Annotated in this window: 53 protein-coding genes and 1 tRNA gene (1 of these 54 running past the window's edge); 34 read left to right on the forward strand and 20 right to left on the reverse strand. The window is 68.3% G+C overall.

Features of this window, described 5'->3' with window-relative positions:
• Window positions 1-33 precede the first annotated feature (33 nt).
• The 4 genes from ACFV4N_RS08215 to ACFV4N_RS08230 form a co-directional block, all read right to left on the reverse strand.
• Window positions 34-2,466, reverse strand: coding sequence for a hypothetical protein (locus tag ACFV4N_RS08215; RefSeq protein WP_499671780.1), 2,433 nt, complete (start codon window positions 2,464-2,466; stop codon window positions 34-36).
• A 232-nt stretch (window positions 2,467-2,698) separates the two neighbouring features.
• Complete coding sequence (locus tag ACFV4N_RS08220; RefSeq protein ID WP_499671781.1) at window positions 2,699-3,595, reverse strand: IS3 family transposase; 897 nt, start codon at window positions 3,593-3,595, stop codon at window positions 2,699-2,701.
• Window positions 3,592-3,894, reverse strand: a complete 303-nt coding sequence (locus tag ACFV4N_RS08225) for a transposase (RefSeq protein ID WP_499671782.1) — start codon at window positions 3,892-3,894, stop codon at window positions 3,592-3,594. The genes ACFV4N_RS08220 and ACFV4N_RS08225 overlap by 4 nt, the downstream gene beginning before the upstream one ends.
• Before the next feature lie 832 nt (window positions 3,895-4,726).
• The gene (locus ACFV4N_RS08230; RefSeq protein WP_499671783.1) at window positions 4,727-5,425 is read right to left on the reverse strand and encodes an NUDIX hydrolase; all 699 of its coding nucleotides are present in this window, start codon (window positions 5,423-5,425) and stop codon (window positions 4,727-4,729) included.
• Between the two features lie 177 nt (window positions 5,426-5,602).
• On the opposite strand from ACFV4N_RS08230, the gene ACFV4N_RS08235 reads away from it, so the two are divergent.
• Genes ACFV4N_RS08235 through ACFV4N_RS08260 form a run of 6 tightly spaced genes read left to right on the forward strand, consistent with a single transcriptional unit; the run spans window position 5,603 to window position 13,015 of the window.
• The gene (locus ACFV4N_RS08235; RefSeq protein ID WP_499671784.1) at window positions 5,603-7,600 is read left to right on the forward strand and encodes an Hsp70 family protein; all 1,998 of its coding nucleotides are present in this window, start codon (window positions 5,603-5,605) and stop codon (window positions 7,598-7,600) included.
• Window positions 7,597-8,898: a dynamin family protein gene (locus ACFV4N_RS08240; RefSeq protein ID WP_499671785.1), complete on the forward strand. Its 1,302-nt coding sequence runs from the start codon at window positions 7,597-7,599 to the stop codon at window positions 8,896-8,898. Before ACFV4N_RS08235 ends, ACFV4N_RS08240 begins: the two co-directional genes overlap by 4 nt.
• Window positions 8,898-9,404 carry a nucleotide exchange factor GrpE gene (grpE, locus tag ACFV4N_RS08245; RefSeq protein WP_499671786.1) on the forward strand — a complete coding sequence of 169 codons (507 nt, stop codon included), beginning with the start codon at window positions 8,898-8,900 and terminating at the stop codon, window positions 9,402-9,404. The genes ACFV4N_RS08240 and grpE overlap by 1 nt, the downstream gene beginning before the upstream one ends.
• A 7-nt stretch (window positions 9,405-9,411) precedes the next feature.
• Window positions 9,412-11,388, forward strand: coding sequence for a dynamin family protein (locus ACFV4N_RS08250; RefSeq protein ID WP_499671787.1), 1,977 nt, complete (start codon window positions 9,412-9,414; stop codon window positions 11,386-11,388).
• Window positions 11,385-11,948, forward strand: a complete 564-nt coding sequence (locus ACFV4N_RS08255) for a hypothetical protein (RefSeq protein ID WP_499671788.1) — start codon at window positions 11,385-11,387, stop codon at window positions 11,946-11,948. The genes ACFV4N_RS08250 and ACFV4N_RS08255 overlap by 4 nt, the downstream gene beginning before the upstream one ends.
• On the forward strand, window positions 11,945-13,015 hold the full coding sequence (locus ACFV4N_RS08260) for a 5'-methylthioadenosine/S-adenosylhomocysteine nucleosidase family protein (protein ID WP_499671789.1): 1,071 nt from the start codon (window positions 11,945-11,947) through the stop codon (window positions 13,013-13,015). Before ACFV4N_RS08255 ends, ACFV4N_RS08260 begins: the two co-directional genes overlap by 4 nt.
• Before the next feature lie 175 nt (window positions 13,016-13,190).
• Here ACFV4N_RS08260 and ACFV4N_RS08265 read toward each other — a convergent pair whose 3' ends face one another.
• Window positions 13,191-14,078 carry an IS5 family transposase gene (locus ACFV4N_RS08265; protein ID WP_499671790.1) on the reverse strand — a complete coding sequence of 296 codons (888 nt, stop codon included), beginning with the start codon at window positions 14,076-14,078 and terminating at the stop codon, window positions 13,191-13,193.
• A gap of 134 nt (window positions 14,079-14,212) precedes the next feature.
• Between ACFV4N_RS08265 and ACFV4N_RS08270 the strand changes: the two genes are divergently transcribed.
• The 6 genes from ACFV4N_RS08270 (at window position 14,213) to ACFV4N_RS08295 (ending at window position 19,892) form a co-directional block, all read left to right on the forward strand.
• Entirely contained in the window at window positions 14,213-14,521 is a 309-nt protein-coding gene (locus tag ACFV4N_RS08270) for a hypothetical protein (protein WP_499671791.1), read from the forward strand.
• A 785-nt stretch (window positions 14,522-15,306) separates the two neighbouring features.
• Window positions 15,307-15,729 (forward strand): integrase core domain-containing protein, encoded by a 423-nt coding sequence (locus ACFV4N_RS08275; protein WP_499671792.1) that lies wholly within the window; start codon window positions 15,307-15,309, stop codon window positions 15,727-15,729.
• A 531-nt stretch (window positions 15,730-16,260) separates the two neighbouring features.
• A complete protein-coding gene (locus ACFV4N_RS08280) occupies window positions 16,261-17,064 on the forward strand; it encodes a hypothetical protein (protein WP_499671793.1) in 804 nt (267 codons plus the stop codon).
• A complete protein-coding gene (locus ACFV4N_RS08285) occupies window positions 17,061-18,500 on the forward strand; it encodes a Fic family protein (protein WP_499671794.1) in 1,440 nt (479 codons plus the stop codon). The genes ACFV4N_RS08280 and ACFV4N_RS08285 overlap by 4 nt, the downstream gene beginning before the upstream one ends.
• 201 nt (window positions 18,501-18,701) lie before the next feature.
• The gene (locus ACFV4N_RS08290; protein WP_499671795.1) at window positions 18,702-19,193 is read left to right on the forward strand and encodes a transposase family protein; all 492 of its coding nucleotides are present in this window, start codon (window positions 18,702-18,704) and stop codon (window positions 19,191-19,193) included.
• Window positions 19,194-19,289: 96 nt separating this feature from the next.
• Entirely contained in the window at window positions 19,290-19,892 is a 603-nt protein-coding gene (locus ACFV4N_RS08295; protein WP_499671838.1) for an integrase core domain-containing protein, read from the forward strand.
• 134 nt (window positions 19,893-20,026) lie between these two features.
• On the opposite strand, the gene ACFV4N_RS08300 is transcribed toward ACFV4N_RS08295, so the two are convergent.
• Genes ACFV4N_RS08300 through ACFV4N_RS08310 form a run of 3 tightly spaced genes read right to left on the reverse strand, consistent with a single transcriptional unit; the run spans window position 20,027 to window position 21,466 of the window.
• The gene (locus tag ACFV4N_RS08300; protein WP_499671796.1) at window positions 20,027-20,359 is read right to left on the reverse strand and encodes a hypothetical protein; all 333 of its coding nucleotides are present in this window, start codon (window positions 20,357-20,359) and stop codon (window positions 20,027-20,029) included.
• Window positions 20,352-21,107 carry a hypothetical protein gene (locus ACFV4N_RS08305; protein ID WP_499671797.1) on the reverse strand — a complete coding sequence of 252 codons (756 nt, stop codon included), beginning with the start codon at window positions 21,105-21,107 and terminating at the stop codon, window positions 20,352-20,354. Before ACFV4N_RS08305 ends, ACFV4N_RS08300 begins: the two co-directional genes overlap by 8 nt.
• 47 nt (window positions 21,108-21,154) lie before the next feature.
• On the reverse strand, window positions 21,155-21,466 hold the full coding sequence (locus tag ACFV4N_RS08310; protein WP_499671798.1) for a hypothetical protein: 312 nt from the start codon (window positions 21,464-21,466) through the stop codon (window positions 21,155-21,157).
• A 261-nt stretch (window positions 21,467-21,727) separates the two neighbouring features.
• Here ACFV4N_RS08310 and ACFV4N_RS08315 point away from each other — a divergent pair, with 261 nt between their 5' ends.
• The 5 genes from ACFV4N_RS08315 to ACFV4N_RS08335 all read left to right on the forward strand — a co-directional run bounded on the left by ACFV4N_RS08315 (window position 21,728) and on the right by ACFV4N_RS08335 (window position 28,257).
• Complete coding sequence (locus ACFV4N_RS08315) at window positions 21,728-22,606, forward strand: MinD/ParA family ATP-binding protein (protein WP_499671799.1); 879 nt, start codon at window positions 21,728-21,730, stop codon at window positions 22,604-22,606.
• A gap of 114 nt (window positions 22,607-22,720) precedes the next feature.
• A complete protein-coding gene (locus ACFV4N_RS08320; RefSeq protein ID WP_499671800.1) occupies window positions 22,721-23,056 on the forward strand; it encodes a WXG100 family type VII secretion target in 336 nt (111 codons plus the stop codon).
• A 14-nt stretch (window positions 23,057-23,070) separates the two neighbouring features.
• A complete protein-coding gene (locus ACFV4N_RS08325; protein WP_499671801.1) occupies window positions 23,071-23,364 on the forward strand; it encodes a WXG100 family type VII secretion target in 294 nt (97 codons plus the stop codon).
• Between the two features lie 136 nt (window positions 23,365-23,500).
• Window positions 23,501-27,949, forward strand: coding sequence for a DUF6531 domain-containing protein (locus ACFV4N_RS08330; RefSeq protein WP_499671802.1), 4,449 nt, complete (start codon window positions 23,501-23,503; stop codon window positions 27,947-27,949).
• Complete coding sequence (locus tag ACFV4N_RS08335; RefSeq protein ID WP_499671803.1) at window positions 27,949-28,257, forward strand: MafI2 family immunity protein; 309 nt, start codon at window positions 27,949-27,951, stop codon at window positions 28,255-28,257. Before ACFV4N_RS08330 ends, ACFV4N_RS08335 begins: the two co-directional genes overlap by 1 nt.
• 754 nt (window positions 28,258-29,011) lie before the next feature.
• On the opposite strand, the gene ACFV4N_RS08340 is transcribed toward ACFV4N_RS08335, so the two are convergent.
• A complete protein-coding gene (locus ACFV4N_RS08340) occupies window positions 29,012-30,346 on the reverse strand; it encodes an EsaB/YukD family protein (protein ID WP_499671804.1) in 1,335 nt (444 codons plus the stop codon).
• Window positions 30,347-30,477: 131 nt separating this feature from the next.
• Between ACFV4N_RS08340 and eccCa the strand changes: the two genes are divergently transcribed.
• Window positions 30,478-34,509, forward strand: a complete 4,032-nt coding sequence (gene eccCa, locus ACFV4N_RS08345) for a type VII secretion protein EccCa (protein WP_499671805.1) — start codon at window positions 30,478-30,480, stop codon at window positions 34,507-34,509.
• Window positions 34,510-35,474: 965 nt separating this feature from the next.
• Here the strand turns inward: eccCa and ACFV4N_RS08350 are convergent.
• The 4 genes from ACFV4N_RS08350 to ACFV4N_RS08365 all read right to left on the reverse strand — a co-directional run bounded on the left by ACFV4N_RS08350 (window position 35,475) and on the right by ACFV4N_RS08365 (window position 38,700).
• Window positions 35,475-36,188: a hypothetical protein gene (locus tag ACFV4N_RS08350; protein ID WP_499671806.1), complete on the reverse strand. Its 714-nt coding sequence runs from the start codon at window positions 36,186-36,188 to the stop codon at window positions 35,475-35,477.
• Window positions 36,189-36,294: 106 nt separating this feature from the next.
• Complete coding sequence (locus tag ACFV4N_RS08355; protein ID WP_499671807.1) at window positions 36,295-36,648, reverse strand: hypothetical protein; 354 nt, start codon at window positions 36,646-36,648, stop codon at window positions 36,295-36,297.
• 11 nt (window positions 36,649-36,659) lie between these two features.
• Window positions 36,660-38,150, reverse strand: a complete 1,491-nt coding sequence (locus ACFV4N_RS08360; RefSeq protein ID WP_499671808.1) for a helix-turn-helix transcriptional regulator — start codon at window positions 38,148-38,150, stop codon at window positions 36,660-36,662.
• A 193-nt stretch (window positions 38,151-38,343) separates the two neighbouring features.
• On the reverse strand, window positions 38,344-38,700 hold the full coding sequence (locus ACFV4N_RS08365; RefSeq protein WP_499671809.1) for a hypothetical protein: 357 nt from the start codon (window positions 38,698-38,700) through the stop codon (window positions 38,344-38,346).
• Window positions 38,701-38,860: 160 nt separating this feature from the next.
• Here ACFV4N_RS08365 and ACFV4N_RS08370 point away from each other — a divergent pair, with 160 nt between their 5' ends.
• The 16 genes from ACFV4N_RS08370 (at window position 38,861) to ACFV4N_RS08445 (ending at window position 51,830) form a co-directional block, all read left to right on the forward strand.
• Window positions 38,861-39,082, forward strand: a complete 222-nt coding sequence (locus tag ACFV4N_RS08370; RefSeq protein ID WP_499671810.1) for a helix-turn-helix transcriptional regulator — start codon at window positions 38,861-38,863, stop codon at window positions 39,080-39,082.
• Window positions 39,082-39,408, forward strand: a complete 327-nt coding sequence (locus ACFV4N_RS08375; protein ID WP_499671811.1) for a WhiB family transcriptional regulator — start codon at window positions 39,082-39,084, stop codon at window positions 39,406-39,408. The genes ACFV4N_RS08370 and ACFV4N_RS08375 overlap by 1 nt, the downstream gene beginning before the upstream one ends.
• The gene (locus ACFV4N_RS08380; protein WP_499671812.1) at window positions 39,408-39,833 is read left to right on the forward strand and encodes a hypothetical protein; all 426 of its coding nucleotides are present in this window, start codon (window positions 39,408-39,410) and stop codon (window positions 39,831-39,833) included. Before ACFV4N_RS08375 ends, ACFV4N_RS08380 begins: the two co-directional genes overlap by 1 nt.
• Entirely contained in the window at window positions 39,833-40,282 is a 450-nt protein-coding gene (locus tag ACFV4N_RS08385) for an RRQRL motif-containing zinc-binding protein (RefSeq protein WP_499671813.1), read from the forward strand. Before ACFV4N_RS08380 ends, ACFV4N_RS08385 begins: the two co-directional genes overlap by 1 nt.
• Before the next feature lie 26 nt (window positions 40,283-40,308).
• Complete coding sequence (locus ACFV4N_RS08390) at window positions 40,309-40,773, forward strand: hypothetical protein (protein WP_499671814.1); 465 nt, start codon at window positions 40,309-40,311, stop codon at window positions 40,771-40,773.
• Window positions 40,770-40,964, forward strand: coding sequence for a hypothetical protein (locus ACFV4N_RS08395; protein ID WP_499671815.1), 195 nt, complete (start codon window positions 40,770-40,772; stop codon window positions 40,962-40,964). The genes ACFV4N_RS08390 and ACFV4N_RS08395 overlap by 4 nt, the downstream gene beginning before the upstream one ends.
• Entirely contained in the window at window positions 40,961-41,257 is a 297-nt protein-coding gene (locus ACFV4N_RS08400) for a hypothetical protein (protein ID WP_499671816.1), read from the forward strand. The genes ACFV4N_RS08395 and ACFV4N_RS08400 overlap by 4 nt, the downstream gene beginning before the upstream one ends.
• The gene (locus tag ACFV4N_RS08405; protein WP_499671817.1) at window positions 41,254-41,589 is read left to right on the forward strand and encodes a hypothetical protein; all 336 of its coding nucleotides are present in this window, start codon (window positions 41,254-41,256) and stop codon (window positions 41,587-41,589) included. The genes ACFV4N_RS08400 and ACFV4N_RS08405 overlap by 4 nt, the downstream gene beginning before the upstream one ends.
• Entirely contained in the window at window positions 41,586-42,512 is a 927-nt protein-coding gene (locus ACFV4N_RS08410; RefSeq protein ID WP_499671818.1) for a hypothetical protein, read from the forward strand. Before ACFV4N_RS08405 ends, ACFV4N_RS08410 begins: the two co-directional genes overlap by 4 nt.
• An 18-nt stretch (window positions 42,513-42,530) precedes the next feature.
• Window positions 42,531-42,899 (forward strand): hypothetical protein, encoded by a 369-nt coding sequence (locus ACFV4N_RS08415; RefSeq protein ID WP_499671819.1) that lies wholly within the window; start codon window positions 42,531-42,533, stop codon window positions 42,897-42,899.
• A gap of 997 nt (window positions 42,900-43,896) precedes the next feature.
• Window positions 43,897-44,769 carry a hypothetical protein gene (locus tag ACFV4N_RS08420; protein ID WP_499671820.1) on the forward strand — a complete coding sequence of 291 codons (873 nt, stop codon included), beginning with the start codon at window positions 43,897-43,899 and terminating at the stop codon, window positions 44,767-44,769.
• 55 nt (window positions 44,770-44,824) lie between these two features.
• Window positions 44,825-46,915 carry a hypothetical protein gene (locus ACFV4N_RS08425; RefSeq protein ID WP_499671821.1) on the forward strand — a complete coding sequence of 697 codons (2,091 nt, stop codon included), beginning with the start codon at window positions 44,825-44,827 and terminating at the stop codon, window positions 46,913-46,915.
• A 378-nt stretch (window positions 46,916-47,293) separates the two neighbouring features.
• Window positions 47,294-48,289 (forward strand): bifunctional DNA primase/polymerase, encoded by a 996-nt coding sequence (locus ACFV4N_RS08430; protein WP_499671822.1) that lies wholly within the window; start codon window positions 47,294-47,296, stop codon window positions 48,287-48,289.
• The gene (locus tag ACFV4N_RS08435) at window positions 48,286-49,122 is read left to right on the forward strand and encodes a deazapurine DNA modification protein DpdA family protein (protein WP_499671823.1); all 837 of its coding nucleotides are present in this window, start codon (window positions 48,286-48,288) and stop codon (window positions 49,120-49,122) included. Before ACFV4N_RS08430 ends, ACFV4N_RS08435 begins: the two co-directional genes overlap by 4 nt.
• The gene (locus tag ACFV4N_RS08440; protein WP_499671824.1) at window positions 49,119-50,471 is read left to right on the forward strand and encodes a DUF3987 domain-containing protein; all 1,353 of its coding nucleotides are present in this window, start codon (window positions 49,119-49,121) and stop codon (window positions 50,469-50,471) included. Before ACFV4N_RS08435 ends, ACFV4N_RS08440 begins: the two co-directional genes overlap by 4 nt.
• Before the next feature lie 147 nt (window positions 50,472-50,618).
• On the forward strand, window positions 50,619-51,830 hold the full coding sequence (locus ACFV4N_RS08445; RefSeq protein ID WP_499671825.1) for a tyrosine-type recombinase/integrase: 1,212 nt from the start codon (window positions 50,619-50,621) through the stop codon (window positions 51,828-51,830).
• 135 nt (window positions 51,831-51,965) lie between these two features.
• Here the strand turns inward: ACFV4N_RS08445 and ACFV4N_RS08450 are convergent.
• From ACFV4N_RS08450 to ACFV4N_RS08480, 7 genes are all read right to left on the reverse strand, one after another.
• A tRNA-Pro gene (locus ACFV4N_RS08450) sits at window positions 51,966-52,039 on the reverse strand.
• A 180-nt stretch (window positions 52,040-52,219) separates the two neighbouring features.
• Entirely contained in the window at window positions 52,220-53,335 is a 1,116-nt protein-coding gene (locus ACFV4N_RS08455) for a sensor histidine kinase (protein ID WP_499671826.1), read from the reverse strand.
• Window positions 53,329-53,985, reverse strand: coding sequence for a response regulator (locus ACFV4N_RS08460; RefSeq protein ID WP_499671827.1), 657 nt, complete (start codon window positions 53,983-53,985; stop codon window positions 53,329-53,331). The genes ACFV4N_RS08455 and ACFV4N_RS08460 overlap by 7 nt, the downstream gene beginning before the upstream one ends.
• Window positions 53,986-54,006: 21 nt before the next feature.
• Complete coding sequence (der, locus tag ACFV4N_RS08465) at window positions 54,007-55,413, reverse strand: ribosome biogenesis GTPase Der (protein WP_499671828.1); 1,407 nt, start codon at window positions 55,411-55,413, stop codon at window positions 54,007-54,009.
• Window positions 55,410-56,054, reverse strand: a complete 645-nt coding sequence (locus ACFV4N_RS08470) for a lysophospholipid acyltransferase family protein (RefSeq protein ID WP_499671829.1) — start codon at window positions 56,052-56,054, stop codon at window positions 55,410-55,412. The genes der and ACFV4N_RS08470 overlap by 4 nt, the downstream gene beginning before the upstream one ends.
• Complete coding sequence (cmk, locus tag ACFV4N_RS08475) at window positions 56,051-56,779, reverse strand: (d)CMP kinase (RefSeq protein WP_499671830.1); 729 nt, start codon at window positions 56,777-56,779, stop codon at window positions 56,051-56,053. The genes ACFV4N_RS08470 and cmk overlap by 4 nt, the downstream gene beginning before the upstream one ends.
• A 112-nt stretch (window positions 56,780-56,891) precedes the next feature.
• Window positions 56,892-57,671, reverse strand: partial view of a DUF1015 family protein gene (locus ACFV4N_RS08480; RefSeq protein WP_499671831.1) — the 3' portion only. The gene runs 327 nt beyond the window's last position; only the last 780 of its 1,107 coding nucleotides appear in the window; the start codon falls outside the window, past its right edge; the stop codon is at window positions 56,892-56,894.

A 57,671-nucleotide genomic window follows, 5' to 3' on the forward strand; every position in this document is an offset into this window, starting at 1 on the left:
GTGGGGGTGCCGGGGGGCGTCCAGCGGCTTGTTTTAAAACACACCCCCCGGGCACCACCACAACCGTGGCCATGCCTCCTCCGACTCACCGCCCAGACCCAGGTGGTCGAGCACCGGCTCGACCACCTCGTCCCACGACCACTCCAGCACCTCGTGCATGGTGGCGTGCGCGGCGACACGACCGGAGTACGTTGTCGCGGTCGTAGCCGCTTCCTGCGCCGAGCCGAACCGGTCGACCTGCGCCGCCGCGGAGGCGTGCGTGACCGACTGCAGCGGGACCACTTCCACCGGCCGCCCCTTGCGCAGCACCAAGGCGTCCGCCCGCGACCGGCCCACGTAAACGATCGCGATCGCTCCCTCGTCGGCATGCGCGGCCAGCTCCGCAGCGGAGCCGGGCAGCAAGAAGCCACGCAGCCGCGGTCGGCTCCGGATCTCGGTGAGCACCGCGGTCAACCGCGCTTTCAACCGCGCGCGTTGCTGCGGGGACGCGACGAGCATCGCGTCGGCTACCGGGTGTTCGGCGGCGTCGAGGGCGTTGCGGAGCCGGTGGAACTCCCGGTGCAACTCCGGTTCCAGTCCTTCCAGCACGCGCAGGTCGCCGCGTGCGTCCATGGTCTCCGCCTGGAGCAGAACCCTGGCCTGTTCCAGCAGTTCGACAGCGCGGTCCGGTCGTCCCGCCGCCACGGCCGCCGCAGCAGCGTCCGAGGCCAGCCCCGCTGCCCTGCCCAACCCGAATTCCCGATCACCGCGAGTGAGCCTGCGGGGTGCGAGCGAGGGCAGCAGGACGACGGCCTCCTCGTACGCCGCGACGGCAGCGGTGGGGTCGCCCGCGGCGAGTTCGACGCGCCCCAAACCACGCCACGCCCGGAGGCGTTCGGTGGCGGTCGCCACGGTCGAGCGCACCACATGGGTGAACGTCGTGCGCGCGTCGTCGAGCGCGCGGCGCTCCGATATGTGCCCGCCCAGTTCCAGCAGGGCACCGCCCAGGGTGATCAGGACAGCGGGTTCATGGGGGGCGTCCGCCGACTTCTCGACCGAGCCAGCCGCGAGCACGCAAAAGGCGATGGCGGCACGCAGGTCGTCCGCGTCGTGTGAGTGCGCGTACCGGTTGACCAGCGCGTAGGCGGTGTTGGCGAGAGTGTCCTTCGCGACCCTCCGGCCCTCCGCCGGAGCAGCCGCGCGCCTCCCCAACTCCACCGCCTCGTCGAGCAGGCCGTGGTCGCCGGTGTGCACCGCCAGCGCGACCAGCGGAATGATCAACCGCGTGTCGTCCGGCTGCGGAGCGGAGTGTTCAGCCGCTGCCAGTCGACCCAACGAGACCGCTCGCCGCAGCACCTCGTCGTCTCTCGTGCGCTCGAACAACAGGATGAGCGTGGTGACGGCCCCGGCGAGGATGTTCGCCCGCCAGACGTGCCCGACGGGGATGACCTCGACCGACCGTTCGGTCGCCTCGACAGCCCGGTCCAGCAGGGCCGCCTCGCCGGTGCGTTCGTACAGCGCCCGCAAGGTCGTCCCCGCTTCGGCGAGCCTGAGTGCCAGGTCGGCGCTGTTGTCGCCGGTCCTGTCTACCGCGGAACACGCCACGTCGGCCGCCTCCGCCAGTGCCCGGACATCACCGGTGAGGTTGAACCGGCCGCGCAGCACCGAAGCCAGCAGGCCCTCGTTGTGCGCCCGATCCGGATCGCGTTCGTCGGTGGCGGCCACGGACCGCCGAGCCAGGTCGACCGCCGACGACAACCCGTCGTAGTCGCTGTTGCGCACGGCCACGGCACTCCACCGGTAGGCGAGGTTGGCCAGCATGGCCGGTCGATTGCCGTCGTGCTCGGGGACCGCCTCACAGGCGGCGCGGAACGCATCGAGGGCTTCCGAGGCGATCCTGTCGTCCTGGGTGCGCTCGGACAGGTCCCATAACGCGTTCGCGAGGTTCGCCCACACCACGGCGGACTCGACGACGACGTCGAGGGTGGTGGCGGTCCGACCCGCGGCGACGGCTTCCCGCAGCGCCTCGACATCACCGGTTTGCTCGTAGAGCGTTCGCAACGAGGCGGACGAGTTGGCCAGTCGCCCCGCCAGCGCGGCGTCATCCGGCTCCGACGCCGCCACCGCACGCCGAGCCGCCTCGACGGCCTCCACCAACGCCGGGCAGTCAGTGGTGACCTGGAAGAGGAGTTTCAGCATCGCGGCCAAGTTGGACAGGTACCGGGGCTCGTCCGGTGCCCCCTCGACCGCACGGCGTCCGGCGTGCACCGCATCGACGAGCGCCTCGACATCGCCAGTACGGATGTGCAGCGAGAAGAGCGCCGCGCACAGGTTGGACCACATGCCCGGCGGCGGATCCGTGACGTCGACCGCACGACGCAACAGGTCGACCGCCTCACGAAGCGGGACCAGGTCACCGGTTCGCTGGTGCTCACGCGCCAGCTCCACGCCTCGGCGGGCAAGAGCCGTGCGGTCCACTTCCACCATTTGGCGAAGTTAGCACCAATGGCACTCATTCTGTCGACTTCGGGATTTACGGCGACGATCTGTCACCGACCTTCCCACAAGAACCACCTTGCGCAACATAGAACATGATCATCCGTCAAATGTATCCCGTTGTCGATGCACTCGGCCGCATTATTACGGATTTAACCGTCTCGACGGGTCAGGGTCACGCGTGGAATTGACCCGTTTTGACGGACAGGGTCGATGAGTGTGGTCAGGCTACCTGGCTCGCCGGGTGGTGTCGGGTTGCTTCGTAGGTGGCGGGGCTGAGGTACCCGAGGCTGGAGTGCAAGCGGCGGGTGTTGTACCAGCCCTCGATGTATTCGAAGATCGCCTTGTGGGCCCTGGTCCTGGTGGGCCAGGGCTGTCGGTCGAGCAGTTCGGTTTTGATGGTGGCGAAGAACGATTCGGCGACGGCGTTGTCCCAGCACTGGCCCTTGCGGCCGACCGACAACCGGACGCCCAGGTCGTCGGCAAGGGTGGCGAGCTGTACGGAGGTGTATTGACAGCCCCTGTCGGCGTGGAAGATCACTCCGGGCTCGGGGCGCCGGTGTCGCACGGCGTTGTCGAGGGCCTGGGCGACGAGGTCGGTGCGCAGGTGATCCGCAGTGGCCCAGCCGACCACGCGTCGTGAGGCGATGTCGATGACGGTGGCCAGGTAGAGCCAGCCCTCCCAGGTGTGGATGTAGGTGATGCCCCCGCACCACCGGGTGTCGACATCCGTTGCGGCGCAGGAGAAGTCGCGGCGGATCAAATCCTTCGGGACGATCGCGGCGGGGGCGGGGGCGGGGACGGTGCTGGTGCGCCACCGCTTCGGCGCGCGTCCCGAGCGTCCGCTCTCGCGCAACAGCCGGGCGACGCGCTTGCGGGAATGCCGATGGCCCCGGGCCCGCAACTCGGCATGCACCCGGGGCGCGCCGTAGGTGCCCTTGGACTCGTCGTGAATCGCGACGACCCGCGTGGCCAGGTCCGCGTCCTGTTGTGCGCGCTCGGTGGGGGCGGCGGCGCGGTGGGCGTAGTAGGCGGACCGGGAGACCTTCAGCAGCGTGCACGCCCGGTGGACGTTGCCGCCGCCCGCTCGCTCCGCCTCGATGAACGGATACACGTTCACCGGATCTCCTTCGCGAAGAAAGCCGTGGCACGCCGGAGGATCTCCACGTCCTCGGTCAGACGGCGGTTCTCCCGCCGCAGCCGGACCAGCTCCTCACGCTCGTCGCTGGTCAACCCGTCGGTCCGGGTCCCGGCGTCCCGCTCGGCCTGCACCACCCACTGCCGCACCGCGGTCTCGGTCAGGTCAAAATCCTTCGCGACCTGACCCACCGACCGGTCACCCCACCGACACAACTCGACGATCTCGGCCTTGAACTCCGGGGTGAACGACCGCCGAGGCCGCCGCTTCCTCTTGCCCATGGACTCCATGATGGGACATCCCTCCGGGGACACACGTCCCCTGATCTCAGATGTCCATCAGAACGGGGCAGGCCCACACGCTTTGGCTATCTGCCCCAGCACCCAAGCCCGTCGAGCGGCGTCGGAAACGACACGGGTGAGTTCCGCGCTGCGCGCAGTAGGTCCCCTTTGCACGTCCGTTGGCCCGTCGGCTGAGGCACTGGTGGCCAAACGGGTTCGGCGAGCGTTCCCCGGCGACGGTCCGCTTGATCACCGACCAGGTGCTCGCTGCCTTGATCGAACTCATGGCCGAGTGGCGGACGCTACGAGAGTGCCCGGAATTCGCCCTGTCGATCACCGGTCGGAGCAGGGAACATGGGCCCAACCGGCGGTGGTAACAGCGGTGGCCGGGTAGGGCGAATTGGAACGGGCGAGCGACCTACTCGCCCCGACCGTCGAGGTGGCCGTGTTCCTCGACGCGTGGCGGACACCACGGCGTGTGGCGGCGGCCCTCCGCCATTGGGCTCACCTTTTCGCGTCCCTGCCAGCCGGTGGGTGCACGTGCGCATGTGGCATCGCTAGACGTTCGGGAGGCTGCCGTACGGGTGTGGCGTAATGGGTGGCCTTCTCCGACCCTTCCACTCGGCGATGCGGTGCGCTGACGCGTGCCCAGAGGCTTTCGAAGGCCCTGGTCGTGATGGTGAACCGCTGTATGGGCAGATATGGGCATGCCTGCCGGATGACGCCGCTCCCAGGCTATGAGCCGGTTGACCGCGTCGACCATGCGGCCCCCTGACAGACCAAACCCTGCAGAGGGTTGGACCCGTAGACCGGGGGGAGCGCCACCGCATGATCAGCGCGGCCGGATCATCGGCGGCGCTAGCTGCGTGGCGTCGCCAGCGCGGTAGAGAGCGGCGGGACGGCCGAGCGGCGATGCGCGCTTACCTCCCGTCGCCACGAGGAAGCCGTCGGCCTCACGCACCTTGCGGTGGAAGTTCGGCGCATCGAGTCTCAGACCCCATATCGCCTCGTAGACCTCGCGCAGGTCACTGATCGTGAACTCGGGTTCGCAGAAGCTGGTGGCAATCGTCGTGTACTGGAGCTTGGTCCTGGCCAGTTCGACGGCGTCGGCGAGGATCTCGCCGTGGTCGAAGGCCAGTGCGTCGGGGTTGGCGAGCAAGTTTTCGACCGGCTCCCAGTGAGCGGCGCGGGCGTCGGAGCCGGCGTCTGGTATCGGCAGGTCGGGTGCGATCGCCAGGTAGGAACAGGTGACCACTCTGCGGTCACGCGGGTCCCGGTCAGGATCCGAGTAGACCCGGACCTGCTCCAAGTGCAGGCCCTCCAGGCCGGTCTCCTCGCGCAATTCACGCGCCGCGGCCTCGTCCAGCACCTCCCGCCCGCGCAGGAAGCCACCCGGCAGGGCGAGTCGCCCCTCGAACGGGCTTGTCCCGCGCTCCACGACCAACACGTGCAGGGCACGGGCGCGGATGGTCAGGACCACCAGGTCGACCGTCAGGTGGACGAGCAGGCGTTCACGTTGCGAGCGGATCACCTTCGCAACCTATCTAATTGTGACCTTGACATGAAGTCGGGCACTGATAAAGTCGATCTGACAAGAAGTCGGGCGCGCTGTTGCCTGAAACGCCCGACCCGCCTGCCGCGATCACCGGTCGTATCCGCTGGCGCACCGCCCGCCGGTGAGCGAAACCGTGCCCGAGAGGGAGCGATCATGATCACGTCTGTCGACATCGGGGCTTCACTGACCAAAGCTGCGGTCTGGGACAGTGCCACCGACCTGGTCACCGCCGTGATCGTGCAGAACCAGACCCAGTGGTCCACTTCCCTGGCCCTGCGAAGGGATCGCTCGATGGTCACCGGCCTGGCCGCGTGGAACTCGCGCAAGAGCGCCCGCGATCGGAACCTGTACTTCGCCGGTCTCAAGCAGCTGATCAACCTCACCGCCGCGACCGAGCCGCTGCACCGCGAGATCGTCTTCCCGTCCGGTGACACCCAGCCGCTGGTCCGCGGTGTGGCCACCGTCCTGGACCACGTGCTGGCCGCCGTTCGAGATCAGCACGGCGAGCCCAAACACGTCGTGCTCAGCCATCCCGTGATGTGGGGTGACCTGGAGAAGGTCGTGCTCACCGAGGCCGCTGCGGCGGTCGGACTGACCTCACTCGGGTTGATCAGCGAAGCGGAGGCCGCGGGCAGGCACGCCGCCTCTCGGGTTTCGCTCGACGGCACGGTTGCGGTGTTCGACCTGGGTGCGTCCACGTTCGACTTCGCAGTGCTGCGCGCTGGAGCCGACGGCGTCCCGGAGGTCGTGACCACTGAGGGGCGCCTGATCGGGGGCGACGACTTCTCCGCTTGCGTATTGCGCCTCGCCAGGCAGGAGGCGACCGGCGAGGCAGCACACGAGTTGGCTCACGTCTGGAAGGTCGACCGCGAGGTCGTGGGCGACGAAGCTGAGCGGGTCAAGCGGGACCTCACTGAGGCCGACAGTGCGGTGTTCACCGTCGGCGACCGCGAGACCACGCTGCACCGCGAGGACTTCGACGCGGAGATCCGCCCGCTGGTGCAATCCTGCCTGACCACAGCCACCGAAGCGCTCAAGGCTTTGGGCATCAACGAGTTGACCAGCGTCGTGCTCACCGGCGGCGCCGCGAGGGTGCCCCAGTTCCGGGAGCAGGTCGCTGGCATCGCGCACACCTGGAACGCTGAGTTCGCGGACCTGGCCGATGAGGACGTCGGGAGTGCGGTAGCACTGGGCGCCACGCGTCGTCCTCTTCCCTGGCCGGTCGAACACCCACGCGCTCGGAGGCTGTTCACCATGACGCCCCGGGCCGCCGTGCTATCCCGGTCGGACGCCTTGGTAATCGGTGTGCCGGGCGGAGTGGTGGAGCTGTCGGCGACGCGGACGGTCCGGCGGCACGCGGCGAACGGGACGCAAGGCGTGGGCTCGACGGGCGGACCACTGACACCCGTGACCAGAGTCGTCGGCGACCCGTCCACCGGTCGAGTGCTGTGGGCCAGTCCGTCACCCGCGTTCACACTGTCCACAGTGGCCTCGAATGGGGCATTCGCCAAGGGCGTGGTGTTCGGTCGGCTGGCCGCGTCGCCGACCCGGCCGGACGGCGAGGTCACCGCGATGGCCTGCCGCGGAGACCTGGTCGCGTGGGCCCAGACCGGTGCGCGGAGCGGGGCGTTGATCGACGTGCGGGACTGGAGCTGGCGCGGCCTTGAACTTCCCGGCCCGGTGCGTGAGCTGGCCTTCACCGACGGGTCGCTGCTGCTGGCGCGCTCGGCCGGCTCACTGGTGGCGCTCGGCACCACCGACCTGGCGCCGCTGGCGGCGGTGGCAGTGGGGGAGGGCTCGCGCTTGGCCGTCGAGCCCGTGCACGGCCTCGTCTGCGTCGCGGAGGACGACGGGATCTCCGGCTACCGCGTCGACGCGTCGGGCTTCGAGCGCTTGTGGAAAAGGGATTTGTCGAACGCGGGCGCGTTGACCTACCCGCATGGCACGGCCGTTCCGGTGCTGGTCGTCTTCGACGCCCGCGACCGGGTGTACCGCGCGCTTGACGCCGTGCACGGCGACCAGCTCGCGTTGCGGGACATCGGGTCCGTCGACCCGCCCGACGTCCTGTACCCAAGCCCGGACCCCGGCGTCGTGTACGCCCGCCGCGGGCATGTGGTGGACCGCTTACGCGTCGACGTGGCGGCGTCGTGACCACCACCCAGTTGATCGCGTGGCACTGCGAGCAGTTGCTTGCTGAAGACCGATTATCCGGTGATCCGGTGCTGCGCGACGTGGTGGCGCAGTGCCGCCAACCGCTGCGGGTGCTTCTGGTGGGCGACGTGTCGTCCGGCAAGTCCACGTTGCTCAACGCTCTGATCGGGCACCACCTCGCCGCAGTGGCTTACCAGGAGATGACGTCATCGGTCACCTGGTACCACCACCCCGACCTGGCAGAGACGACCTTCGCCGACCCCGCGCACCACTCGGTCGCGGTTGACTTCCCTCTCGCCGATCGGCTCGTCCTCGGTGATACCCCGGGCCTGAACACCACGTCGGACAACCCGTTGGAGACCGGGCGACTGCTCGGTGGCGCCGACCTCGCCGGAGGCGCCTCGGCCTACGTCTACCTCGTCGCGGGCGCTTCGGCGGAGGTGTGGGTCGACCAGCTCACCAGGCTCGGCGCGATCTCGGCCGGCCCGTTGGACCTGGTCGGCAACATCGTGCTGGTCACCGCGAAAATCGACACTGTTGACGACGACCTCGCCGCGGTCGAGCAGCGGGCGCGGGCTGACGCGCCGACCACCATCCGGTTCGCCGCCGTGAACCAGCGGATGGCGATGGCCGCACGCACCGGCGCGGTCGACCACCGAGTGGCCACCGCGCTGTCCCACCTGAAGAGGCGTCCCGAACTGCTCGAACCGAGCAGGCTGAGCTGGGAGGTGCTCCGTGACGAAGCCGGACTGCCTTCTGGTCACGTTGCCGCTTTGGAGGAGTGCGTAGGGACTCCCGCCTCGCTGCCCAATCTCGTGCGGGAGGCAACCGAGCTGATCAGTCCCGCCGACGTGGTCAAACTGCTCGAGCGGTTCTCCCGGATCCGGGACCTGGAAGCAGTCCTGGCCGACCTGGCCGAGGACACCGAGTTGTTCACCGCCACCGCGACAATGCATCGCCTTAACCGGCTGGCTGCGCGCAGGCCAGAGGCAAGAAGCCTTGTGCGCCTGCGGTTGGCGCAGGTCACCGACTCACTCGAGTTTACGGCCCTGCACCGTCGTGCAGCGGCGCGCCTGCTCCGCCACACCGACATGGCCTCGGCCCTCTCCCACGCCGAGCGCACCGACACGGTGGCCCTACTGATTGACGGCGCCTGCCATGACGCGTCGACGCTGATCGCATCGTGGGAGGAGCTCGGAGGCGATCCCGCCAGCGATTCGCAGACCCGGCGGGTGGCCGCGCTTGTCATCGATCTCGCCCGCCGCTTCCGCCCGGTCGAACGAAAGCGAGGCGCATAATGCGCGAACTGCTCGGCGACGTGCGGAGATGGAGCGCTCGACGGCTGATCCGGCTGGCTGCAGCTCTCGATCCCGAGCCGGAACACCGGCACAAGAACTCCAAAGCAGACATGGCCGCCGACCCACCGGTGCTACCCAAACCGGCAACCGCACCACCCACGCCGGAACCCGAGCCCGACACGCCTCTGACTGATGCAGCGCTCGACGACGGCGACGGCGTGTCGGCGGCCAGGGCCGTCCTGGCGGTGGCCGACCGGCTCACCAACCGGGAGCTGGCGCGGCGGCTGTTCGATGCCACTTGTCGGATTCCGGGGGTCGTCCCGGTGCGCCCAGCGCCCGGCGACCCTTTTGACCCCCTGCTGCACGAATGGTCGCAGACCCGCTCGACCGACCACGAGGCCGATGTCGAGCATGTCGCGGAACTTCTCACACCTGGATTCCAAGGTCGTACCTCGGGCTTGATCCGCCCGGCGCTGGTGGCGGTCTACGACATCACGGAGGACTGACGTGCAAGTGGACGAGCAAGCAGACGCTGTAGACGCCGCCGTAGCAGAGATCCTGGCCATGGCCGAGGCCCGCAAGGTCAGTGCCACGAGCCGACAGCCCCTGGAAGCTCTGGCCGGTCGATGGCGATCGCCCGTGGCCAAGGTGGCTGTGGTGGGCGAAGTGTCGGTCGGCAAGTCGACGTTGATCAACGCGTTGGTGGACGCCAAGGTCCTGCCCACTGCGGCCGAGCCGCTGTCGTCGGTGCCGGTTGAACTCAAGTATGGACCGCACGTGGTCGCCACGGTCCACATCTTCGACGGCGTCCGGCCGGATGTCCGTCAGTTCGTCGGTGCGCAGGACATCTCCGACCACCTCACCACGCGTGGCGAGAGAGTGTTGCGCCAGAAGTACTCCCGTGCGGCGCGAGTGCTCGGCGCCGAGGTATCGGTACCCTCGGAGCTGCTCGCCAGCGGCGTGAGCCTGGTCGACACGCCGGGAGTCGGTGGTCTCGACCCGGCCCACCGCAGACAGACTCTGGCCACGTTGACCGACGTCGACGCGGTGCTGTTCGCATTCCTGCCTGACCGCCCGCTCAACGCGCACGAGATTGCATTCCTCGCGGAGTCCGTCCACCGGGTCGGTTCCTACATCATCGTGCAGACCCACCGGGACCACACCGGCGACGCGCTCGCCCGGTTAGAGTCCGTGCAGGCGAAGCTGCGGCTGCCCGAAACGTGGGCCGAGGTGGTCGACGGTGACGCGCAGGCTGGCGAGCTGGCCGCGCGGTTCGCCGACGTCCGGGGTGTCGCCGTCTCGGCGAAGCTGGCGCTGGAGGCGGACCGCGCAGACGGCCGCGAAGCCCGGTCGGCAGCGGACCCCACAGGCTTGGCCGACCTTCGCGAAGCCATTCGCGAGGAGATCGTCGAGAAAGCGGTCGAGATCCACCGCGCTGACATGCTCCGGCTCACCCGGTCTACGGCGGAGGCCGTCACAACTCGGCTCGACGACCTCATGGAACTACTGAACGCCGGTGACGAGACTGCCAAGCCGATCCGGGAGCGCGAGGATCGCGTGCTGGAGTGGATCGAACGCAACGGCGACAACTGGAAGTCGGACCTGCACACCACCACCGCCGAGGTGCAGGTCGAGGTCACCGAGCTGGCCAACGAACGGATCCGACTGCTGCGCCGGAGCTACCGGGACAAATTCCCCACCATGAATGCCGAGCAGGTGGAAGCCGAGGTTCGGCAGATGGTGACCGAGCCGGAGAACCTCCTCATCGAGATGCGGGCACTGGTTCGGCTGAGGTTGACCGAGTCGGTCACCCGGATCATCGCCGCGCGCCCGAACCACCGGGTGGCGAAGAACCTCGACCTGATCCGGACCGCGGCAGATGTCAGCCGTCGCCTTCCGGCCGCGCCCGACGTCGCGATGGACCTGTCCGATGCGTACGCGTCGCCGACCAGTCGCGTGGATGCCGAGGACTACACCCCCATGGCCACGGTCGGCGCTACTGTCTTCGCCCGCCAGTACATCAAGAAGCGGGAAGACCAGCAGCGGAGCACCGGTCCCGAAGCGTCGGGCGCCGTCGGGTCGGTGGTTGTCACGGTGGGCGCGATCCTGACCAGCTCGACCGTGCTGGTCCCGATCGCCCTCGCCGCCGTGCTGTTCACCGCCATCTCGCGCTGGCGCCGCAGGCGGGCGGACACCGTCGCCGCCGCGCAGCAGGCATATGCCGAGGTGGAGACTGCCATCCTCACGACGGCCTTGCCGAACGCGGTCGACCAGGCAAACGTCGACCGCGATGCACTGATCGCGCTCATCGAGGACCTGACGGCGGAAGAGCAGCAGTCGATCGCCCGGGACCGCGAGGATCTGGACTGGGTGGCGAACCTCTCGCCAGCGGAGCTGCTGGACCTGATGGACGACATCGATCGCGACCGCTGCGCCCTCGACCGCTGTGAGGCCGTGCTGTCACGTGTCGAGAAGGCGTGGAGCCGGTGACCGTCGACCGAGCCGCCACTGCGGAGGACGCGCTGCGCGGGGTCCTGCTGTCCGAGTACGAGATGTTAAAGGCCGAGCAGAAGTCGCGGATCGTCGCGCGAGACCGGTTGATGTACGCGACCCTCGCTGCCCTTGCCGCGACGACCGCAGCAAGTCTCGGGGCGGCCCAAGCCCAGCTGCTCCTCCTGCTGCCGCCGGTATGCCTGATCCTGGGTTGGACCTACCTCGTCAATGACGAGAACATCTCCGCCATCGGCGACTACCTGCACGACCACCTCGGCTCGCGGCTGACTGGCGTACTCGGCGGGGCTGCGGTATTCGGCTGGGAATCCGTCCATCGCAACCAGCCCGGCCGGTTACTGCGCAAGTCGTTGCAACTCTGCGTCGACTTGGCCATGTTCGTCGTCCCTGCCGTGCTGTCGGTCGTCGGGTACTGGCTGACCGGCCCGCCCTCGCCGGTTCTGGTCTTCGCGTCCGCGGTTGAGCTGGCCTCCGCCGTGGTGCTCGCCATCCGCATCGTCTGCTCGGCCAACCTGACCGCGAAGGGAAAGCGCCGATGAGTAGCAAACGCCTGGGATTGATCATCCCGCTACCCGAGGAGTTCGAGTACGCCCGGCACGAGCTGGACATCGTCGGCGAGATCACGCTGGGCGGCCGGATCTACCACAGGTTCCTGGTCGGTGCCTCCGGTGTCAGCGGCGTGCTGACTATCGTGCACGACATGGGACAGGCGAACGCGGCGATCGCGGCGCACGACATGATCTCGGCGTTCAAGGTCCCGCTGGTGGCCGTGGTCGGCACGGCAGCGGCGCTGAGCGACAACGTGGCCCTGGGCGACGTCGTGATCGCCTCCGAGATCCACGACTACCTCCACGCGGGCAAGGCCGTGAACGACCCCGACGACCCCGCGAAGTGGGGTGTCGAACTGGCCGGCACCACGTGGAAATCGTCGTCTACGCTGCGCCGCCACCTCCAGAACTACCCCACCACAAGAGCCGGACGGCAACAAATCAACCACTGGTCCGAGACCGCGTTGCAGGAGTGTCGGATCTCCCCACCTGCCCGTCCGACCCGAGGCCCGCTCTACCACGTTGCGCCGATCGCCACCGGCGACCTGGTCGGCGCGAGCGCCCCGTTCATCTCGATGCTCAAGGCGCACAACCGCAAGCTGGCGGCACTGGAGATGGAGGCGGGCGGTGCGGCATTGTCGGCCTACCAGCACGACGGCGTCGACGTTGTCGTGGTCCGTGGTATCTCGGATCGCGCCGGGGCGGACAAAACGTCCACCGATGCCTCGGTCGACCTGGATGGTGCTCCGAACGCCTGGCGCGCCTACGCGGTGAGAAACGCGACGAAGCTGTTGACGACGCTGGTAGGCGGATCAGACTTCCCATGGCGCAAGCAGGTGAACGACGAACCGGCGCCGAAACGGAAGGTGAGTTGGGCGACGGTCGGCGCGGCCGCCGCAGTGGCCGTTCCGATCGGCTACGCGGTCGGGGCTCACGACAAGGACCACGACATCACCGCCGAGCCCGTGCCTGACGGGGTTCCCGAGCCCTCCGACGGCCACAACCCCGAGCACAACGGCGATGCCACAACCGAGGCCATCTTTCCAGGAGGTGAATGACGGGTACTCACCCTGAGCGTCCCGGAGCAGCGAAAGACCACAGATGGCAATCTTGGTCAGACTGATGCGAAAGCGCTCTGTATTTGCCCTGAATGCTTTCATCTCTGCGTAGGTCAGGCTGCCGCGCGCCTTCTCCGCGCTCAGCAGCGGACGGTTCTAAGTGCCCGTTTCCGAGCTACTGGGGTCTGGTGAGTCGGCGGCTGGCGATGCGGATCATGGACCAGCGGACCATGGCCTCGTGGTGATGCGGTAGGCGTTCGTAGTCGCGGACGCAGCGGCGATGTCCGGTGATCCAGGCCAGGGACCCCTCTACCACCCACCTTCTGGGCAGCACGGCGAAGTACGGCAGGTCGGGGCGTTGGACGATCTCCACCACCAGGCGAAGTGTCTTTCGTGCCCAGTGGAGCAGGGTGCCGGTGTAGCCGCCGTCGGCCCATACGAGGCGGACTCGCCCGCCAGCGGTGTCGCGCAGGCGTCGCAACAGACTGCGGGCGGCGATCCGGTCCTGCGTCGAGGCCGGGGTCACCAACACCGCCAGGAGCAGGCCCATGGTGTTCACGACGATGTGGCGCTTGCGGCCCGTGACCTTCTTCCCGCCGTCCCAACCACGGGTCGCGCGGCCAACGGTCTCCGCGGCGCGCACCGACTGCGAGTCCATGACCGCCGCCGACGGCGCCGCCATCCGACCGGCGGCCAGGCGGACGCGGTCACGCAGTCCGTCGAGCAACCGCTGGGTGGCCCCGACCTTCTCCCACAGCGCGAAGCGCTTGTAGACCGTGGGCCAGGGTGGGAAGTCGGCAGGCAGCGCCCGCCACTTGATGCCGTTGTCGACCACGTACAGGATCGCGTCCACGATCACCCGGCGGCAGTGCTTCTCCCACCGCCCGCCACGGCCGGCCAGGCACGCCGGATCCGGCAGCAACGGGTCCAGCTCGGCCCATTGAGCGTCGGTGACGTCGGTGGGATACCGCCTTGTCCGTCGAGTGGGCTGGTGGGAGGTCGTCAGGCGGCAGCACGGGGAACCCGCGGTGGAACCGCCCGCGGGGATCGGGCACGATAACAACGGAACTCCTGGCAGAGCGGCGCTTCGACAACGTCCGATCTACCAGGAGTTCCCTCGTCTGCGCACCAAGCCCCTTCACCTGCTCAAGCTCGGAAACGGGCACTAACGGCCAAGAGGAGACCGCCACCGCAGTCGTGCGCTCGCGCGAGAATGCAGCGATCCTGCCGGGTGCCGCACTGCGCACCGACGACCCGGCCGAAGCTACCTTGGACGAGCCGGAGCAGCGCACCCGCGCCTTCCGGTCGGACTGGGCCACCACGCTCAAGCCGCCCTGCGGTCGAACCGGACCTGGTGCTGCACTCCGCCCTGATCCTCAAAGGTCTGGCGCACCGCAACCCCGGCACCACATCATGGCCGCCGCGATCACGCCGCTGCCCGCGGACCTCGGCTACTCCTCCAACCACGACTACCGCTATCGCCAGCCCCGCGATGTCGCACTGTGAACCCTCAGCCGCTTCCGACAAGCACCTCGAGCAGCCTCACCATGCAGAGCGGTAGAGTCACCCAGGACACTGCGAGTCGCCTTCAGTTGAACCTGAAGAGACGACCCCTTGACCAATCGATATGGTGCAGACTCCTCCTCCAGAATTGCCCAAATCATGCCCCGACCTGCGGAAACACTAAATCAGCAGGTGGCGACGGTGCAGTTGAACGCACTTCATTGCAGTTCACTCCGGTTCATTCTCCTTGAATCCTCCCAATCACCTCCCATCTTCCTCTCATAGCGAACTCATGTCGACCGCTACGACCGTCGAACACATGTGCGGTCGTCAAGTGGCCACAGTTCTCGCCGGGAGCATCACGGCTGCAGTCAGGACAGCTGCCTCTTCGACACCGCTTGATCGACAGCACGACGCTACGGCGGTTCAACTCGCAGGTCAGAGCTGCGAGGCCGACTTATGGCACCCCACAGGGTGGGCTCGACCCCGCGCACGCGGGGATGGTCCCGGCATCGGCTTGCCGTTGGCGTCCTTACCGGGCTCAACCCCGCGCACGCGGAGGTGGTTCCCCGCGGCGCGAGCCGCCCCGTCCTCCCGGCTTTGACCCAGATCAAGTGGCTGAGGCTGCGCTCGGTCTGGCGACAACTCGCCCAAGCAGAACGCCGCAGCGACGGACCGATCGTTCCCGCACCCGCTGTCCGACAGCGCCTCTGCCATCGAAAGCCGTTAGGCAGCATCCTCAACGAGTACCACCACGCTGCCCGACCTGCGCGGATGGCGTTGTCGGCATGCACAAGGCCAGAAACCTCACCGCCGACCTCGGACACCGGATGGAGTCCCTGCGCTTCCTGCTCCGCGACCGCGACGGCAAGTACAGCCAGGCGTTCGACGCCGTCTTCCACTCCGACGATCTCCACGTGATCAAAAGCGCGCCACAGGCACTGCGGATGAACGCCCACTGCGAACGGGTCATCGGCACCCTCCGACGCGAAGTCCTCCACCACGTCCGGATCACCAGCGAAAGCCATGCCCGCCAAGTCCTCACGACCTACGAAGACCACTACAACCGACACCGGCCCCACCAGGCACGCGACCAACTACCACCCAACATCCACCAGCGCCCCACCGCCGTGCACGACCTCGACACCCACAGACTGCACCGCACCCACATCCTCAGCGGCCTCATCAACGAGTGCAGGAAGGCTGCCTGACCAGCAACGATGACTTTTCGAGCGGCACACCATGCCCGCCCGGCGCGCTTCGGAGTTGTGTCATGCGCGTGTCGACAGCCTCGGTAGTCGAAGCACCGTCAAGTCCGCTTTCAGGAAGCGAACCACACGATCGAGGTACGTGGCCATGATCGTGTTAGCGGCCTCCTTCGGCGTGAGGGTTCGGCACGTCACCACCCGACCAGGGTGAGAGTGAACGCGATTCCCGCTGTGCCGCTTCCCCAGATGTACCCGAATAGGCGTACGGCGTCCCGACGCTGAGCTTGGTCAGAGGACGACGCGACGACGGTAGTCAACCTCCACTCCAGGACCGACGAGAACACAACATGCCCGAGAACGAGCCAGGGCAGCATCCGAGCCTCCCTCGTCGCAGACGGGCACATCCCGTCCTGCGCCGAGGACTAGGTCTGTCCGTGTCCAGGAAGTGACCGGAAACCTCAGCCAAAATTCCTGTCACCAAGTCGTGCCAGCACGGCCTATGAGCGGTACAACGGCACAAGCGAAGGGCTAGGCATGGACGCGACCAGCGATGACAGCGAGCACTCATCGCTGTCGACCCGCTGGGATGACCTAGAACCGGACGCCGACGACGTGGAGGCTCAAGCCGCAGCCGAACGACTGCACCGGCGCCTCGCCGACCAGCGCCAAGTCGAGTTGCTGCGCGAAGACGGCTTCGCCGGCCCGCGCTACGAGTGGTTCGCAACTGAACTGGTCGGTTACGGGGTGGCCGTCCTGCATTCATGGATCCTGCGCGGGACCATCTACCAGCGAACCGCCGAGTGGGGCCGCCCGGTGACTTGCCCCGACAGCCTGCGGGAGAACCTTCACCGATCCGCAGACAGCCGACAAGAGCTCATCGGCGAAGTAGTCGCCCATGCGCTCCGTAAGTTCCGTCAAGATGCGCTCGAAGGCGGAGAGTGGTCCTTCGATGGCGGGGCAAGCCTGCGGACTTTCTTCTTGAATGCCTGTGTTTTCGCCTTTCCGGCTGTCTTCCGTCGCTGGGTCCGAGAGAACGAGTATCGGCTCCAAACAGCGGCCTACGGGCTTGCGGTGGAGTCAGAAAGCGGATTGCTCCTCGCCTGCGGCACCTTTCAGGATCCCGCCGATGCGATCGCGACGTACGACTGGATCCACAAAGAGATCGCCAAGGCACAACGCGACCAACTCCAGGAAGCATTGCGGGCGATCATCTTCGATGATGCCGACCACCGAACCATCGCAAAACGGTTGGGAATCAAGGTGGACGCGGTGAAGAAGATGCTGCAGCGGCACAAGGACGAGTCGCTTCGTCGACGGGAGGGGCGGGAGCGGGCATGAACGACCAGCGCGCCCGGGTTCCAGACCGGGATTTGATCATCCAGTCGTACGCCGTCCTGAGCCTGTTGCAGGACCGCGCCCCCCTTCCCCGTCGAGCCGAGCTCCTCTCCTTGCTCCGGCCGATCAGGGATCAGCTCATCCACTCCCTCGGCACCGGCATCGACCTCGGTGACGCGACTGATGCCATCGTCGAGTACTTCCAGCAGATGGAGGGCACGTCGCTCGGCATCGCATCGGCCCGGACGCTGCGACGGCGGACATCACCCGAGGTGATCTCCGACATCATCGCGAAAAGCACCGAGTCGCCTCGACCACGAGAACCAGGCAGGCCGCTGCCCCCAGGGCATTGGGTTGCGGTCGACGATGTGTCCGAGGAGGTTCCCCTCCTGCTTCGCCATGAAGGCGCCTACGTGCCTGCACCCCTACCGGCCGATGTGGCCCTGCCCGCAGCCACGTATCGCGTCCTGGCCGAGACCGAGCACGTTCTCGGTCGACTCGACCAAGCAGTCCATCGCCTGCCCGACCGCCAGGTGTTCTCCTTGGTCCAATGCATCCGCGACGCGCGGGACGACAAAAACCCGGCGAGCCTGATCCTCCCGTTGATCGACGACCGCTCCGCCATGCCGCAGCCGGTCGGCGGCTTCGTGACGGCTGCGGAGTACGGCGCGAAGCGTGCTGCCTCGGGAGCCCCGGTGGACGCGGAGTTGATGGCCGAGATCAACGCGATCCTCACGGGGCGTCACGGACTGCGCACCCACCAAGGGTGGTTGAGTCCAGGCGCGGCGGAGCACGCGTACCTTCTCACCGCGACCGGCAGCCACCTGGTCGCCATGCTCGAACAGTGGTCGACGTGGACCCGATCGGAGTCCAGCCTCCCCCGGCTGGCCAAGATCGCGTTGGCGCACCACCAACTGGAAGTGCTTCAGCCCTTCCCGACCGCCAACGGGCACGTCGCTCGCCTGTACACCGCTCTGGAGATGATCGGGACAGGTCTGCTGGCCGACCACCTGCTCCCTCTCTCCGATTGGTACGACGACCACCGGGCCGAATACCACAGGCGGATCCGCGACCTCGTCTCCGGCGGACCAGTGCACCGATGGGTCGAGTTCTTCGCCAACGGCGTACGTGATACAGCACTGGCCCAACTCCGGCTGATCGAGGAACTTGAGCGGCTCCGAACGGACCTGCTGCGTCACGTGCCCGCATCACCGGCCGTTGCTCGGGTCGTGAGCGGATTGGTCACCGGCCCGGCAGTGACCCATCGCATGCTGGAGACCCGCTACGGCCTCAGCAGCCGAACATCCGCCCAAATCATTCGCCACCTCGTACAACACCGGGTCCTCACAGTGTTCCCCAGGCGGCACACCCAGAAGATCTTCGTCTGCTATCTGGCGTTGGACCTACTGACGTTCGGCTACACGGGCGGCAAGCCGTGAACTCACTGATCAATGTCTCCTTGGACTTCGGCACGCACGTCAGTGGCTACGGCTGGTGCGAGCACGAAGCCGACGACGATCTGACGCTGCGCAGGATGCGCACATGCGACCAGCGGTCCCTGTGAGGTTTCAGAACTCTGCACTGAGGCGCTGAGCTGCGGTAATCGCGCACCACGAGCTGTAGGAGCATGATCGTGAGGCGTGGCGCTACGACTGCTGTACCTGATCTTCGTCCGGGTCGTCGACTGCTTGGTTTTGCTCGGCCGGTCATCGGCGGTCAAGGACGTGGAGTTGCTGGTGTTGCCGCACGAAGTCGCCGTGCTGCGCCGGGTCAGTCCCCGCCCGCGGTTGGACTGGGCCGATCGCGCGGTGCTCGCCGCGTTGGTCCGACGCATGCCTGGCTGGTTACGGCAACACCGCTTGGTGACGCCGGGCACCGCCCTGCGGTGGCACCGGCGTCTGGTCGCGAAGAAGTGGACGTACCCGGGCTACACCGGCCGACTTCCGATCGACGACACGATTGTGGCGTTGATCGGGCGGATGGCCCGGGAGAACGTCAGGAGAGGCTACCGCCGTATCCAGGGCGAGCTGCTCAAGCTCGGCCACCGGGTAGCCGCTACAACGGTTCGCCGCGTGCTCAAGCGCCTGCGGGTACCGCCCGCGCCCCAGCGCAACACCGACACCTCTTGGTGACGGTTCCTCCGCGCCCAGGCCGCGAGCATGTTGGCCTGCGACTTCTTCCACGTCGACTGCGCGGTCACCCTCAAGCGGGTCTACGTGTTCTTCGTGATGGAGGTCGCCATCCGCTATGTCCACATTCTCGGCACCACCGCCAACCCAGACGACCCCTGGACCACCCAACAAGTCCGCAACCTACTGGTAGTTCTCGGCGACCGGACAGACGACTTCCGGTTCCTCATCCGCAACCGGGCCAGCCAGTTCACCACCTCGTTCGACACGGTCCTCTCCGACGCCGGCATCCAGGTCGTGAAGATTCCCCTACGGCGTCCACGAGCCAACGCCCACGCCGAACGATCCGTCGGCACCGTCAGACGCGAAGCCACCGACCGCCTGCTCATCCTCAACGAACACCACCTGCGGGCGGTACTCCACCGCTACGCGACCCACTACAACCACCGCCGACCACACCAAGCCCTACAGCTCTCACCACCACGACCGGACCGGCCGATCGCAGAGGCGGACTACACCTCAATACGCCGTCGACCAAGTCCTCGGTGGCCTGATCAACGAGTACGAACCCGTAGCAGCCTAACCGCAGGTCAGGCCACGTGGTCGCCTTTTGACACCTCACAAGTTCGGAGACCTGCTCGAGGCATACGAGTATGTGCAATACAAGATCGACAACATGGAGCACTGATGTCAACCGAGTGATTGATGCAGTCTGGCCGGATCGGGTGCGGGCAACACCGGCCTACGCGGGTCGGTGACGATCTCGGCACCTGACACGCGTTGAACCCGAAGGATCTGAGCGGTCGCATCGACGCAGTCCGGTCAGGGAGGGCGTCTCAATCTGCCATGTCATGCCCAGCCTCGTGCAGAGAGCGCCACGATTCCGGCAGGAGCGCGATTGGTCGTTCCTGGCTAGTGGCCGTGGGTACGGAGTTGCCGACCGTTCGTCGTTGCTGTTGCTGCCGTCGTTCGTCGAGCGCCTTGCTGATCATCGTGGCCGCGGCGATGGCAATGAGGAGGACGGCGGCCAGGACGAAGCTGGCGATGAGCGCACTGAAGGGGTTGCGCAGGTCTCGAGGGCCGCGTCGGGAGCCGTGGAGCAGGACTGCGGTGGCGGTGGCGGTGCGGATCTTGTGTGCTTCGATGACGATCTTGCTTTGGTCACTCATGAGCGTTGTCGCCGTCGACGCGGTGTCGGAGCATCGTGCCGAAGCCGTCTTCCACGCCCGATACGGCTGCCCTGGGGCCCGAGCTGTCGTCGGTGTCGTGCGGAGGGGGTGGGAATTCGTCGTCCTGCTGCGCGGGCTGGATGCTGGTGATGACGGCTCGGAGGACTTCGTCGAGCACGGTGTGCATTTCGGGGTGCGGGGTGGCGGCGCTCAGGACGGCGGTCCAGGTGGTGCCGGGGAGGGGCAGGTATGCCTGCTGGACGCGGGAGCGGACGCGCAGGGTGCCGCCTGGTGGCACGGTGGATGCTTCGTCGGTGTGCAGCAGGGCCGGTCCTGCCGGGGTGGTGAGTTCCTCGGTGGTGCCTGATCGGGGTAGTGATTCGCGGACGAGGGCGAGGCCGGCGGGTTGGTGGCCGGAGTTGAACCAGGCCAGGTGGAGTCCGGCGCTGCCGACTTGGCCGGTGGTCATGCGGCCGAGTTGGACCATGCTGAGCACGGTTCCGGCGCGTTGGCAGTCGGCGACGAGTTGTTCGAGGAAGGTGGTCACGGCGCGGCGGTCGGCCGCTCGGAGTGATCGGCCGGCGAAGCGCTCGTCGACCAGTCGGGTGAGGCTGAGTTGCCAGGTGGTCGGGTTGGTGTCCAGCAGTGCCCAGGTCGAGGGGATCGACACGTACCAGGCGAAGGGTGGGTGGGGTGCGTGGTGGTTGAGTTGGATCATCTGGTCGGTGGGCGGCGAGGTGCCGGTCACGCGGTCTCCTGGCTGGTCGAGCGGTCCCCTGGGTGGCGGGAGGGTAATCACTGCTGGGTGGCGCCGTCGTTCTTCGGGCGCAGGGCGTTGGCGAGCTGCCCGTCGAAGTCGGCGACCATCTGGCCGATCTGTTTGGACAGGCCACCCCACGTGCCGATGTCCTCGAGCAGGGTCTTGAGGCTGGTTTTCCACTCGCTGCGGAAGTCCTCGATGGCGCTCTGGATGCGGCCATGGTCGGCGTTGTCCAGGCCGTGGCAGTCCTGGGCGCCGCGGTCGCCTTCCTTCAGCTTGTCGCTGATGGTGGTGAGGTTGTTGCCCAGGCTGATCAGGGTCGCGTAGGGGTACTGCACGTAGGTCATCGACGGCTTCCCTCACTACCCGTATTGACGATCACATGCGTGGTCACTTTCTGAGACGATACCGCTACTCGCCATCACCGAGTACGCGATTTGGCGGTGTCACTGAGGCGGTGCCTCGGATCGGGAGGGTCGATGTCCCACTCGCACGTCCAGGTGTCGCGCCCCCCTGCGCCTGGATCCGAGGACACCGAACGTCTCCCCGTGGAGCGAGCCCGCCCCTCGCGGACAGGGCGGCGCCCGCCGGTCACCCGGCTGCGACTGGTGGCTCGGTTGCTGGGGCAGGCGGTCAACCCGGTGCTGACGAGTCGACTGTTGGAGGTGCGGCGACAGCAGGAGTTGTTGACGCGGTCGTTGCTGCGGGGCAGCGCGTTGTCCGTCGTCGGCGCTGAAGCCGGTGCGGGCCGGACGACCGTGGCAGCACTGTTGGCGTCACTGTTGGCCGAGTATGGACCGACCAGGGTGCTGGCGGTGGACGTGGACACGCGAACGCCGGGGCTACGGCAGCGGTTGGACGCATCTACTGGCGGGTCCTGGCATGCTGTGCTGGCGGGTTTCAGGTTGGAGCGGCCTCGCCCGGACACGCCGCCCGTGCCGGCTTCGGTCGGTCTGGGCTGGGTTCGGCAACACCTGGCCCATTCCGATGGTCCGGATGTGCTCTCGGTGGCGCCCCAGGAAGCCGGCCGGCCGCTGGGCGCGCAGCAGTACGCGGTGGCGGTCACCCGTCTGGGTCGTTGGTACCGGGCGATCGTCACCGACACGCCTGCCGACCTGGCCACCGGTGTGCTGCCGGGTGTGCTACGACGCGCCGATCGGATCATCGTGGTCGGGACCGCAACCCAACAGGGCATGACGGCGATGCTTGCGTACCTGAAGCACCTGCATGCGACCCGTCCGTTGACCCTGCCCGGCCTCGTGCGGTGCGTACTGGTCGAACCGCCAGGTCAAGCGACCCTGGTCTATCCGTACGCGCGGCAGGCATTGGGACTACCACTGCACGTGCTGCCGTACGACCCGGCCCTCGCCGAGGGCCGACCACCGTTGTGGGACGCCCTGCGCGAGGTGACGCGGCGTGCGGCGCTGCGACTCGCGGTCGAGGTGACGGACGGGCTGCAGGATTCCGCAATAGTGCGGAAGCAGTAAAGGATGATGCCGCGACTTGCGGCATCTGCTCTAATTGCTGCACTGAGCGACCATTCGATGACGAACCGTCACCTTTGGAGCTCGCTGTCCAGCTCTCTCACTGGAGGGACCACGGTGGGTACGAAGTTCTCGATCACCGACAACTCGGTCAACACCCACGCCACCAACCTGGACACCTCGGTGGCGGCGCTCAACAGCCAGGCCCGGTCGTTCATCTCCGCCATCGAACCGCTGCCCGCGGTGTGGAAGGGCTCGGCGTTCCAGAGCTGGGACCAGCTCACCAACACCTGGAACCAGGCGATGGCCGACCTGAACAAGGCGCTGGAGGACATCAAGGGCCGCGTGGGTAACGCGGGCGGCCTTTACGACACCTACCACACCGAGCAGACCGGTCAGCTCGACTCGACCATGGCCTCGGCGAACTGGGACGCCGCGAAGTTCCGCGGCTGACAAGGGAGAACGACATGCCGGACGTCTTCAGCTACGACGAGGCCACCGCGGGCACGGCGCAGGGCGACATCGCCTCCGTCGCCCAGGGCATCCAGGCCAGCCTGGCCGATCTGACCGGGTTCGTGAACCGGGTCAAGGCCAACTGGGAGGGCGACGAGATGGAGCTCTACGACGGCATCCAGCTCAAGTGGAACAACGCCGCCGACACCGTCAAGCAGATCCTCGACTCCGTCACCCAGGCACTCGGCACAACCACCTCCTCGGTGCAGGAGATGCGCGGCCAGGTCCGCGGCGCCCTCCAGGGCTGACACCCGCAAGGAGCGCACGAGCACGAACCGACCGGCCCGAGGACATACGAACGCGTCCCGGGCCGGTCGAGTCACGGGATCCTCCGTCTTCCGCGGCATCGGGGCGATGCCGTCCGCACACAAGGGGTGAGGCGCAGTGGCCGACTTCCCGGCCCACCTGTTCCGCATGGAGGGCGACCCCTCCACGATCCGCTCCTCGGCCAAGGCGTGGTCCACCTTCGGCGACGCCGCCACCGAAGCCGCCGGCCAGATCACCGGCCTCAACACCCAGGAGTTCGTCGGCCCCGAAGGCGACCAGTTCCGCGAGGGCCTCAACGACCAGATGCCGCCCCACCTGCGCACCACCGGTGAGGCGTACCGCAAGGTCGGCACCGCCCTCGACACCTTCGCCGGCACCCTGGCCACCCTCCAGGACGAAATGCGCCCCATCGCCCAACGCGCCCCGTCGCTGTGGGAAGCCGTCCGCAACGCCCAAGGCCGTGTCTCTGACGCCAAGGAAGCCGACCGCGCACATGAACGCGCCACCGCCGACCGCCCACCGGACCAGCCCGACACCTACCGCTCGGATGCCGGCGCGGCCAACGCCGCCCTGACCGAAGCCCAACGCGCCTGGCAGGAATGCGTCGACAAGGCCAACGGCCTTCGCTCCCGCATGACCGCAGCCGCCGACGCCTGCGAACGCGTCATCAAAGACGCCGAAGGCATGCGGTTCAAGGAAAACCCCAAGGGCCTGGCCAAGATCGGCGCCGCGATCGGCGACTTCATCTCCGACAACGTCGAAGCCCTCAAATCGCTCTCTGGCGCACTCAAGATTGTCTCGCTGGTCGCGGGCATCCTCGCCTTCATCCCCGTTCTGACCCCGGTCATGCTCCCCTTGGCCGTGGCTACCGGCGCCGCCGCGTTCGCCATAGACGCCTCGATCTACGCGGCCACCGGCCAGGGCGACCTGAAGACGTTGCTGATCGACGGAGCGCTACTGGCCTTGCCGGGCATCGGCAAGCTGGCCAAACCACTGGTATCGAAACTCGTCGGGGCGGTAAGGACCCCGATCCCGACCGCAAGCGCGTTGCACATCGGCCCCAAGGCCGCGATTCGGCCGAATGTCGCCACACCGCGGCAGACCGCTACGCCGGTGTCCAAGCGCACGTGCGAGAAGGACCCGATCGACGTCGCCACGGGCGAGAACGTTCTTCCCCAAACCGATGTCGAACTGCCTGGCGCACTGCCGCTGGTACTCGGACGCACCCACATCTCGTCCTACCGAGTTGGACGCTGGTTCGGCTCCTCGTGGGCGTCCACGCTGGACCAGCGGCTGGAAGTCGACGACCAGGGTGTGTCCTACGCCGCAGACGACGGCATGCTCCTGTTCTACCCCGTTCCCACGGTGGAAGCACCGGTATTTCCCCTGGAAGGGCCACGACGCCCGCTGGCGGTGGACGGCAATGGCCGTTACACCATCACAGATCCCGAGGTCGGCCACACGCTGCACTTCGAAAGCCACCTCGACCAGCGGGTGTCCCCACTCGCGGCAATCACCGACCGCAACGGCAACCGCATCGACCTCGAGTACGACCAGCTCGGTGTCCTGACCGGCGTCACGCACTCCGGCGGCTACCGAATCGGCGTCGACATCGAGCATGGCCTGATCACAGCATTGCGTCTGCTTGGAAACAGCCAGGACTCTGACACGGAGCTAATCCGCTATGAGTACGACACCGACGACCGGCTGACCGGCGTCATCAACAGCTCCAGCCTGCCGCTCCGGTTCACCTATGACGGCGAAGGCCGCATCACCAGGTGGCAGGACCGCAACGGCACGCGATACGACTATACCTTCGACAGTCACGGCCGCTGCGTGAAGACCGCCGGCACCGACGGAGTCCTCAACGGCACCTTCGACTACGACACCGAACGTATGGTGACTATCGTGACCGACTCGCTCGGGCACACCACCGTGTACGAGCTCAACGAGGCGTTCCAAGTAGTCCGCAAGACCGACCAGCGCGGCAACACCACCATCTCCGAGTGGGACCGCTACGACCGCCTCCTGTCCCGTACCGACTCCCTCGGCCACACCACCAACTACATCTACGACCGAGCGGGCAACCTCATCGAGATCACCCGACCGGACGGAAGCCGGACCCGCGCCGAGTACAACGACCTCCAGCTCCCGGTCGAACTGGTCGACTACGACGGCACGACGTGGCGACGCAAGTACGACGAGCGAGGCAACCTCACCGCGGTCACCGACCCGACCGGCGCGACCACGACGTACTCATACAACGAGCGCGGGCACCTCGTCACTATCACCGACGCGCTCGGCAACACCCAGCGGATCGAAACCAACGCAGCCGGACTGCCCACGATCGTGACCGACCGCGCCGGAGCCATCACCCGCTACACCTACGACGAAGCCGGGCGCGTCACCACCATCACCGACCCGATCGGCGGTGCAACGCGTCTCACCTGGACCGTCGAAGGGAAGCTCGCCTCGCGCACCTTGCCCGACGGCACCACCGAGCACTGGTCCTATGACGGCGAAGGCAACCTCGTCGAGCACCGCGACGCGCTAGGGCAGGTAACGAGGACCGAGTTCACCCACTTCGACCTCCCCGCCGCACGCACCGCACCGGACGGCTCACGCCTGCGATTTCGTTACGACACCGAACTGCGCTTGGTTGAAGTCGTCAACCCGCAGGGGTTGACCTGGCGGTACGACCACGACGAAGCCGGTAACCTCGTACGGGAGACCGACTTCAACGGCCGCGTGCTCACCTACTTCCACGACGCTGCGGGCCGCCTCACCGAACGCATCAACGGCGTCGGCCAGACGACCCGATTCGTCCGCAATCCGCTCGGCGACGTGGTCGCGCGCCACTCCGACGACGACACTGCGACCTTCGAGCACGACGCCGCAGGCCGGTTGATCAGAGCCGTCAATGGTGACTCCGAAGTCATTTTCGAGCGCGACGCTCTCGGCCGGGTCGTAACCGAGACCTGCAACGGGCGCAGCGTCCACTCCAAGTTCGACGCCCTCGGCCGCCGTACGCGTCGGCACACCCCTTCCGGCGCCGAAAGCCGGTGGGAGTACGACTCGAACGACCGACCCACCGCTCTGCACACCGCCGGACACACCATCCGCTTCGGTTACGACATCGCCGGACGAGAGGTCGAACGCCACCTCAGCGACAACGTCGTGCTGTCCCAGGAGTGGGACACCAACCATCGCCTGCTCACCCAGACCCTGACCGCAGGCCACGAATCGACACGCCAGAACCGCCTGGTCCAACGCCGCGCCTACCAGTACCGAGTGGACGGCTACCTCACCAGACTGGTCGACCACCTATCCGGCGCCAAGGTGTTCAACCTCGACCAGGTCGGCCGGATCACCGCCGTGCAGGGCCAAGGATGGACCGAGCAGTACACATACGACACTGCGGGTAACATCACCAACGCCGAGTGGCCAGCCGACTCGACCGACGCACTCGGCAAGCACGAGTACAGCGGCACTCTGGTTCAGCGCGCGGGCAACGTCCGGTACCGACACGACGCTCAAGGGCGGGTCGTCCTGCGCCAGCACAAGCGCCTATCCGCCAAGCCGCTGACGTGGCGCTACACATGGAACGCCGACGACCGCCTCGTCAGTGTGACGGCCCCGGAAGGCGAACGCTGGCAGTACCGCTACGACCCACTCGGACGGCGCGTCGCCAAGGAACGTCTGAACGCTGGCGACGACGTCGTAGAACGGATCGACTTCGCCTGGGACCACGCGGTGCTGGCGGAGCAGACCGACTCCACGGGCCTCACGACCACCTGGGACTGGGAACCGGGCACCTTTCGCCCGGTCAGTCAGGCCGAACGCAGGTCGTTGCGCGACGCCCCGCAGGAGTGGGTGGACGAGCAGTTCCATGGCATCGTTACCGATCTCATCGGCACACCTCACGAACTGGTGGGCGCCAATGGCCAAGTGGTATGGCACCAACGCGCTTCTCTGTGGGGAGCGGAAGCGTCAGGCAGCAATACAATCACACATACGCCACTACGGTTTCCTGGCCAATATTTCGATGAGGAGAGTCGTCTCAACTACAATTACCACCGCTTCTACGATCCAGATACAAATCGATACACGTCTCCGGACCCGCTGGGGCTCGCCGCCTCGCCAGATCCGCACGCCTACGTTACTAATCCCACTTTCTGGATTGACCCACTCGGGTTGGCACCCTGCCCAAGCGGTCCGCCACGCTTCATCGCGGACTCTCGCGGAGCGATTATCGATCGACAGTCGATCTCGACCAAAATAAGTCCTCAAAAGCAGGCGCGCCACCTCGCAGGACCAGGCTACAGGCACGGAGGATACTTCAACTCACCCGAGGAAGCCCAAGCAGTGCTGAACGCATTTCACTCCGGCGAGGCCACGGTTATGGGAATATCTAGAAGTGGATCGGTCCAAGTCAGGTATGACAGCATAACGGGTTTCAATAATAACGTAGCCAAGGGGTTTATCAATCAGCCCACCAACATCTTCCTGATCAAGGGGAGTTCCAGCCCCAGTGTCGTTCCAGCCAGTCCGATAGCAGGGCCGTAATGACCCACGACGATCGATTGAACCAAGAGAACTGGGCGGTACTGTACGCAGTACAGGCGTTCGCCGGGCTCATTTCGAGAAATATGATAGCGATCTTTTTGGATACTTCTCCAGACAATATCACAGTGCACTTCGCACTCAGAGAAATAACAGCCGATACCGAAGAGGAGATCGAGGACATGCTCCTCGAACTCGACGCTCAATACGACATGGACGCCCCTGCCCTGTCGGCGGAAGTACATGTCGGCCCTCCAGGGGAAGACTGGAAAGAAAAACGCTACCGAGTTGTTTACTGGGCCAAGGAGTGACTTTAAGACCGGTATTCTCTCTACATTTGCGACGCCAGTCCGCGCACGAGGTCGCAGGCGTTGACACTCGCAGCACCAGTGGGCCGGCCAGAACCATCGCGGTATTGGCCACCCCGCGAACGCGCGCGACGGTGACGTCGTCGGGACTGGCCATACTCTGCGCGGACATCACCAGGAAGGCGAGCAACAGGAGCCTCGTGGTCAGCAGTGGAGCACCTGCGGTGGTCGTATCCAGCCACCGGGGCGCGGTTGACGCCGTTACGAGGCCAGTCGCCGCGACGGCCAATGAGACCAGACATGTTCGACACGGTGAACAAGCACGACCTCAGCCCGACGATGAGCGCGACCGCCGCTCCGAGCAACGCAGCGGGTGCGCCGGGGCTCAGCAAGAGGACGATGGCCTTCGCCACTGCGACGACCGCGATGCCAGCGATTGGCCCGCAGAGCAACGACTGCCCGCAGCTCACCGAGCGATTCATGCTCGAACGCCGGACCCGCTCGGCCCGTTCACCGGCACGGAGACATCTATTCCGGAGAAGTCCTCCGGGTCAGCCCCGACGGTGGGGGTCTTGGGACATGAGGTCGACTCCCCACATGACGGCGTCGAGCCGGGCGGCAACGCGACGCCGCAACTCCCAGACAGTACCGACCCATCGGACCGACCCAATCCCACCCCATGACCGACCGGTGCCGACACGGAGGTGTCGTCCGGGCCGAGATCGGGTACACCTCTCCGCTCTCAGATGCCTGTGGTTCAGCAGCATGCCACCAGTCTGCGCGCGAAGTCATACGCGTCGAACACCAGGAACACGAGTGGAACCAGCAGAATCATGGCGATGGTTTCCAGGGCGTTAGCCATCCGGCTCAGACGCACGGCGGTGATGTCGCCGAGACGGATGGCGCTCAGAGCGAGGATCGCCACGACGGCCGCCACCAGCAGTCCAGTCGTCAGAAAGGTGCCGCCGACAGCGGCCAAACCGAGCCGGGGAGGCGTGACCGCGGCAGCGGTGGCTAGGCCGGTGGTCGCGACGACCAGTATCGGGAAGACGTGCTCGGCCCTGGTGAAAGCACGTGACCTCAGCGCGAAGATGAGCGCCGTCGTGGCACCGAGCGCCGGAGCAGGTACACCAGGCTGGAGGAGAAGCACGGCGACTGCCACACTCGCGGCGACGGCCGTACCCGCGGCGATTCCGCTCACGAGCGACTGTCCAACGGCTACCGAACGAGTCAGGCCCGCGCGTCTCACCTGCTCCGCTCGCTCCTCGGCTCGGATCAGGTCCACCAAGCCGGAGTTCGCGACCGCGAATTGCGGTGCCAAGCCGATAACGACGAGCAAGAGCACCGTCGTCACGGCAATGGTGCGGTCCAACGGCAGGCCGACCACGACGAGGATCACGACGAGCAACGAGGAGGAACCGAGCACACCACCGGCGATGCCCACCGCTAGGTACCGACCTCCGAGCAGCGTGAATGGCAGGAAGGCGATACCCACACCCACGGTCGACACCGCGACGGTCACCACCGGGTCGTATCCCCAGTTCATCGAGCCGCACCAGCCCGCCAGCGCCCACACCGGAACGCCAGCAAGAGCTGTGAACATCCCTCCTCGTCTAGGCAGCAACCTGGTGAGTCCGGTCGTCACGACACCCAGGATGATCAGTACGGCGAACACGAGTGGACCGCTGTCCGCCACGGTCGTGCAGAGCAACGCCGAGAACACCAACACCGCAGCGGCCAACGCACTCATGCCCGCAACCCGTGCATCACCTACCCACTCCAGCCCTTCACCGACTGTGCGGGCGCCGTCCAGGCGAGCGGCGGCCTCGTCAACCACGTCTTCCACGAACGGCGGCTCCGGCGCTTCTTGCGGCGGCGTAAGGTGGACGACGGCTGCGTCGATGATGCCAGCGTCGTCCAAGCTGCGCTCGGGATTGAGGATCCCGTGGGCGGTTGTGGAGAGGGTCCAGGGACCGCCGGGGGGTTCGGCTTTCAGCGATAGCAGCGCGCGAAGCTGCGGGATGAGGGTGACGACGGGTTGTTGCGCGGGCAGGCTGACGTCGGCTTGGCGGCCGTCGGCCATCACGGTCACCCTTGTGAAACGAGTGGGCATCGCTGTGCCACTTCCTGTCTCGCTGGTAGCGGATCGCAATAATGTAGACGCTGGGAGTAATCGCCGGTACGCGGTTCGGCGGGGAAGGGAGCGGTATGGCGCAGCGGGTTGTGCACCGGCCCGCGCGGCAGCAGCCGCCTCAGCTGGATCTGACGTCGATCGAACTCGTGGCCCCGCCCACCGTGCCTGACAGCGGTGGTGGGCTTGCGCACTCGATGCAGGTTGTGCTGCCGATTCTGGGCGGTGGCGGGTCACTGTTGATGTTCGTGTCCTACGGCAACCCCATCATGCTGGTCGCCGGGACGGTCATGCTCGCCGTGACCGTCATCGGCGGCGTGGTGATGTTCGTGGCGCAGCGGACGGGCTCGGCGCGGCGGTTCGCGACGCAGCGCCGCCGTTACCTGGACTACCTGGACGAGAAGCAGGAGGTCCTGCGGGAGTCACGGCGCGAGCAGCGGGTCACGGCGTTGCACCGGCACCCCGACCCCGCAGGCTTGGTGCACCTGGTCGACGATCCGCACCGCTTGTGGGAGCGCCGCCTGTCCGATCCGGACTTCCTGGTGACCCGGGTCGGCCTAGGGCAGGAGCAGCTGTGGCGGCGCGTCACGCTGCCGTTGACCGACAACCCGCTCGTGGAGCTGGACCCCATCACCCAGGCCGCGGCGACGCTGCTGGTGGAGCGCGACCGTGTGCTGGAGGACATGCCGGTGGCCGTGCCGTTGGACGGTGTGGTGTCAGTGGTCGGACCGCCCGGTGAGGCGCGCAACGCGCTGCGGGCGATCGTGTCCCAGGTCGCCGCCTTGCATGCGCCGGATGACGTGCGCGTCGCCTGGTGCCTCGGGCGCACAGCGGCACCGGAGTTCGACTGGGTCAAGTGGCTGCCGCACTCCCTTGACCCCGACTCGTACGACGGCCCCGCGCCCAGCCGGCTGGTAGCGGCGGATCGGGTGTCCTTCGCCGCCTTGCTGAACCGGGAGCTCTCCCGCCGGGTCGAAGAGCTGGCCAAGATGCAGCGCTTCGGCGGCAAGGCCGGGGCACGGGTCCGCGGCGGGCGGCTGGTGCTGGTGGTCGACCAGGTGTCGGTCGGCAAGGTCGACCTACTGGGCGACCTTGCCCCGGACACCTCCGGCCGGGATCTCGGTGTCTGCACGGTCGTGCTGGTGCCGCACCGCGCCGCCGAGCCGTCGCACGTCGACGTGCGGGTTACCTGTGACGGCGGCGACGTGCTGGTCGAAGACCTGCGCAAGGCGGCCGCAGGAGACGACGAGGCCGCCGCGGTGGCCCGGCGGATGCGGGGCGCTCCGCGAGGGCGTGCCGACGTGGTGACGGTCGCTCAAGTGGAGACGTTGGTGCGGCACATCTCGCCGTTGCGCCTGGTGCCGGATAAGAACGATGACGCGCCGCTGGAGGCGACCGTCGACTTGCGGGGCCTGCTCGACATCGCCGACGAGGCGAGTTACGACATCGACACGCTGTGGGCGCCGCGTCCGTTGGCGGACTTCCTGACCGCTCCGTTCGCCGTAGGCCCGACCGGGCAGCGGGTCGTGCTCGACGTCAAGGAGGCCGCTCAGCACGGGATGGGGCCGCACGGGTTGTGCGTCGGCGCGACCGGTTCGGGCAAGTCCGAGGTGTTGCGCACGCTGGTGCTCACGTTGGCCATGACGCATCCTCCGGAGCGGCTGGCGCTCGTGCTGGTCGATTACAAGGGCGGTGCGACGTTCGCGGGCATGGGGCCGCTGCCGCACACCTCGGCGATGATCTCCAACCTCTCCGACGACACCGGTCTGGTGGACCGGTTGCGCGAGGCGTTGCAGGGTGAGATGAAGCGGAGGCAGGAGATCCTGCTGGCTGCGGGCAACCTGCCCAACGTCACCGAGTACAACCGCCGCCGGGACGCCGGTGAGCCGCTGGCGCCGTTGCCGAACCTGCTAGTGGTGATCGACGAGTTCGGCGAACTGCTCACCGCCAAGCCCGACTTCATCGAACTGTTCATCGCCATCGGCCGGATCGGCCGCTCCATCGGCGTGCACCTGCTGCTGGCGTCCCAGCGGCTGGAGGAGGGCAAGCTGCGCGGCCTGGAGTCGTTCCTGTCCTACCGGATCGGCTTGAAGACGTTCAACGAGCAGGAATCGCGCACCGTGCTCGGCCGCCCTGACGCTTATCACCTGCCCCCGCTGCCGGGTTCGGGCTACCTCAAGTTCGACACCACCGTGTTCGACCGCTTCAAGGCCGCCTACGTCTCCGGCCCGTACCGACCGCCCGCCGGGCACGAGATCGTGGAAGCCCCGCCGACCCCGGTGCCGTTCCCGCTCTACAACGAGACCAAGGCGTGGCTCGAACGCACCACCCCGCCGGAACCGACCGGTGTCGAAGACGAGCCCGTGGAACAGCTCAGCACGCTCGACGTCGTCGTGCAGCGGCTGGGCAAACACGGCAACCAGGCCCACCGCATCTGGCTACCCCCACTGCCCACCTCCCTCCCGCTCGACGCCGTCACCGGTGAACTCACCGAACAGGACGCCTACGGGTTGACCGTGCTCGACACCACCGCCCGCGGCGGGCTGGTCATCCCCCTGGGTCTGCTCGACCGACCCGCCGACCAGACCCAGGAGACCCTCACCGTCGACCTGTCCGGCGCGGGCGGGCACCTGTGCGTGATGGGGGCGCCGCAGACCGGCAAGTCGACGCTGCTACGCACCCTCGTGCTCGGTGCGGCGATCACCCACACCCCGCACGACCTCGCCTTCTACTGCGTGGACCTCAGCGGTGGCACCCTCGGACAGCTGACCGGGTTGCCGCACGTCGCCGGGGTCGCCGGACGCCTGGACACCGACCGGGTCCGCCGCACCGTCACCGAAGTCGTCACCCAACTCGACGAACGCGAACGCCTGTTCGCCGAACACGGCATCGACTCCGCCGACGCCATGCGCCACCTGCACCGCACCGGACGACTGCCCCAGCTCGCCGCCGCCGACATCGTGCTGATCATCGACAACTACCCGGTCCTCAAGAACGACTACGAGGACCTCGCCGACCTCGTGCACGACATCGCCGCCCGCGGCCTCGGCTACGGCGTGCACCTGGTCCTCACCACCGGCCGCTGGGCAGACCTGCGCATGCAACTCCAGGCCACCATCGGCTCCAAGATCGAAATCGCCCTCAACGACCCGCTCGACTCCTCCATCGAACGCAAAGCCGCCGACAACGTCCGCACCGCCGACACCAGAGGCCGCTGCCTCACCACCGACAAACTCATCGGTCAGATCGCCCTCCCCCGCCTCGACGGCATCGACAGCCCCGCCACCACACAGGCCGCACTGGACGACGCCGTCCGCCACATCGCCCACGCGTGGACCGGACCACGTGTCCCCGAATTGCGCATGCTGCCCACACTCGTGACCCTCGACCAACTGCCAGAGGTCTCCCGACACGAACGCAGAGCACGCCTGGGGGTCGACGAAGCCGAGCTCCGCACTACCTTCGTGGACCTGTTCGGTGACGATCAGCACCTGCTCGTCCTCGGTGACACGGGCTCGGGCAAGACCAACCTGCTGCGGCTGCTGGTCCACGACCTCACCAGCCGATTCACCGACGACCAACTCGTCTTCGCCGTCATGGACGTCCGCCGCACCCTGCTCGACGTCGTACCCGAGGACTACCGAGGCGCCTACGCACCCACCACACAAGTCGTCGCCGCCCTGGCAGCGACCCTGGCGCAGGAACTCCGCGGCCGACTGCCCTCCGATACCGTCACGCCGGCCGAACTCCGCGACCGGTCGTGGTGGAAGGGGCCGGAGATCGTGGTGCTCTGCGACGACTACGACCTGGCCTCCACCACCGGAGGCCCAGGCCCCCTCGCCCCACTGATCGAATTCCTCCCCCAGTCCCGCGACCTCGGCTTCCACCTCGTCCTGGCCCGCCGCAGCGGCGGCGCCAACCGAGCCCTGCACGAACCACTGCTCACCCGCATGAAAGAAGTCGGCTGCGCCGGCCTCCTGCTGTCCGGAGAACGCCAGGAGGGCCCGATCTGGCCCGGCACATACCTGGCCCCGCAACCACCGGGTCGCGGCACCCTGGTCCGCAAAGGCCGCAAACCAGTGCTGATCCAGACCGCCCACATCAACACCACACTCGACCGATGAACTTCGGACCTGGAGGCTCCGATCCGAACCTGACGTAGAACGCACTCGGAGCCTGAGCGGCCCGACGAAGACGTGGCATTACGGAGGTGCCGATTCGACCCTGTAGACACGAACCGGCACACGACCTTTCCGCCCAAATCCACACGTCAGACGCATGATCGCCGACTGCGCAGGCTCGAGCCCTGCCGGGGATTCGAACCTGCGCAGCTACTGCCGACTCCCTCACATCCACCGATCGACACGACGATGACCTTGGAGCGTTACGACTCACCGACGGAGCCTGCCTGGCCCAACCCGGTCCCGCGACCGGACATGCCCCGGGAGCACCATCCCAAACGACCGCCGCGAAGACCGCCTGCGTTGTCACCACCAGCACGGCCCAGCGCACCAGGTGCCAGCGTGCACGATCTATGAGATCACCAGCTACGACCACCTGGACAACGCCGCAGCGCGCGTCGATCACCACCAGGAAGAACACCCGAACGGAGGACACAATTCGCTTTAGCCAACGCGACCCCATTTCGCCCCGCGCAACCCGATCCTCCCAGAATCCTCCCAAACACGCGGTTACCGACCAGTACAGACTACTGTGGACGGTCGCTCCAAGATCGGACCGAGCGTACGAAAAAGCCCGCTGACCTGGTGTTATACCCAGATCGAGCGGGCTTCTTCAGACCGTCGGGACGACAGGATTTGAACCTGCGACCCCTTGACCCCCAGGACGTCCAGGTAATCGCCCGGCAGGGAAAACACTGTCTCCACTATCGGCTCACGAGAACTACCACCTCAGGTATTGCTGCCGTTGCTGGCTTTCTGGTCCACACATGGTCCACAGCGCCACGCTACTTGATGGACCGCCAAGCGAAGCAGGAGAGCATGGAGTATCCAATAAGTTCACTTCGACAGAGACGTAAGGTTACACGAAAAGCCAACCCTACAACTGAAATCGAACGAAGCCTAGCACTTCACTCTTTACCTGCACTCGAATCGACACCAAGGCTTGCGTCGGCAATATCTTGCACAGTCTTTTCGGTATCCGAATCAAGCGTTAGCATGGCATGATACGACAACCCATCCCCAATGCCGAGATCCTTCCGCATTGAATCCACAAGAGCCCTCAAATCACCGCGAATAGAAGCAAAATCAGATTCGCTAAATTTGTCCAACTTGAGGTAATTAATAACCTTCGCCATTAGCGCACCGGTCAATATCGAGACTTCCTTGTCCCCAATCATCTGAACCTTGGTCGCCCTGGAGAGCAAATCATCAAGAGACGTGGGCGAAAAATTCGAGTATTTCTGCAACCCGAAAATTCCTTCGACCGACTCCCTCAAAGTTGCATTATGCCTTGTTTTAACCTCAAAGGGAAGTTCTTCAAAACTTTCCACAGTTCGAACAGAATTCTGACTTTGATACACTCCCAGCACTGCCGCCTCAGTTTTCCTGCGGACACTTTTAACTATATGCCCCACCATTACCGCAGCTTCAACCGTACCAACGAAATCAGAGTAAACCTGACGCTTTTCCTTGACGAATTCAGCCTCTCGCTGTCCTTGAAGCTGCTTTGTCAATGTTGCCAATTGGGCACCCTGCTGACTTTTGGCGGTGCGGTATGTGAAGTACATACCCGTAAGTCCCGTAGCAAAAGTTGCTACAGGAGGAACCCATTCCCAAGCCATTAGAAACCTTTATCAACTTTCCAGAAGATACGGATCGCGCCACCGCCGCAAACAACGACAACGAAGGCACACTACTTGCGTCATAAAATTCCCGAACAAGAGTTCCCTAGCCAGGCAATAAGCCTCCGGTTCCTAGAAATGCCAGTACTCCCACGCCGATCAACCACCATGGTGAGAACCAGCCGAGAATAACGGATGCGAGAATCAAGGTTGAGGCCAGTAAAAGCGCGGCGGAAAACTTCCGCAACTGTCGAGTCTCGTCACGATCGGCTCTCTGAAGCTCCGGGATGTTCGCCTCATACTCCAACATCTCCTCCGTGAGCCGGTCGATCTCCGCCTGAAGCCTTAACCAGACCGGCCCTTTGTAGCTGGTTTCATCAAGTAGCCTCGCCTTGTCTTTGATCTCTCGCCGGAACTGCTCAAGCTCATCCTCGTATGTATCAAGATCCCGTGAACTCACGTGCCCCTACCTCACATCCTGGTTCCGTGCAGAATCTCACCACGGTGCGACCATGCAAGATGGATCGCAGCGGATGCACCTGGAGACAGGTGCCCTGACTGACGTAGTCGCTCGATCGTGTTGCCTTCGAACGGCAATGCCTTGGCGGGGATAGTCCCCTCATCGTTGCTGTCCACTGCGTCCCTGAACATCTCGTCATAGGTGTCCGGCTCAATCACTGCGACCGTAAGAAGGTCGCCGGACAGCGTGAGCGCATCCAGCGTCATACCCAAGCAGTATACGCGGATACAACCATCCCCCAGTGCACGGTCAAGCGAGGCGAAGGGCTCAACGCGCTCATAGTCGATGGGCTGCCCGCTGCCGTCGTATTCGGCATGCCCGAGAAGCTCTTCCGCGAATTCGCGCTGGATGTTGCGCCAGATTGAGAAGTCGTTCGCCACCGATTCGGGAAGCACGCTTGACGGCTGGAAAATTCCCGCCGGAAGCAGGTGAGCCATGCTGCCGCCACCAGCGACGCGCCCGCCGTCACGTTGGTGCAGGATCATGCTGGGGCTCTCCCCCGCCCTGATGGTCAGCGTCCCGATCGCGCCCATGAGCGGACGGCGGGTGAGGTCGAACGGGTCTCCGATCAGCTTGCGGAAGGCGAGTCGCCGCCACGACGGGCGGGTCAGTGTTACGTCGCCGTGTTGGTCGCGTGAGAGGTGGTGCATCGCCATCTCGTGCGCCAGCGCTTCGTTGGTGTCCATGGAGTCGAAGAAGCCCATGACTCCGAACTGGAACTGGATGACCGGCAGCGTCCAGTCCATGCCGACCAGTCGGAAACAGAGCCGGTTCTCGAACAGCCGCGGGGACGCCAGGTCTCGGATGGCGTGGCTGTAGCGCCGGTAGCGCTGCTCGGTCGACGCAAGCGGGCGGACCTGGGCGCTCTCGGTCTCGGAACCGTTGATGGCCGGCGCGTCCGAGTGGGTGTCGAGGTCCAGCACAACCTTGTTGAGTGGTACGGGCTTCGGCGGGATCCAGGATGGGTGCGCGATGACCCCCGTTCCCTCCAGGCCCGGCACCTGGCCGTCGGGGTACAGCTGCTGCGCCGCGACCGCCAAGGCGCGACGGTGCCCACCCAGCAGTTGCCGAGCGTCCTTCCAGCGCTTCTGGTCCTGCTCGACCCTTGGGTCGAGGGCGCCCGGCGCAGCTACGAGCGTCAGCAGCTCATCGCTCGTCGTCACCGCGGGCGTGGACGCCCGTTGAGGTCGGCGGAAGCCGAGTTCGTCCACCGCACGATCGAAGTGCTCAGCGAGAAGCCGGCGGTAGAACGGCTGTGGCCAGTCGACTTCGCCGCGCTCCCATCGCCCCACCGTCTTCTTGGTGAGGTTGGGGTGCTTGCCGTGCTTGCGCGCCGCCAGGTCGTTCAGCTCGCGGGCCAGGTCCTCTTGGGAGAGGCCGGCGTCTTCCCGCAGGGAGATGAGCGCGACGTTCGGGGTTCGGGCTTCAGGGGACACGACCATGCAGTCACGTTAGGACCTTGAACGGCCCTGAGCCCGCAATGTCCCCTCAATGTCCCCCGTCTGGTCTCAAGCCGGGTATTCGTCGTGGTCGATCGACCGTTGACTACTTGGTGTGCTCGTTCCATGACTAAGAGCACAGCCCTGAAAGATCTTCAGGCCAGCGCCGACGCGCTCTCGGCTGCCATAGGCAAGCTCATGATCGCGCGTCGTCGTCAGCTTGCCGCCGCTCGATCGCTTCGAGCCGGGCGGTAATCGAGTTGACCTGTTCTCGCAACTCCGCCAGCTGCTTCAGCACGGGGTCGTCGGCATCCGGATCGTCCGGGTCGTGCCCTTCGAGCACGAACCACAGGTGGTCGCGAGGCCACCCGAGCGCTTCCGACAGCGCTGCCAGCGTCCGCTTGCTGCGATCCCGCGGCTGGAGGTTCTGCTGGATCTCCCGGACGGTCTGCAACGACAGGCCAGACCTCGCCTTCAGCTCGGCCTGCTTCATGTCCAGTTCCGCCATACGGGTGGTGATGGCCGTTGCGACGGCTGCCCAATCCTTGGCCACAGACCCTCCTGAGCTGCTGTTTTCAGCACCAACATTAGCGCTTACAGATCGCTCGCCCCCTCCACGACCCCTCCCATGTGTTGACACTGCTAGTTTCAGTACTAATCTCAGCACTAGCACTAGTTGCTCATCTCTCAGGGATCACAGACAGGAGCACTACGTGGAGACGAACACGCCCCGGATGTTCCGGGTGAAGGCGGTGGCCGACTTGCTGGACGTGTCCCCCGCGACGATCTACCGGGCCATCGAGTCCGGTGCTCTGCGGTCGCTGAAGTTCGGGTCCGGGAAGGGCGCGTTGCGCATCCCGGAGGACGCGATCGCGGACTACGTGAAGGCGTGCGAGCAGTCGGCCCCGGCGACGCAGATGTCGGTGGTGGCGTGATGAACGAGAGCACGCTCAAGAAGCTCGACGGCTGGGCCGACAGGTCGTGCCTGGACACGGACTTGGAGTTGTGGTTCGGCCCGTCCAACGACCTGCCCCCGCACCTGCGGGAGCCGCGGGACCAAGCCGCTTTCCGGGAGCAGACGGCGAAGGCGGTGTGCTCCGGCTGCCCGATCCGGGTCGAGTGCCTGGAGTCGGAGTTGGCGCGGTCGATCTACGACCAGCACGGCGTGCGCGGCGGGATGACCGCCGGGGAGCGTCGGGAGCTGATCCGGCAGCGCCGCAAGCCGGCCGCCGCCGTGGTGCACGTGGGCGAGGTGGCGTGATGACCGAGTTGGCGAGGGCAGCCGCGGTGGCCGCAGAGGTGTTGGCCGAGCACGGCGATGCGCTGACGGTGTGGGCGGTGGACGTTCGCGGTGGTACGGGCAATTTCCTCACCGGTGCCCACGTGTCGTTGCAGATCGGTTACCGGCCCACGGGTGAAGCCGTGTTGGAAGCGGTAGCGCGGGCCGCGCTGGTGCTGGGCTTCGACCACGTCCAGCTGCACCCGGTCAACGGGCACGTGCGAGTGGTGGCGGTGGGAGAGGTGTCCACGTCGGCGGGGACCGCCCGTGTGGAGGCGTGGGACCACCTGACCGGCGGCGACATCGAGCGCGCCGCTGAGCTGTTGAAGATCGGCCTGCACCGCGACACCGACCCGGTGTACGTGGCCACGGTGGACCTGCTGGGTGTTCTCGCGGCGGTGGCGTGATGGGGCGCCGGTCGCGGGTCGAGTTCCGCACGGTGGTGCTGCCGTGGAACGGGATGGCGGTGGTCAGTCGCGGTCTCCGGGACGGGTTGCCGGTGTTCGGGTGGCGCGGCCGTCCGGGCGCGGTGCCCGCCGGGCTCTACACCCGCAAGCAGTTGCGCGCCAAGGGGTTGCAGCCCGGTACCGCCGACCCGGATGCGCTGTTGGTGTTCCGGCACCGCATCCCGGCGCGCACCGAAGAGGTGTGCGAGCTGTGGCGCGAAGAAGTCGCGGTGCCGGTCCGGGCCATGACGCCGGGCATGTGGCGGTCGCACCACGCGGCGATGCGCGCCCGCCGCTTCTGCCAGGACCACCTGGGCCACGTGGACCACATGGTCCGGGGACCGCGCAAGCAGTGCGCGGACTGCTTCGCCGCCGACACCGCCGAGGAGTTCGAGGGGAGCGCGGCCTGATGTTGAGCACCACTCTTGTGGTTGTTGTGACCTGCGATCTGTGCGGTCACGACGGCGAGGACGACGAGACCGGCACCCAGCCGGTGTTCGCCGACGAGTCTGCGGCGCTGCACTGGCTGACGAACGCCGGGTGGCAGATCACGCCGGGGCACAAGCTGACCTGCCACCAGTGCGCCGCCGCGATGGCGTGCGTCCGCGAGGGACACGCGCCGGGCACCTGGTGGGACTGCATGTGCAAGCCGGATGTGTCCGGTCACCCGACCGACCACACCGGACGGTGCGTGCGGCAATTCGCCTGGTGCACCCGGTGCGAGCACCGGCAGTACGGCGTGCGCGACGACGCCGCGCCGACCATGCCCGGACCGGCGGCCTACTCCCGCCAAGAAGCCGCCGCCGGTCCGGCCCACCCGAACACCGTCCAGAGGACGGGACAGGAGGCCATCAGCATGTCCGCCCCCAAGCCCCTCAGCCACACGGGGGTGGCGTCGTGAGCCGGCACCACCGCGACCTGGTCGACGTGCGCAGCGGTGACGAGTTCGACCAGCCCGTCCCGTTCGGGCTGGTCTACCCCACGCGCATGGGCGACGGCTCCCCGCCGTCCAGTGAGCGGGGCCGAACCTGGGAACACCTGCGCGCCGGTGGCCGGGACCTGCGCCCCGTCGGTGAGGAGGGCCGCTCGTGAACGACTTCGAGTTGATCCCCTGCCCGGACTGCCGTGGCAGCGGCCAGTTGTGGGACGAGAACGCCTACATCGACTGCGAGACCTGTAAGACCCGCGGCTCGATCTGGACCGACCCCGACGCCACGGAGGGCCGGACGGAGGACTGCGAGTTCTGCGGCGGCTCGGGTCTGAACTCCGACGGCACCGACGACTGCGCCGTGTGTGAGGGCGACGGTGTGATCGACGTGTGGGGCACCGCGCCGGGCGTGGAGGAGGACGAGGACAACTTCGACGACGGAGGCGACTGGTCATGACGATCGGACGGATGTTGACGCTCCCGCTGTGGATCGCGCTGGGCCTGGTGCAGCTGGTGGTCCTCCCGGTGGCCGTCGTGGCGGTGATGTGGTGGCTGGCGCCGGTCGGCTGGACCGTGATCGCGGTGCTGGCGGCGCTGTTCTACCTGGCGTGCGTGCGGTGGGCGGCTCGTGCCTCGCACGGCGGTGTGGTGCGGATGGTCGCGACGCGGGCAGTGGCCCGCTCAGAGATGCGCGCCGCGGCTCGTGAGGCCCGCCGCGTCCGGCGGGACGAGGACGAGTTCGATGGCGTCACGGTCGCCGGCCAGGTCGTGGGCGAGGCGCAGCGGTGATCGGGCGACGGGACTGGCGCAAGGTCGCGCTGTTCGCGGTGATGATCGGCGCGCTGGCGTTGACCGTACGCGGCGAGGTCAGCGCGGTCGCCCCGCTGCTGGGCGTCGGGTTCGGCGTGGTCATGGCGCTGGTGTTCGCGGTGTCCACGCTGGTGGCGCTGAACTACGTCATCGACGGCACCGGCCCGGTGCGGCGGTGGGCGTGGGCGGTGCTGGTGTTCGCCGGCGGTATGGAGCTGGGGTTGAGCACCTGGCACTCGGTCACCAGCGTCCTGCTCGACCAGCAGGGGCGGCCGGTGCTGGTCGACGGGCACACCGTGCCCGCCCTGCCGTTGGGCGCGGCGGTGGCGGTCGGTGCCGGACCGGTACTGCTGGCCGCGCTGCTGTCGCACCTGGTGTCGCTGTCCATGACCCTCCCGGCCGACGAGGTGTCGGCCGCACCGGTCGAGCACCGGCAGCCGACGCCCGTGCGGTACTCCGCAGAACGGCACCACGACGCGGTGCGGACGAGTACCGACCCGTCCGGTACCGACCAGCCCGCCGCTCTGGCCGCCGGTACCGCCACTCCCGAGAACACCTCGGATGGTGAACCAGCCGACACCGCTACGGCACGACCGGCTGCCGAGCAGTACCGGCCCACCAGTACCGACCAGAACGACGCGGCACCGGCCGGTACCGACAGGGACGGCACGGACGGTTCACAGCCGACGGCTTGGCCGGACCCGACCACCGACCGCATGCCGCGCGTGGTGTGGGGCGACGAGCTGTGGGAGCGCGCCTGCCGCACGGCGCGGGACTACCACGCCCAGCACGGCAGCCACGTCCGGGTGGACGACATCCAGGCCCTGGGCATCGGCCGCAACCGCGCCGTGGCGCTGCGCCGGGACGTGCTGGCCCACCTGCTCTCCCACCCCGCCGCCTGATCCGAGAGGAGAACCACCGTGCACACCGACGACCACCACGAGGCCGACCTGCCCATGCAGTGGCTCACGGCTGCCCGTGCCGCTTTGACCAGGGCGAACGACTGCTCCCACTCGGGCAGCCACGCGAAGGTCTACCGCGAGATCGCCGACCTCTACCGGCGCATGGCGACGCTGGCCCACGAGTACGACGACACCGACGCCCCCGCCGACCTCGCCCCCGCCGCCGAGCGGCTGGCGTGGGCGTCCAGCTACTGCGAGGACACCCTCTTCACCCACCGGGCCGAGGAGGCCGTGGCGACCGCCCGCGGCTGGGTGCACCTGGCCCGCGACACCGGCCACATCCAGCAGTCCGCCCGCATCCGCGCCCGCCACGCCGCGCACCGGTGAGCGAACAGCGGTTCCCACGACAGGAGAGGAGGTGACGACCATGACGCAGACCATCGATCCCCGGGCGACCGATACCCAGGTGATCAACGTGGTACAGGCCGGTGCCCCGGCGGGTACCGGTACTGGCAGGGCCGCCCAATCGGTACCGCCGGGGCCGGCCGGTACTGGCCCCGTGCCGCCGAGCGGCCCCGGGCGACCTGCCTCGCCCGGCGCGGTCGGTGCCCCGCCCAAGCCCGCGCCGTTGGTGGTGCCCGGCGTACCCGCGGCTGTGACGGCAACGGAACTGGCGACCATCGTGGGCAGTACCGCCGCCAACGTCGGTGGCATACCGGGACTGGTGACCACCGGGGCGGTGATCGGCACGACCGCCGCCGTGGCCGGTGTCCGGCGGGCGCGTGCCCGCCGCGCCGCCCGGTCCCGTGCTGCGCAGTCCCGCGCAGCCGGGTCCCGTACGGCGGGTACCGCCGGTCGCGGCGGAGCCCGCGCGGGTCGCGGGTCGGGGTTGATCGGCAGGGCGCGGGCCGCTGCGGCGGGCCGCCGAACCGCTCCCGGTGCCCGTGCGGCTGCCGCCCACGCTCAACGGGCCGGGCGCGGCACCCAGCCGGTGACGCGCACCGTTGCGTCCGGCGCGCGCGCCACCACGGGGACACGAGGCACCGAAAGGGCTGCTGGCGGGCGGCGCGGCGCGATAGGCCGGCTGTTCGGGCGCGGCCGTGCCGCAAGCAGCGGTGCCGGCGGTGGCGGCACGGCAGGTCGCGGCACCAGCGGTCGAGGGCTGCTCGGTCGCCGTCGCACGACCGGCGGTACTGGTGGTGCCAATAGCGGCGTCTTCGGCAACCGGCGGCGTCCTGGTACCAGCGGTGGACGTGTTCGGGCACGTGGGCGTGGCCCCCTGGGCACACGTACCGCGACTGGCGGCAACGGCCTGTCCGGCGGTCGCAGGGCAGCTCGCGCCGTACGGGGCTGGTCGCGGGCGGCTCGCAGCGTGCTGCGCCAGGTGATCGCTGACCGGGCGGCGCTGCACGACACGGCCCGACGCGCGTACTGGGAGGCCGAGCGGGCACGTCGCCACCACCGCCGAATGGTGCGCGAGGTCATCACCGACGCGCCGACCCCGAGGGCTGCGGGAGCGGCGACCTACCGGATCGTCTACGGCCCGGCCAGGGTCGCCGGGCGGCGGTCGGCGCTCGCGCCGGTGCGTGCGGTGCGGGCCGTCGGCTGGGCTGCCGGTGCGTGGGTCGCGGCCACCGGCTACACCGCGTGGGACCGGCATTGGCAGGCGCAGCAGCGCTTGGCGCTCGGTACCGCCGACCCTTACCGCGGCTACGTCGTGGCCGACCAGGTGCGCACCGCCGGCCCGGTCGTGCTGGTGGTTCCGATTCCCGTGCCCGTCCCCAAGCCCGTTGTCGTCCGGCTGCCCGCATGGCGAGCGGCCATCGACGCCAGTCCCGTCCCCATCGGCGCGACTGGCAGCACCACCTCGACCCCGCTGGGGTCGCTCACCCCCACCACTACCGGAGGTATCGGCATGTCCCGTTTCCACCTGTCCGACCTGGCTGCCGAGCAGGCCGCCCGCGCCGCCCGCTACACGCCGGAGTCCATGGCCTTCTTCGGCGGGGACCTCCAGCAGTGGCCCGAGGCGATCGGGCACCTGGCGCTGGCGCTGTCCACGTTCGTCAAGAAGGGCAGCGCCGAGTTCCCGGTGCACCCGGTGGTGATGGAGAAGCTCGCCGAGGTCTACCAGGCACTGGGTGTCGCGGCGTCGGCCGCGAACGAGGTGCCGGCCCTGTTCTCCCGGGCTCATTCCATCGACCTGTCCCGCCACCAGGCCCCGCGCCCGGGTGAGCACCTGTGGAACGTTGCCCGCTGATTCGCACGACCCACTAACCGTTGCGGCGCAACGACAAACCAGGAGGGAACCGACCATGAACGTCAGGACCACGCGGGGCGGTCTGGACTGGACCGGCAAGCACAACGTCGTCACCGGCACGGTCAACACCACCGGCGGGGTACTGGCCACCAGCATGGTCGGTTCCCTGCTGGAGGTGCCGCCGGAGTGGGCACTGGGCGCCGCTGCGGTCGGCGCGGTCGCCCACGCGGTGGCCGCCGCCGGTCGCGGCACCACCCGCGCCGGCGTGCTGGCCCGGGCCGCCGGGTGGGCCGCCGGCGGCGGGTGGATGGTGTGGGCGCTGGAGACCTCGCCCTGGTCGGTGGGGTCGATCTCGTCGCTCGCGGTGCTCGGGGTCACCGGCGGGGTGACCGCGACCCTGTTGCGCGCCACCGTCGTCAAGCGGGAGGAGGTCAAGCGCGAGGTGGTGTTCGCCCGTCAGCGCGCCCGCACCGCCGGTGAGTGGGAGGTGCGCATCGAGCGGGTGTGCGGCATCAAGGACGTGCAGATCATGGGCGTGGCCAAGTGGGAGCAGGGCACCGGCTACACCCTGGACATCAACCTGCCGCCGGGTGGCTGCTCGTGGAAGGACCTGGCCAAGCACCAGGCGCAGCTGGCAGCCGACGCGGATTTGCCCAACGGCTGCACCGTGGAGGCCATGCCCGGGGCCTCGCGCCGTGCCGCCCTGCTCCGGGTGGCCACCCGTGACGCGTGGGAGGAGGTCATCCCCTACCCCGAGGACTGGTCGCCGCTGTCGATCCTCAACCCGATCCCGATCGGCGAGCACCGCGACGCCTCCGTGGCGTCGTTGGAGCTGCGCAGCGACACCGTGCTGCTGACCGGGCAGAAGGGCGGCGGCAAGACCAACGAGTTGCAGGTGCTCAACGCCGGGCTCGTGCGGTGCGTAGACAACCTGGTGTGGCACATCGACCTCAACGGCGGCGGCATGGCCCTGCCCTGGGTACGGCCGTGGCTGACCGACGACACCGACCAGGTGCCCGCCCCGGCGGTGGACTGGGTGGCTTCCACGGCCAAGGAGGCCAAGAAGATGACCGAGGCCGCGCTGCGCATCGCCAAGGGCCGCAAGGTCGAGTACCAGCAGCTGTGCGAGCAGGCAGGCACCGACAAGCTGCCCGTGTCCCCGGAGATCCCGCAGATCACCATCGTGGTGGACGAGTGCGCCGAGATCATGGGCGACGGCACCAAGTACCCGAAGCTGCGCGCCGACCTGGAGGAGATCCAGCGCATCGCCCGCGCCATGGGGGTCAACCTGGTGTTCTGCGGCCTGTCCGCCACTACCGACGTGATCGGCTCGACCGCCGTGCGCAAGCAGGCCCGTGCCCGGGTCTCCATGCGCGTGTCGGACGCGGAGGAGCTGAACTACCTGTTCGGCTGGAACTGCAAGGCCGATCCGCAGGACATGCCCTATGAGGGCTGCGGCCTGTACTTGCAGGACACCAGCGGGCAGCCCAAGGGCTTCAAGGGCTACCGGCTCGTCGGCACCGCCCTGGCCACCGGCGCCCGCGTCGTCTCGGGTCTGCGCCCCGCGCTCGACCCGGTCAGCACGCGCTTGGCCGGCGAGGACTACGCCACCCGCTGGGACCGCGCCGCGCACCTGGTCGCCGACCAGACGACCGCCAACCACACCACCCAGGAGGACACCGCCCCCGACACCGACCCCGAACTGTCGACCAGCGGGCCGTTCGACCTCGCGCAGCTGGAGGCCGGCGCGGCGGTGTTCACCACCGGCGGGCAGCCGGCGGCGGACGGGTTCAACCCGCTCGACCCCGCCACCTGGCCGGCCATCGACGTCCCCGGCGTCGGCACGGCCGTGGCGGTGCAGCCGCCGCCGCTCCTGGCCGGGCTGCTGGAGGTGTTCGCGCGCGGCGACCACGACCGGTTGCACACCGCCGTGCTCGCCGCCGAGATCGGCACCACCCCGACCGTGCTGGGCAAGCTGCTGCCCCAGATCGGTGTGCAGGCCCTGCCCAACGCCTTCTACGTCGGCCCCGACCGCAACCGCGGCTACGCCCGTGCCGACCTCGAAGCGGCTGCGGAGCGTATCCGGCGCGGCGAGGTCGCGGTGCCCGCCGAAGTCGCCGCGTGGGCACCGGCCACCACTGGCTGACCGGCACACCCAGGGTGTGCCGGGGGTGTGCCGACCTGCACACCTGCACAGCCCCGGCACACCCACCTGCACACCTTTGACGCACCACCGTTGACCAGCGCCGATACGGCGCAACACATCCCAGCTGTGCAGCTGTGCAGCTGTGCAGGTGTGCAGCCCCCACCCCCGCCACCAGCGCCGACAACCGACGCCACCGGGTGCGGCCCGGACACCGGCACACCTGCACACCCACCCCGTCGACACCACCAGGTCATGACCGCACGGCCCGACCTCGCACACCCATTCACCACTACTCACCGTCACCAAAGCGGTTCCGGGGCTGCGAGTGCAGACCACACCTCGCAGCCCCGGAACACCCAGCACCACCGGAGGTCACCCATGACCGGCCAGTCCACCGACCGGCACCGCGACGCGATGCTCGCCGTCGCCCTGGACGCCGTAGCGCGCGGCTGGCACGTCTTCCCCCTGCGCCCGCACTCCAAGAAGCCACCCGCCTTCCACGGCGAAGACCACTGCCCCCGCACCGGCATCTGCGCCACCACCCACCAGGGGTGGGAGCAGCGCGCCACCAACGACCCGCGCGAAGTCCGCTGGTACTGGGAGAGCCGGCGCTACAGCGGCTGCAACGTCGGCGTGGCCACCGGACCAAGCGGGCTGGTGGTCATCGACCTGGACACGCCCGACTTCCCCGACGACCGGCCCCAGAACGGCTCTAGACGAGAGGGGGTCCGGGACGGGCTGGACATGCTGGCCGTGGTCTGCGAGGAAGCCGGCCAGCCCCTGCCGCTGGAGACGCTGACCGTGGACACCCCCAGCGGGGGCCGACACCTCTACTTCCGCGCACCAGCTGGTGTTCGCCTGGGCAACACCCAGGGCAACCGCGGGCGCGCCCTGGGCTGGAAGATCGACACCCGCGCCGTCGGCGGCTACACCGTCGCCCCCGGCTCGACCACCCCGGACGGCCCCTACCGACTGGTGGAAGACCTGCCCGTGGCCGATCTGCCCACCTGGTTGGTCCAGCGCCTCGCCATTCGCCCGCCTACGGCCACTACAGCGCCCGCTCAGATCGCCGTGGACCGGCTGCCCGGCTATATGGCTGCCGCATTGCGAGGCGAGGCTGACCGGGTCGCCAGGGCCACGCCCAACGCCCACAACATCGTGCTCTACACCGCCGCCGTTGCCCTCGGGCAACTCGTCGCCGGGGGCCTGCTCCCCCCGTCTAGAGCCGAAGACTCCCTCTACGCAGCCGCCGCCCACATGATCAGCGGCGAGTGCGGATGCACCGATCGCGAAGTCCGCCGCGTCATCGCCCGCGGCTTGCAGGCCGGTCACGACAAGCCCAGGGCTGCGCCGAAGCAACGAGGTGCGGCATGAGGGCACGGTTCCTGCTGGGTTTCCACCAGCCCGGCGCACTGGCCACGGCAGGAGTGCCACTGTTCGTCTCGGACACCCGGCTGCGGCCGTACAAGACGCTGCCCCGCGCAGCTGCGCCTTGGGCGCTGGACTCCGGAGGGTTCACCCAGTTGCAGAAGTACGGGCAGTGGACCGTGCCACCACGCGAGTACGTGGCGCGGGTCCGGCGCTACCGCGACGAAATCGGGCGCTTGGAGTTCGCCGCCATCCAGGACTGGATGTGCGAGTCAATCGTGATTTCCGGCGGCCGGGCCGGACGGCTGTTCTTCACCGGCACCAAACTGTCGGTCGTTGAACACCAGCAGCGAACCGTGGACAACGCGGTCGAGTTGGAGATGCTCGCTCCGGAACTGCGCTGGTTGAAGGTCGTCCAGGGTGACAAGGTCGCTGAGTACTTGCGCTGCGTGGACATGTACGAGCGCGCCGGGATCGACCTCACCAAAGAACCCCTCGTGGGCTTGGGGAGCGTGTGCCGTCGGCAAGGGATGAGGGAAGCGCACGTCATCGTCCAAGCGCTACGCGAACGCGGTTTGCACCGGCTGCACGGCTTCGGAGTCAAGACCAAGGGACTGGCGCTGTTCGGTGACCTGTTGGACTCCGCCGACTCTATGGCCTGGTCCGAAGACGCCCGCCGCAAGAAGCGGGTGGTCTGCGGCACCGTCCACCCGCGCGGCGGCAAGAACTGCGCGAACTGCCTGCCTTACGCCCTTCAATGGCGCGCCCGCCTGCTCACCGAGAACAGCGGCAAGGCCCCCGCGCAGCTGCGGCTGTTCGATTCCGGAGAAGCAGCATGACCATCCCCGTTCGGCCGCTGCGCGCCGTTCCAGATCCCGAGGTGGACGCGGCCGAGGCACGTGCTCACGCCGAGGTCGCCCGTGCCCGCGCGGAGTTGCCGCCGCTCGACCCAGATATCTACGAGTGCTACCTCGGTGAGGTCGTCAAGCAGCTCGCCGACTCGACCGAGGGCGACCCGGTGGGCATCCTCGCCTCGCTCATCTGCGCCGCCGGTGTGCACATGGGCCAGCGACCGCACATCCGCGCCGGTGACGACCCGCACCCGCTGCTGGTGTGGCCGCTGATCGTCGGCCGCACCGGTGGCGGGCGCAAAGGCGCGTCCTGGTCCACGCCCAAGCGACTGCTGGCCACGACCGATCCGAACTTCACCAGCACCAACGTCCGCTCCGGTCTGACCTCCGGTGAGGGCCTGGCGGCGGTGTTCGCCGACAACGACCCCGACGAGGAAGCCGCGGGCACCGGACGTGGCCGGAAGCCGACCGGTGCCGGTCTGCTGCCGCCCGGCGACCTGCGGCTGCTGGTGTTCGAACCCGAGTGGGCGGGCGTCATGTCCCGCATGAAGCGCGAGGGCAACGCCCTGTCCGCCACCCTGCGCCAAGCGTGGGAGGGCGGGGACCTGTCCACCCTCAACGTCACCGCCCGCATCGCACCCAGTTCGCACGTCGGCCTGCTGGCCCACATCACTCCCGACGAGTTCCGCGCCAAGGTGTCCAGCTCCGACCTCGCCGGCGGCACCTACAACCGTTTCCTGCCCATCGCGGTCGCCCGCTCCAAGTTCCTGCCGCTGGCCACTGGCGCCGCACCCGCCCTGGTCGCCGACCTCGGGCGCGGGTTCGCCGAACGGTTGCGCGACGGGGCGCAGATCGGCGCGCTCAGCTTCACCGAACGCGGTGCGCAGCTGTGGCGCAGCCTCTACGTCGAGTTCGGCATCGACCACGGCGACGGCGGCCCGGTCGAGCAGTTCCTCTCGCGCACCGCTCCGAACTGCCTGCGCATCGCCGGTGTCCACGCCGCGCTGGACGGAACCGACCTCATCGACGCCCACCACCTCACCGCGGCTGCCGCCCTGGTCCGCTACTCGATCGCGTCCGCCCGCTCGATCTTCACCGCCGACCCGACCCTGACCCGCCTCGCGGCCTGGATCAGCGAGGCCGGCACCACCGGCCGCACACGCGAAGAGGTCCGCTCGGACTTCTTCAAGCGCAACAAGAACGCCAACGAGGTCACCGCCTTGCTCGGACAGCTCATCGACGCCGGGCAGGTCACCCGGACCACCCGCCCGGCAGCCGGCGGCAAGGGCGGCAGGCCCACCGAGGTCTACGCCACCACGACACCGCCACGCGGTTGACGCGGTAACGCGGAAACCCGCTGACCAGCACGAACGGCCAACCTTCCGCGAGCGAACCGCGTACCTACGCGGATTGCCCCGATCGAAAAGCCCAGCTCAACACCGAACCGCGTAACCGCGTCAACCGCGCCCGACCGAACGGACACCATGAGCACGAAACGCCGCAAGCGCCGCCCACCTCTCGGGGTGAAGCTGTCGGACGACATCGAGTTCCTGCCCAACCGCCCGACGCCATGGCGCGCCCGCATCCGGTGGGCCGACCCGGCGACCGGCAAGCGTCCCTCGCTGTCGGAGTCGTGCGAGACGGAGGACCAGGCGCAAGCCTGGATCGACGCCATGAAGCGCTACGTGGCCGGCGGCACGGACCCCGACGCCGGGGCTACCACGCTCACCGACTACGGCAACGCCAACATGGAGTTGGCGCTGCGAGGGCTGGAGGCCAAGACCAGGGACCCCTACCTGGCAGGTTGGCGCAAGCGTGTCGTGCCGACCATCGGGCACATCGCGGTCCAGGCGATCACCTACGGCGTGGTGGACCGCGCCGTGCACGGGTGGATCGCCGACGAGTGCGGACGTTCGGTGGTGAAGAACAGCATCGCCGTCCTGGTCCGCGTCATGGAGCAGGCGTTGCGGGACGGACTGGTCGACCGCAACCCGGCGCGGATCAGCGGTTGGCAGCGGGAGTACACCCTCGCCGAGGACGAGCTGGACGACCCGCGCTCTCTCGCGCTGCCGGACTGGGCCACGCTGACCCGCCTGGCCGATGCGCTGGTGGCCCGCTCGTCCAACAACTACCAGGGGTGGCGCGACGTGGTGTTGTTCGCCGCCTGCACCGCGGCCCGGATCGGCGAGGTGTCCGGGTGCCGCGTGAAGGACGTCGACACCACCGAGTGGACCTGGAACATCCGCCGCCAGACCACCAACGGACCCGGTGGCCTGATCGACAAGGGCACCAAGGGCAAGCGCGCCCGCAAGGTCCCAATCATCGAAGAGATCCGCGAACTGGTGCAACGCCGGATCAGCCAGACCGACGGGACCGGCGACGCCCGGCTGTTCACCGGGCCGCGCGGCGGTCGGATCACCACCGCCGTGCTGCGCGACGCCACCCACTGGGACGAGGTCGTCAACCAACTCGGCTACGAACACCTTCGCCGCCACGACCTGCGCCACACCGGCCTGACCTGGATGGCCGACGCCGGTGTCCCGGTCCACCACCTCCAGCGCATCGCCGGACACGGCTCGCTGACCACCACCCAGCGCTACCTGCACCCCGACCGCCGCTCAGTCACCGACGCGGGCGCGCTGCTCTCCCAGCACCTCCAACGACCCACCGGGACACCACGACTGCGCGCCGTCTAACCGCGTCTTACGGCCCCCGGTCCACAAATGGTCCACAGGACCGCCCTGGAGCGATCTTCGGCAAGATCCACACTGAACACGAAAAAGCCCCGCTGACCTGGTTCTAAGTCAAGTCAGCGGGGCTTCTTTCGACCGTCGGGACGACAGGATTTGAACCTGCGACCCCTTGACCCCCAGTCAAGTGCGCTACCAAACTGCGCCACGTCCCGGCCACACCCCCCGTTGTGGGGTGCGCGCATAGCTTAGCGCACCCCCAACGGGCACCTGACACGACCCCCCGACTCCGGTCGCGTAAGGCGTCTAGCTGCGGTTATGACGGAGGCCCGCGCGTGGCGGGCCTCCGTGCTCCCCTCGATCCAGCCGCTCCCCCGGGAGTCGACGTCCACCCACTATGCGTTGGCCCTCGTTTGTGCACTACCGCCAAAAGTCGAGTCGTTTCCGTCAACTTTCGACGGAGTGGTGGGGAGGGTGGCTGCCAGTTCGAAGCTGTCCTCCGTGCGGGTGGTGGTGAGGGTTCCGCCGGCCAGGGTGACGCGTTCGCGCAGGCCGTGGAGGCCGTGGCCGCCGCTGTGGGTCGGTGACGGGGGTGCTGTGGGGCGGCCGTTGGTGATGGTGATGGTCAGGCGCTTGTCGTGTTGGGTGAGGGTTACCCGGGTGAGGGCTCCTGGGGCGTGTTTGGTGACGTTGGTCAGCGCCTCTTGGACCACCCGGTAGGCCGCTCGGCCGGTGGATGGTGGTGGGGCTCCGGTCGTCCGGTCCTCGTAGGTCACCGTGAGGCCTGCCGCCCTGGCTCGGTCGACCAGGTGGGGTATCCCGTCGTAGCCCGGGGTGGGTTCGGTGTTGAGGAGGCCCAGGGCCGCTCTCATCTCGGTCAGCGACTCCTTGGCCAGGGCGCGCAGGCGCAGGGCCGTTTCGCGGGTCTCCGGGTCCTCCGTGGTGGCGGCCAGCGCGGCCGACTCCACGGCGATCAGGGTGGCGTGGTGGCCCACCGCGTCGTGGATCTCCCTGGCTATCCGGGCTCGTTCCGAGGCCCTGGCCCCTTCCTCCCTCGCTTCCACCTCGGCGGTCCTGGCCCTGGACGCCTCGGCGAGGCTGGCCGTCAGGTGCCTGCGGGTGGTGATCAGCGCTCCGAGCGCGGTGGGGGCGCCTGCCATGAACAGGGCGAAGGCGTAGGTGAGGAGCGCCTGGTTGGGGGCCAGGGATTCGTGGACCACCACGAACGTGGCGGGGACGGCGGTCGCGGCGGCCACCCAGGCGATCATGACCGGCGGGCTGGTCTTGCGCCCCACCCGGTACATCGCCACGACGGTCGGTGGCCAGCCCAGCCCTCCCACCAGGGCCGGGAGGCAGGGCAGGGCGGCCAGGGACGGGTTCAGGCGTCTCAGGGGCAGCGCCAGGCACGCCAGCAGCGCGGCCGGGATCGACCAGGTGAACGGCACCGTGCCGGCCATCAGGACCATGGCCCCGGGCACGAGCACGGCGAGCAGCTCCAGGAGGATCACCATGCGTTCACCTGGTGCGCGACCAGCGCGGCCTGGACGCGGTTCTCCACGCCCAGCTTGGTCAGGACCGTCGAGACGTAGCTCTTCACGGTGGCCTCGCTGAGCTTCAGCTCGGCCGCTATGGCGCTGTTGGGCTGCCCGTTGGCCAACAGCGCCAGGACCTGGCGCTCACGGGCGCTCAACCCGTCGAGGTGGGGGTTCGCGCGCGGTTTCGCCACCCGCAGCCTCGGCAGCAGGCGGGCGGTGATCCTCGGGTCGAGCACCGCTCCCCCGGCGGCCAGGTCCAGCACCGCGCGCACCAGCGCGTCGGGTTCGGCGTCCTTGAGCAGGAAGCCGTGGGCGCCCAGCTCCAGCGCCGCGGCCACGTAGTCGTCCAGGTCGAACGTGGTGAGCACGGCCAGCGCGGGCGGGTCGGGCCACGTCAGCAGCTCGCGCAGCGCCGCGAGGCCGTCCACGCCCGGCATCTGCACGTCGACCAGCGCCACGTCGGGGCGGTGCCGCCGGACGGCGTCCAGCAGCTCCGCGCCGTCCGCGGCCTCCGCCACCACCTCGACGCGGCCGTCCGCTTCGAGCAGCACCTTCAGGCCCCGGCGGAGCAGCGCTTCGTCGTCGGCGAGGACCAGTCGCACCGGCACTTCGCCAGGCAACCGCATTCGGCCTGCCGGGGCAACCGATCACTTCTTGGCGCGCTTCTCCCTCACGCGCACCGAGATGCGGACGGGGCTGCCCCGGAAGCCGAACTCCTCGCGCAGCTTCCGCTCGATGAACCGCCGGTACCCGGCCTCCAGGAAACCGGTCGTGAACAGCACGAACGTCGGCGGGCGGGTCGCCGCCTGGGTGGCGAACAGGACCTTGGGCTGCTTGCCGCTGCGCACCGGCGGCGGGGTGGCGGCGATGAGGTCGTTCAGCCAGGAGTTCAACCGGCCGGTGGGCACGCGGGTGTCCCACGAGTCCAGCGCCGTGCGCAGGGCCGGCGCGAGCTTCTGCACGGCGCGGCCGGTCAGGGCCGAGATGTTCACGCGCTCCGCCCACGGCACCCGGACCAGGCCCCGCTCCAGCTCGCGCACCATGGCGTGGCGCCGGTCCTCGTCCACGAGGTCCCACTTGTTGAACGCCAGCACGCACGCGCGGCCCGACTCGACCACCATGGTCAGCACCCGCAGGTCCTGCTCGCTGAGCGGTTCGGCGGCGTCCAGCAGCACGATCGCCACCTCGGCGGACTCGATCGCGGCCTTGGTGCGCAGCGACGCGTAGTACTCGGCGCCGGAGGCGAAGTTCACCCGCTTGCGCAGGCCGGCGGTGTCGACGAACCGCCACAGCTCGTCGTCCAGCTCGACCAGGGAGTCGACCGGGTCCACGGTGGTGCCCGCGGTGGCGTCGACGACCGACCTGTTCTCGCCGGTGAGGCGGTTGAGCAGGGACGACTTGCCGACGTTGGGCCGGCCGACCAGCGCCACCCGGCGGGGGCCGCCGCGCTGGGCCTCGAACGTCTCGCGGGGCGTCTCGGGCAGCGCCGCCAGGATCTTGTCGAGCATGTCGCCGGAGCCGCGGCCGTGCAGGCCGGACACCGGGATGGGCTCGCCGAGCCCCAGCGACCACAGCGAGGCCACGTCGGCCATGACGCGCTCGTCGTCGACCTTGTTCGCGACCAGCAGCACGGGCCGCTTGGAGCGGCGCAGCAGCTTCACCGCGGCCTCGTCGGTGGTGGTCGCGCCGACCGTCGCGTCGACCACGAACAGGATCGCGTCGGCGGTGGACATGGCCAGTTCGGCCTGCGCCGCGACCGAGGCCATCATGCCGGTGGCGTCGGGCTCCCAGCCGCCGGTGTCGACCACGGTGAACTTGCGGCCGTTCCACAGCGCGTCGTAGGCGACCCGGTCGCGGGTCACGCCCGGCACGTCCTGCACGACCGCCTCGCGGCGGCCGATGATGCGGTTGACCAGGGTGGACTTGCCGACGTTCGGCCGGCCGACCACCGCCAGCACGGGCTGCGGCGTCGCCTCCGCGCCCTCCTCGCCGTTCTCGTCGTCGAACGCGGTCCACTCGGACTCGTCCGCCCAGGTGCCGTCCAAGTCCGTCATCGTGCTTCTCCTCTGAGGCTGTCGAGCTCGGCCACCAGGGTGGCCAAGCGGTCGCGGACCTGCTCGGTGGCCTTCACGAGCGCCTGCCGACCCTTGTCGGCGGGCAGCTCGAACGGCTCGCCCACGAGCACGTCCACCACGGGTCGGAACCGCCTGCGGGTCCCGGGTGGGCGCAGGGTGCCCCGGCACGCGATCGGCACGACGACCGCGCCGGTCGAGCGGGCGAGCCAGGCCGCGCCGCGCTGGGCCTCGGCCACGTCGCCGGCGCCGCGCGTGCCCTCGGGGAACACGCCCACCGCACCACCGTCCCGCAGCACGCCCTGCGCCGCCAGCAGCGGCGCCCGGTCGGGTTCGCCGCGGCGCACCGGCAGCTGGCCGATCCACCGCAGCAGCGTGCCGGCCACGCCCTTGAACATCTCCTGCTTGATCAGGAACACCACGCGGCGGGGCACCACGCCGAACAGGATGGGCCCGTCGACCATGGAGCTGTGGTTGGCCACCACGACCAGCGGCCCGGTCCGCGGCACCCGTTCCGCGCCGCGCACGCGCACCCGGAACGGCGTGCGGAACGGCCCGCGCGCGATCCACCGGCCGAGGTCGTGCAGCCGGGGCAGCGCCCCGTCGGGGAGCTGGTCGGTCACCCGCGCACCCGTCCGCTCGGCTGGGCCAGCAGGCCGCGCTCGTCCACCAGCTCCAGCAGCGCGGCCAGCACGCCCGGCAGGTCCAGGTCGGTGGTGTCGAGCACGACCGCGTCGTCGGCGGGGCGCAGCGGCGACACCGCGCGCGACGAGTCGTAGGCGTCGCGGCGCTGGACGTCGGCCAGCGTGGCGCCCAGGTCGGCCGGGCGGCCGGACGCGGCGTCCTGCTTGGCGCGACGACGGGCGCGGGCCTCGGCGTCGGCGGTGACGTAGACCTTGAGCGGCGCGTCGGGCGCGACGACGGTGCCGATGTCGCGGCCCTCGACGACGATGCCGCCGACCTCGTCCAGCGCCTCGGCGATGATGCGGCGCTGCTGCCCCACGACGGCCTCGCGGACCTCGGGCACGGCCGAGACCGGCGACACGGCGAGGGTCACCTCGGGGCCGCGGATCTCGGCGCCGACGTCCTCGCCGTCCAGGTGCGTGGTGGAGCGGTCGGGGCTGGTGCCCTGGACGACCGAGGCGGCCCGGACGGCCTCGACCACGCGCTCGGCGTCGGCCGGGTCGACGCCGGCGCGCAGCACGGCCAGGGTCGCCGCGCGGTACATCGCGCCGGTGTCCAGGTAACGCGCGCCCAGGGTGGCCGCGAGCCGGCGCGCGACGGAGGACTTGCCGGTGCCGGACGGCCCGTCGAGGGCCACCACGCCGCGCAGCTCACCGTGTGCCACCGGGTCGTCCTCCTCAGCGCGAACTCAACGCGAACTCGACGCGGACCGGTGCGGACCGCTGTCGTCAACCCCGCAATTGTGCCTGGTGCGGGCGGTCACACCGGCACCCGGGTCAGCCCAGCTCCGCCAGCAGCAGGCCGCTGCGGGGCTTGGGCGTGAAGTAGGTGCTCTTGCGCGGCATCCGGCCGCCGGCGGCGTGCACGGCGAGGACGTCGGCCGGCGGCACCGGCGCGATCAGCACGACGAAGTCCGCGTCGGGCACGACCTCGTCGGTGACCGGCCGCACGCGCGGGCCGCCCAGCCCCAGCGCCCCGGCCAGCAGCACCGCCTCCACGGCCGCGTGGTCCACGCCGCCGGGCGGCAGCGACACGGCCACCGCGCCGTCCGCGCCCACCGCGACGACCACCCCCGGCGACGGGCGGGCGCCCCGGTCCACGGGCGTCACCGCCAGCCCGCCGGCCCGCCAGGCGTCCGCCGCGTCGGCGACCGTGAGCCCGCTGCCCGACACCGCCCGGTGGATGGGGCCGACGCGCAGGTCCGGACCGGCCGTGACCAGCGCCAGCAACCCGGGTAACCCGGCCGCGGCCGCCACCCGGTGGTTGCCGTCGGCGACCATCAGCGGGTGCTCGCCCGCGGCGGCCAGCAGCGCGTCCTGCCGCTCGCCCGGCCCGACCAGCCACAGCCGGTGCCGCCGCCCGCCCGGGTCCACGACCGACGCGACGGGCTCGTCGCCCACCTCCGCGACCAGCCGGGTCAGCGACACCTCCGACCCGGCCGGCCCGACCGGCACCAGCAGCGCCGCGCTGGTCGCGCACCCCAGGCCGGACAGCGCGCGGGCCCGTTCGGCGACCACCTCCGGGTAGACGTCCTCGGTGTGGCCGACCGCGGTCGG

Origin of the sequence: Actinosynnema sp. NPDC059797 (assembly GCF_042732085.1) — a bacterium.
In the GTDB taxonomy this organism is placed as follows: Bacteria; Actinomycetota; Actinomycetes; order Mycobacteriales; family Pseudonocardiaceae; genus Actinosynnema.

What these genes read in the sequence shown, in the direction of transcription:
- ACFV4N_RS08215 (WP_499671780.1), bottom strand. Translation starts at nt 2,466, where the DNA reads ATGGTGGAAGTGGACCGCACGGCTCTTGCCCGCCGAGGCGTGGAGCTG.
- ACFV4N_RS08225 (WP_499671782.1), bottom strand. Translation starts at nt 3,894, where the DNA reads ATGGGCAAGAGGAAGCGGCGGCCTCGGCGGTCGTTCACCCCGGAGTTC.
- ACFV4N_RS08235 (WP_499671784.1), top strand. Translation starts at nt 5,603, where the DNA reads ATGATCACGTCTGTCGACATCGGGGCTTCACTGACCAAAGCTGCGGTC.
- grpE (WP_499671786.1), top strand. Translation starts at nt 8,898, where the DNA reads ATGCGCGAACTGCTCGGCGACGTGCGGAGATGGAGCGCTCGACGGCTG.
- ACFV4N_RS08260 (WP_499671789.1), top strand. Translation starts at nt 11,945, where the DNA reads ATGAGTAGCAAACGCCTGGGATTGATCATCCCGCTACCCGAGGAGTTC.
- ACFV4N_RS08275 (WP_499671792.1), top strand. Translation starts at nt 15,307, where the DNA reads ATGCACAAGGCCAGAAACCTCACCGCCGACCTCGGACACCGGATGGAG.
- ACFV4N_RS08280 (WP_499671793.1), top strand. Translation starts at nt 16,261, where the DNA reads ATGGACGCGACCAGCGATGACAGCGAGCACTCATCGCTGTCGACCCGC.
- ACFV4N_RS08285 (WP_499671794.1), top strand. Translation starts at nt 17,061, where the DNA reads ATGAACGACCAGCGCGCCCGGGTTCCAGACCGGGATTTGATCATCCAG.
- ACFV4N_RS08295 (WP_499671838.1), top strand. Translation starts at nt 19,290, where the DNA reads ATGGAGGTCGCCATCCGCTATGTCCACATTCTCGGCACCACCGCCAAC.
- ACFV4N_RS08300 (WP_499671796.1), bottom strand. Translation starts at nt 20,359, where the DNA reads ATGAGTGACCAAAGCAAGATCGTCATCGAAGCACACAAGATCCGCACC.
- ACFV4N_RS08310 (WP_499671798.1), bottom strand. Translation starts at nt 21,466, where the DNA reads ATGACCTACGTGCAGTACCCCTACGCGACCCTGATCAGCCTGGGCAAC.
- ACFV4N_RS08325 (WP_499671801.1), top strand. Translation starts at nt 23,071, where the DNA reads ATGCCGGACGTCTTCAGCTACGACGAGGCCACCGCGGGCACGGCGCAG.
- ACFV4N_RS08335 (WP_499671803.1), top strand. Translation starts at nt 27,949, where the DNA reads ATGACCCACGACGATCGATTGAACCAAGAGAACTGGGCGGTACTGTAC.
- ACFV4N_RS08350 (WP_499671806.1), bottom strand. Translation starts at nt 36,188, where the DNA reads ATGGCTTGGGAATGGGTTCCTCCTGTAGCAACTTTTGCTACGGGACTT.
- ACFV4N_RS08360 (WP_499671808.1), bottom strand. Translation starts at nt 38,150, where the DNA reads ATGGTCGTGTCCCCTGAAGCCCGAACCCCGAACGTCGCGCTCATCTCC.
- ACFV4N_RS08375 (WP_499671811.1), top strand. Translation starts at nt 39,082, where the DNA reads ATGAACGAGAGCACGCTCAAGAAGCTCGACGGCTGGGCCGACAGGTCG.
- ACFV4N_RS08380 (WP_499671812.1), top strand. Translation starts at nt 39,408, where the DNA reads ATGACCGAGTTGGCGAGGGCAGCCGCGGTGGCCGCAGAGGTGTTGGCC.
- ACFV4N_RS08385 (WP_499671813.1), top strand. Translation starts at nt 39,833, where the DNA reads ATGGGGCGCCGGTCGCGGGTCGAGTTCCGCACGGTGGTGCTGCCGTGG.
- ACFV4N_RS08405 (WP_499671817.1), top strand. Translation starts at nt 41,254, where the DNA reads ATGACGATCGGACGGATGTTGACGCTCCCGCTGTGGATCGCGCTGGGC.
- ACFV4N_RS08425 (WP_499671821.1), top strand. Translation starts at nt 44,825, where the DNA reads ATGAACGTCAGGACCACGCGGGGCGGTCTGGACTGGACCGGCAAGCAC.
- ACFV4N_RS08430 (WP_499671822.1), top strand. Translation starts at nt 47,294, where the DNA reads ATGACCGGCCAGTCCACCGACCGGCACCGCGACGCGATGCTCGCCGTC.
- ACFV4N_RS08435 (WP_499671823.1), top strand. Translation starts at nt 48,286, where the DNA reads ATGAGGGCACGGTTCCTGCTGGGTTTCCACCAGCCCGGCGCACTGGCC.
- ACFV4N_RS08440 (WP_499671824.1), top strand. Translation starts at nt 49,119, where the DNA reads ATGACCATCCCCGTTCGGCCGCTGCGCGCCGTTCCAGATCCCGAGGTG.
- ACFV4N_RS08445 (WP_499671825.1), top strand. Translation starts at nt 50,619, where the DNA reads ATGAGCACGAAACGCCGCAAGCGCCGCCCACCTCTCGGGGTGAAGCTG.
- ACFV4N_RS08455 (WP_499671826.1), bottom strand. Translation starts at nt 53,335, where the DNA reads ATGGTGATCCTCCTGGAGCTGCTCGCCGTGCTCGTGCCCGGGGCCATG.
- ACFV4N_RS08460 (WP_499671827.1), bottom strand. Translation starts at nt 53,985, where the DNA reads ATGCGGTTGCCTGGCGAAGTGCCGGTGCGACTGGTCCTCGCCGACGAC.
- der (WP_499671828.1), bottom strand. Translation starts at nt 55,413, where the DNA reads ATGACGGACTTGGACGGCACCTGGGCGGACGAGTCCGAGTGGACCGCG.